Raw genomic sequence first — 55780 nt, forward strand, 5'->3', positions numbered from 1 at the left:
GGAAGCAGTAGATGACGGCGCCACGCGCAATGAATTCCCACCACGGCAAGTCCATGTCGAACATAGCTCCTCCATCACTGATGATGAATCTGCTTATACGACTTTTCGTGCATTTATGCCAACACCGGAGGGCTGGCGGTGTCGGCATGATCGAGGACTTGCGGTGAAACCGACAGCACCGGGCGCATGAGCAGATAGCGCATTGCGTCGTCATGGCAGGCAAGTTTTGCTGTGCTCCAACTCCGTACGGAAGTACCATGCCTTGGAACGTCGTGTTGCGATATCGGGAGCACTGGATTGGACATCGAGGAATTACGGACATTCGTGGAAGTCGCCGATGCCGGGGGCATCTCGCCTGCCGCGCTCCGGCTCGGCGTCGCCAAGTCGATCGTCAGCCGCCGGCTGGCCCGTCTGGAAACCGACCTTGGCATCCAGCTGCTGTCGCGTACCACACGGGGCGCGGCGCTGACGGAAGCAGGCGCCACGTTTCGCGACTATGCGGCCAGGATCTGCGCCGAGATCGACCTGGCGAAGGAAACGATCGCCCCCGCCGGCGAACTGCGCGGCCGTCTTCGCATTGCCGCCCCGCTGACGTTCGGCCCGACGCACTTCGCGCCCATGCTCGCGGAGATGGCGCGACGCCATCCGCAGCTGCAGATCCAGACCTGCTACAGCGACCACGTCGTCAATCTCATCGCGGAGGGGTATGACTGCGCGATACGGGTCGGCTATCTGCAGGACTCCAACCTCATTGCAAGACGTGTCGGACCGGTGTCCGGAACGACTGTCGCGAGTCCGGAATACATCAAGGCGCATGGAGCGCCCAGGACACCGGACGAGCTGCTCGCCCACCAGGCCCTGATGCAGGGCACGGAACCCTGGTATTTCATGGATGGCGACAAGACCGTCATGGTGCGCCCGCAAGGGCGCTTCAAGGCCGACAACGGTGCAGCCCTGGTGGCCGCTGCGGTCGCAGGGCTCGGCATTGGCTGGCTGCCGACGATGCTGGTCCAGGAGCATTTGCATTCCGGCGCGCTGGTCGCCGTCATGACACGTTATCCACCGCCGCCCGCGGCAGCGTATGTCATTCGTCCACCCGGCCAGAATCCGGCCAAGAAGATACGCATCCTGACCGAACTGCTGATCGAGCATTTCGACAACATGCCCGGTACTGCCACGCCTGCTCCCGGCTGACTTCGGGTGCCATGGCGCCCGAGCGGCGCCATGGAAACAGCAGCGCACCCGCAGTGGATCTCCTGTCCGCGTTCCCGGTTTTGCGACACAGCACGCCTTGAGGTAGCGCTATCGCGGAAGGCTGGCGAAAAGCACAATCTTCCTTGGGGAAATGCCGCCGCCGGCGGATGTCTCCTTCCGCTGTGCCGACCGATCGGCACAGCGCGGTGTCTTTCAAATCCAACCGAGGGGGAGTGACAGTGAAGTCGATAATACTGATGGCGTTCATGGTGGTGAACGGCCTGGCCGGCGCCCATGCGCAAGCTACCCGGGAGGCGCCGGGCGCGGACCTGATCGTGCACAACGCGAAGATCTTCACCGGCAATCCCGCGCAACCCGAAGCGGCCGCGCTGGCCGTCAAGAACGGCCGCATCTACGCCGTCGGCACGGATGCCGAGGTGATGCGGTTGAAGAACGGCGGCACGCGGGTCATCGATTCGGGTGGCCGGCGCCTGATTCCGGGCATCATCGACGCGCACACCCACGTGCTCAACGAGGGTGGCTACAACTACACGCTGCGGTGGGAGGACGTGCCGACGCTGCGCCAGGCGCTGGCGATGCTCGGTGAACAAGCCAAACGTACCCCGGAAGGCCAGTGGGTGAAGGTGATCGGCGGCTGGTCTCCCTACCAGTTCGACGAGAAGCGCTTTCCGACCATGGACGAACTGCGCCGGGCGGTCCCGGATCGCCCGATGATCGTGCAGTATGCCTACAACCGCGCCTTCTTGAACCAGCAGGCGATGGATGTCCTCGGCGTGGGCACCGACAAGTTTCCCGTGTTGCCCGGCACGGAGTTCGAGAAGGACGGGCAGGGCAGGTACACCGGCGTGGTCCACGGCTACACGTTCCAGTTCATCACCCTGGAAGCCATGGTGCCGCAGCTCTCCTCCGATGAGGAGGTGAGTTCGCTGGTCCAGGTCATCCACAGTCTCAACCGCGTCGGCATCACCTCCATCGTCGATGCGGGCACGGGTTTCCGGGGCTATCCCAAGGCCGTGCCCACCGTGGATGCCCTCGCCCGCGACAACCGCCTCAACGTCCGCATGCCTTTCGTCGACATCCAGCTGGGCGAAGGTTCGAACTTCAACATGGTCGATGCGCAGGTAACGGCAATCACCAAGACGGCGCCGATCAGTCCCGGGCACAACCTGCATCCGCGCCTGGCGCACGGCCATGTCTACCGGGGCGCCGGCGAGCTGCTGTCGGCCGAAGTCCACGATCACGAGAATTTCGACCGTCCGGCGGTCATCATCGAGCCGGCCAGGATGCGCGAGCTGGTGGAGCGGGATGTCGCCAAGCTGGTGCAGCGGCGCATTCCTTTCCGCGAGCACATCACCTATGACGAGAACATCACGCCTTTCCTCGATGCGCTCGGCAAGCTGAACGAGAAGACGCCGCTCGCTGGCCTGCGCTGGAGCCTCGAACACGCCGAGACGATCAGTGCCGCGAACATCGCCAAGGTGAAGGCGCTGGGCGGCGGCATCGCCCTGGACACCAAGATGGCGCTGCACGGCGACGCCTTCATCAAGACCCACGGCCGCGACAAGGCGTTGCAGACGCCGCGCCTGCGCCAGCTCGTCGACAGCGGCATCCCCCTGGCAATGACCACCGATGCGTTCCGGGCTGCCTCGTTCAATCCCTGGGTCGGCATCAGCTGGATGGTGACGGGCAAGTCGGTCTCGGGAACCGAAGTGCTGGCCAGGGATAACCGCCTGACCCGTACCGAAGCGCTGGAACTGTTTACGCGCACGCCGGCCTGGTTCATGCACGCCGAGTCGGAGCTGGGGCTGATCGCTCCCGGCTACCTCGCCGACTTCGTGTTGCTGGACAGGGATTACTTCACCATTCCGGAGTCGCAGATCAAATCCGTTGCCTCCGTCCTGACCGTCATGGATGGCCGGGTGGTGCATGGTGCGCAGGATTACCGGTCGCTTGCACCGGTATTGCCCGAGATCCTGCCCGCCTGGTCGCCGATCAAGCACTTCGGCGGCTATCGCCAGGTCCGGTGAGCGAGGATGCGCGCCTGGCTCGGCATCACCTTGCTGCTGGCTGCCGGTGCCGCGCTGGCGCAGTTTCGGCCATTGCGGTTCGACGACGACTTCAGCGCCCAGCGCCGGGAATGCGCCGGGAACAACGACGGCAGCGCATGCTGGAAGGACCGCCCGATCGGAGATCACGTGCGCCTGAGCGTCGGCGGCGACCTGCGCTGGCGCTACGAGCACACCGGCAATCCCCGCTATGGGCTGGAACGGCAGGACCGCCGGGGCGTGCTGATGCAGCGCGGTTCGGTCTTCGCGGACCTGCACCTGGGCGCGCACTGGCGCGGCTTTGCCCAGCTGGCCAGCTCGGTCACCAGGGGCCGCGCCGCCGGTCCATCCCCGGTGGATGAGAACCGGCTCGACCCCGCCAACCTGTTCGTCGAATGGCAATCGGCTGGCGATGGCGAGGACGGCATCGGCATGCGTGCCGGCCTACAGGAATTGCAGTTCGGCTCGGGGCGCGTCATCGACGCCCGCGAGGGGCCGAACGTGCGGCGCAGCTTCGACGCCGTGCGCGGCTATGCGACCCGTGGCCCGTGGCGTATCGACGCCTTCGCGGCCGCGCCGCGGCAGAACCGTCCCGGCAGCTTCGATGACGCCCGCTCGCGAACGCAGGCATTGCGTGGTATTTATGCAACGCGCACCGGGGGCATCGCTTCCTGGGATGTCTATGCGCTGCATTTCGAGGACACCGTCGCCCGCTACGTCCAGGGCGTGTCGCACGAACGCCGCTGGTCGGCCGGGACCCGCGTGTTCGGTAGCCGCCAGGCGTGGGACTGGAACTGGGAATTGGCCCTGCAGGGCGGACACTTCGGCGACGCCGCGATCCGCGCCTGGTCGCTCGCCACGGATACCGGCTACACCTTCGCTGGCGCGGCCGGCCAGCCGAGGGTGGCGTTGCTGATTGCCGTCGCCAGTGGCGACAAGGACCCTGGCGACGACCGCCTGGGCACCGTCAATTCACTTTACCCGCGCGGCAATTATTTCGGCGACGAAGCCACGCTGGGGCCACGCAACTTCTTCAACATCCATCCGGCGCTGACGCTGCGGCTCGCACCCGGCGTCCAGCTGAACGCCAGTCTCGACTTCTTCTGGCGCCACAGCATCCGCGACGGCGTGTATGCGCCCAACGGCATGCTGATCCGGGCCGCCGGAGATAGCCGTGCCCGCTATGTGGCGACCATCGCGTCGCTCGGCGCCATCTGGACGCTGGCGCCAGGCTGGTCCTCGACCGCGGCCGTCGCGTACGCGCAGCCGGGTGCGTTCCTTCGCGAGACGGGCGCCGGCGATGTGCTGAGCTTCGTCAGCATCGCCGTGCAGTACCGGTTCTGAACAAGCCCGCACGCGGCAGGCGCCGCGTTATGCGCCGCCGTCGTAGCCGTTCTGCCGCCACGCCTCGTACACCACGACGGCGACGGTATTCGACAGGTTCAGGCTCCGGTTGCCGGGCCGCATCGGCAGCCGGATCCGCTGCGACACGGGGAAGGTTTCGCGGAACTCGGGTGCCAGCCCGCGCGTTTCGGAGCCGAACACGAACACGTCGCCGGGCTGGAACGCCAGTTGCCCGAACGGCGTCGAGCCGTGGGTGGTCATCGCGAACATGCGGGCCGGATCGGGCGACGCGGAGGCCAGGAACGCATCCCAGTCCTTGTGCACTTTCATCTGGGCGTATTCGTGATAGTCGAGGCCGGCGCGGCGCATCTTCGCGTCGTCGAGGGGAAAGCCCAGTGGCTCGATCAGGTGCAATTGCGCGCCGGTGTTGGCGCACAGGCGGATGACGTTGCCGGTGTTCGGCGGAATTTCTGGATTGACCAGCACTACATGGAACAACTCACTCTCCCTGAATCAATTACTGCGAATGGTGGGGCGGCGTGCGGGCGAACACGAAATTGGTCACCCGCGCGGCGCCGTGACGCTTGAAGACGGCCGCCAGTTCGGCCAGCGTCTGGCCACTGCTCATCACGTCGTCGACGATGCCGATGTGGCGGCCTTCCACCAGCGCCCGGTCCGGCACGGCGAATACGTGGGCCACGTTGGCGCGGCGCCGGCTGCCGTGCAGCTTGCTCTGCGCCGATGTTTCCTGCACCCGCTCGGCCAGCCGCGGCGCCACGGCAATGCCGAGCAGCCGGCCCAGCGGCCGGGCGATTTCCAGCGCCTGGTTGAAGCCCCGCTCGGCCAGGCGCCCGGGTCCCAGCGGCACCGGGCACAGCAATACAGGCACGGCGAACGCCGGCTGTGCGGGCGACGATGCCGCCTGCAGCGCGCGCACCGCCTTCGCCAGCAGTTCGGCGAACAGCTGCGCATGCGCCAGCTGGCCGCCGAACTTCAGCTCGAGTACGAGCCGGTCCCAGGGCAGCGCGTAGGCCGCCGCCGCCACCGTCGCGTCATAGGGCGGGCGCCGTGCCACGCAGGCGCCGCACATGAGTACGCCGCAGCCGGCCGGTAGCGGGTCCGCGCAAACGGGGCAACGCGCCACGGGCTCGCCAAGGAACTGCGCGCGGCAGGGCGGGCACAGCGCTTCCCTGCCGTGCATGCCGCACAGCACGCAGGGGCAGGGCAGCAGCGCAGCCAGGGCCTTTGCCATCGCCATCGCCATCGCAATTCGCTCCAAGCATGTAGACTGCGCACATTATCGCACTCTACCCCTGGTTCCCATGCAAGACCGTCCCCCCAAACTGTCCGCTCCCATCGACGTGGAGCGCGTCCGCACCCTGTTTTCCCGGCCGGAGCGCCTGCGCGACGCCGAGTTCCTGCGCCGTGAAATCTCCCGGCGCATGTTCGAGCGCTTGCAACTGGTACGCCTGGCGCCCCTCCGGGTCCTGGACGCGGGCTGCGGCAATGGTGCCGATCTCGCAACATTGCAGAATGCCTACGCCGCCGCGCAGATCGTCGGCCTCGATGCATCGGTACCGATGCTGAAGACCGTCGACACGGGCAGCGCGAAAGGCCTGAATCGCCTGATCAGCAGGTTGCTGCCGGCCAAGAGCGGCATCGACCTCGTCTGCGGCGATTTCGCCGATCTGCCCCTGGGCTTGTCCAGCGTGGACCTGGTCTGGTCGAACCTGGCGCTGCACTGGCATCCCCAGCCGGACCGGGTTTTCGCCGAATGGCGCCGCGTGCTGCGTGTAAACGGCCTGTTGATGTTCTCCTGCTTCGGTCCGGACTCGTTACAGGAAGTACGTTCTGCTTTTACCGATATCGATCTTGCTCCCCATACACTGCCGTTCGTGGACATGCATGATTTCGGCGATCAGCTCGTCGAAGCGGGCTTCTCGACGCCGGTGATGGACATGGAAAAAATCACTGTCACTTATGACGATCCGGCGAAACTGCTGGCCGATGTGCGCGCATTGGGCGGGAACCCCTTGAACACCGTACGTAAAGGCTTGCTCAGCCGTTCAGCCCGTGAGAAGCTATTTACAGGCTTGCAAAAACAGCGCCGCGCAGACGGCAAGATCGGCCTCACTTTCGAGGTCATTTATGGGCATGCTTTCAAGCCCGAACCAAGGGTAACGAAGGACGGCGAAGCCATCATCCGGTTCGCTCCGCGGTCACCAAAATGATAGCGATACATGCCGCGACGCACCATTTTTCGTGGCGCAATTTACCTTGAAGTCGATAAGATTTACTGCTTATAATCCTTGACTGTTTTGGCCGGTTTTTTCCATACGGACAGCAAGATCCGGACGTTGCAAAGGCCAGAATTCGTCAAACTTCAGTAGCCCGCGTCATCGGCGAATGTGGCTCTGCCGTGGCATGGTCGTGGTCTCGACAAGGGACCACAAGGTGTGAAAAGCACGAGACGATCCACCCTACAGGCAGGTCGTCGCCATAATAAATTTTTCTACTATCTTGGGTTGGTTTTGGGGAACATATGACACTTGCGAAGCGACTCACATCGTTGCTGGCCGCATCATGGGCGGCGCTGGCCTGCTCGTCGGCCTGGGCAGCGCCGGCAGCGACGGCAACCGGAACATACACCACGGCCACGGGCGGCACGGGCGGGCCGCTGCCGAACCAGCTCGACCTGCAACCCGCCGCGACCCAGATCGCTTCCGAAATCCATACGCTGCACAACTGGATGATGATCGTCTGCCTGGTGATCTTCATCGCCGTGTTCGGCGTGATGTTCTATTCGATCCTCAAGCACCGCAAATCGGTCGGCCACAAGGCCGCCTCGTTCCACGAATCGACCGCCGTTGAAATCGCCTGGACGGTGGTGCCGTTCCTGATCGTCATCGGCATGGCACTGCCCGCCACCCGCACGGTGGTCGGCATGAAGGACACGTCGAACGCCGACATCACGATCAAGGCCACCGGCATGCAGTGGAAATGGGGCTACGACTACCTGAAGGGCGAGGGCGAGGGCATCTCGTTCGTGTCGAACCTGTCCACGCCGCGCGAGCAGATCGGCGCACCCGGTGCGCCCGCGTCCCAGCCGCGCGGCGAGAACTACCTGATGGAAGTCGATAACGAAGTGGTCGTCCCCGTCAACAAGAAGGTCCGCATCGTCACCACCGCCACCGACGTGATCCACGCGTGGATGATTCCCGCCTTCGGCGTGAAACAGGACGCGATTCCCGGCTTCGTGCGCGATACATGGTTCAAGTCCGAGCATACCGGCACGTTCCGCGGCAATTGCGCAGAACTGTGCGGCAAGGAGCACGCGTTCATGCCGATCGTCGTGCGGGTCGTCACGGCCGACGAGTACACGGCCTGGGTCAATACCAAGAAGGCGGAAATGGCCGCGCTGGCGGACGATCCGAACAAGACCTGGACCATCGACGAACTGAAGACCAAGGGCGAGAAAGTGTATGCCGCCAACTGCGCGGTGTGCCACCAGGCCAACGGCAAGGGCGTGCCGAATGCCTTCGCGCCGCTCGACGGCTCGGCCGTCGTCAACGGCGGCAAGGGCGACCAGATCCACGTACTGCTGAACGGCCAGAAGACCGGCAAGTATCCGGCCGAGATGCCGGCATGGAAGCAGCTGTCGGACACCGACATTGCCGCCGTCATCACCTATACGCGGAACAACTGGTCGAACAAGCCAGCGGAAAACATCGTTCAACCGGCTGAAATTGTGGCTGCACGCAAGTAATCAGGAGCATTACGATGAGCACTACTACGATCGATCACGGCCAGAACCGGGCCGACGGGCACGGCCACGACCATGGTCATGACCACGGGCATGACCACGGGCATGACCACGCGCACGACCACGACCACGCACACGATCATCCGACCGGCCTGCGCCGCTGGCTGTTCGCCACCAACCACAAGGACATCGGTACGCTGTACCTGTGGTTCTCGTTCATCATGCTGCTGTCCGGCGGCGTGCTGGCGCTGATGATCCGCATGGAGCTGTTCCAGCCGGGCCTGCAGTTCTTCCACCCCGAGTTCTTCAACCAGCTGACCACGATGCACGGCCTGGTAATGGTGTTCGGCGCCATCATGCCGGCCTTCGTGGGCTTCGCGAACTGGATGATCCCGCTGCAGATCGGCGCATCGGACATGGCCTTCGCGCGCATGAACAACTTCAGCTTCTGGCTGCTGCCGCCGGCCGCGCTGCTGCTGGCCGGCTCGTTCCTGGCACCGGGCGGCGCCACCGCCGCCGGCTGGACGCTGTATGCGCCGCTGTCCACCCAGATGGGCCCGGGCATGGACATGGCGATCTTCGCCATGCACATCATGGGTGCGTCGTCGATCATGGGTTCCATCAACATCATCGTCACCATCCTGAACATGCGCGCACCGGGCATGACGCTGATGAAGATGCCGATGTTCTGCTGGACATGGCTGATCACGGCCTACCTGCTGATCGCCGTGATGCCCGTGCTGGCCGGCGCCATCACCATGACGCTGACCGACCGCCACTTCGGCACCTCGTTCTTCAACGCCGCCGGCGGCGGCGACCCGGTCATGTACCAGCACATCTTCTGGTTCTTCGGCCACCCCGAGGTGTACATCATGATCCTGCCGGCCTTCGGCATCGTCTCGCAGATCATTCCGGCGTTCGCCCGCAAGCCGCTGTTCGGCTACGCGTCGATGGTGTACGCCACCGCGTCGATCGCGATCCTGTCGTTCATCGTCTGGGCGCACCACATGTTCACCACCGGCATGCCGGTCACGTCGCAGCTGTTCTTCATGTACGCCACGATGCTGATCGCGGTGCCGACCGGCGTGAAGGTGTTCAACTGGATCGCCACGATGTGGAAGGGCTCGATGACGTTCGAGACGCCGATGCTGTTCGCCGTGGGCTTCATCTTCGTGTTCACGATGGGCGGCTTCACGGGCCTGATCCTGGCGGTGACGCCGATCGACATCCAGGTGCACGACACCTACTACGTGGTGGCGCACTTCCACTACGTGCTAGTGGCCGGCTCGCTGTTCGCGCTGTTCGCCGGCTTCTATTACTGGGCGCCGAAGTGGACCGGCCACATGTACAGCGAAACGATGGGCAAGATCCACTTCTGGGTCTCGCTGGTCACGTTCAACGTCACGTTCTTCCCGATGCACTTCCTGGGCCTGGCAGGCATGCCGCGCCGCTACGCCGATTACCCGGCGCAATTCACGGACTTCAACGCGCTGGTGTCGGTCGGGGCGTTCGGCTTCGGCCTGACGCAGGTGTTCTTCCTGCTGTTCGTGGTGCTGCCGACGATCCGCGGCGGCAAGGCCGCGCCGGCCAAGCCGTGGGAAGGCGCCGAAGGCCTGGAGTGGACCGTGCCGTCGCCGGCGCCGTTCCACACCTTTGAAACGCCGCCGACCGTCAAGTAAGCAGGGGAGTGCCATGTCGAAGCAGAAAAAAAGCAACCTGCGGCTGGCGCTGATCCTCGGTTCGATCGCGCTGGTGTTCTTTGTTTCCGTGATCGCCAAGCGGCTGCTGGGCTGAACCGATGGTCAGCGAAAACCGCAAGCTGCTGCGCAAGCTGGTCGTGATCGCGGTGGCGATGTTCGGCTTCGGCTATGCACTGATCCCGGTCTACAAGCACATCTGCGAAGTGCTCGGCATTAACGTGCTGACGCAGAAGGATGGCACGGTGGCACCGCCGGAAAATACGCAGATCGACCGCACGCGCAGCATCACCGTGGAGCTGGACAGCAACGTGCAGGGCACGCTGCGGTTCCGCCCCACGCAAAGCAGTGTCACCGTGCACCCCGGCGAGATGGTGACGGTGGTGTATGAAGTGGTCAATTCGCAGGGCCGCGTGGTAAACGCGCAGGCGGTGCCGAGCTACGCTCCGCAGAGCGCCACGCCGCATTTCAAGAAAGTGGAATGCTTCTGCTTCAAGCAGCAGACCCTGCAGGCAAACGAGGCGAAGCAGATGCCGGTGATGTTCTACCTGGATCCGAAACTGCCGAAGGAAGTGAAGACGATCACGCTGTCGTACACGTTCATCGAGATCGGCGGACTGGCGCAGTCGCCGCAGCGTGCCTCTGACGCTGCCGCTGCAGGGACGGCGCGGCTGTGAACGGGCGTAAGCCGTCCTTCCTGTATTCGTTGAAGGCGGTGCTGTGGTCGTTCGTGGGGCTGCGCCGCAAGAGCGATTTCGACCAGGATACGGGCAAGCTGAACCCGATCCACGTGATCGTGGCGGGACTGATCGCCGTGGCGCTGTTCATCGGCATCCTGATCGCCATCGTCAAGATCGTGGTATCGCAGCAGTAAGCCGGAAAAACAATTCGTACAGTAATACTCAATAAGAAATTCGATCGTAAGTTCGCGAGGAGATGAAGATGAATTCGAAGCAAGCACCGTATTACTTCGTGCCCGGCCCGTCCCGCTGGCCGATGCTGGCCGGGATCTCGATGCTGGTGACGATGATCGGCGCGTCGGCCTGGGTCAACGACAGCAGCTGGGGCAAGCTGGTCTGCCTGGTCGGCATCGCCGCGATGCTGGCCGTGCTGTATGGCTGGTTCGGCGACGCGATCCATGAATCCGAAGGAGGGTTGTACAGCAAGCGCATCGACCATTCGTACCGCTGGTCGATGGCATGGTTCATCTTCTCGGAGGTGATGTTCTTCGGCGCGTTCTTCGGCGCGCTGTTCTATGCCCGCGTGATCTCGATGCCGTGGCTGGCGGACCTGGACCACAAGGTGCTCTGGCCCGACTTCGCCGCGCAATGGGGCAATACCGGCCCGGCCGGCGTGGTCGATGCCTTCAACACGATGGGCCCGTTCCCGATCCCGACCATCAACACGGCGCTGCTGCTGGCCTCCGGCGTCACGCTGACGATCTCGCACCACGCGATCCAGGTGGGCAAGCGCAGCAAGTGCGCGATCTGGCTGGCCGCCACGATCCTGCTGGGCGCGGTGTTCATGGGCTTCCAGGTGTATGAATACATGCACGCCTACCAGGACCTGAACCTGAAGCTCACGTCCGGCATCTACGGCTCCACGTTCTTCATGCTGACCGGTTTCCACGGCTTCCACGTGACGATGGGCGCCATCATGCTGAGCATCGTGCTGTTCCGCGTGCTGAAGGGGCATTTCACGCCGGAGAACCACTTCGCGTTCGAAGGGGCGGCCTGGTACTGGCACTTCGTCGACGTGGTCTGGCTGGGACTTTATGTCGTAGTGTACTGGCTGTGAGCCCGCTACGAGCCGTGGCTGCGTTGCGGCTCCTTGCCGTGCTGAAGCACTGTCTGCGTCGCCACGCCTTGCCACGACCACTCGTAGCAAGCTCGGGGCAAGGGCTATAATCGCCTGCGCTGACTGGGAAGCCGCAGTGGCGTTGTCACTGCGGCTTTTTGTTTGTCGCTACCGGATTCCCGTCGGCTGGATATAACCCATCCGGTTCAGCACGAGGATGATGACGAACAGCGCGACCGAGAAGCCCACGCGCAGCGCGAGCGCGCGCACGGTGCGGGGATTGCCGCCCTTGCCGCGCATCAGGTAGAACAGTGCGGAGCCGAGGCTGCCGATGATCAGGATGAACGCAATGGCAACGAAAATTTTCATGGTGTTGGCTGCGGGCCGGAAGGGTGGAGCTTCATTGTAATGCGTATCGCTTTCCGATTTAAGACCGTGCCGTTCATCGCGACACTGCTGCTCGTCGTGCTGGGCATTGCGCTGGGGCGCTGGCAGGACCGCCGCGCCGACGAGAAGCTGGCGGTGGCAGCCGAACTGGCCGGCGGCAGTGCCGGCGCGCCGCTGGTGCTGGGCACGGTGCCGCTGGCTCCCGAGCAGGCGCAGTTTCGCCGCGTGTCGGCCACCGGCAGCTTCGTCGCCGGCTGGCCGGTATACCTGGACAACCGCCCCCATGAAGGCCGTGCCGGCTTCTACGTGCTGATGCCGTTCCGCATCCAGGGCACGGCGATGCACGTGCTGGTGGCGCGCGGCTGGCTGCCGCGCGATGCGGCCGAGCGCCAGCGCATCGCCCCGTACCCCACGCCATCGGGCCCGATCACGATCGAAGGCGTGGCCAAGCCGAACACCGGGCACGTGATGGAGCTGGGCGACGCGCCGCCCCTTGCGCCGGGCGCCATCGTGCAGAATGCCGGCGTGGCGCAGGTGGCCGCCGCCAGCGGCCTGCAACTGCAGCCTTTCGTGCTCGAACAAACCTCCGCCGACGGCAGTGAGGGCGTGCTGCTGCGCGACTGGCCGCGGCCCGACCTGGGCGTCGACAAGCACCGTGGCTATGCGTTCCAGTGGTACGCACTGGCGCTGACGGCCTTCCTGTTCTTTATCATCAGCGGATTGAAAAACGGAAAAAGCAGTGGAACAAAAACCAATCAATAAGAAGCTCGGGCGCTGGAAGCTGCTGGCCGTGCTGGCAGTGTGCGCGTCGCCTCTCATCGCTTCCTATTTCATGTATTACGTGGTCAAGCCATCGGGCCGCACCAACTACGGCGCCCTGATCGACCCGCGTACCGTGCCGATGCCGGCCATGGCCACCCGCACGGTGGGCGGCGATCCGCTCACGCTGCAATCCCTGGCCGGCAAGTGGATCATGCTGAAGGTCGGCGGCTCCGATTGCGGGCAGCCATGCCAGGACCAGCTGTTCGCCATGCGCCAGTTGCGCACGATGCAGGGCAGGGAGCGGGAGCGCATCGAGCGCGTATGGCTGATCACGGACGAGCAGCCGCTGGAAACCATGCTGCTGCGCGTGAACGACGGCACCCGCATGCTGCGTGCCCCCGCGGACATCGTCTACAAGTGGCTGCCGGTCGAGGCGGGCGGCAACGCGGCGGAGCATATCTACATCATCGACCCGCGCGGCAACCTGATGATGCGCTTCCCGAAGAATCCCGACCCGGCGAAGATGAAGAAGGATATCGGCAAGCTGCTGAAGGCCTCGGCCATCGGCTGAATGACGCCCAGGCAATCACGCCCGGGCACTGACGCTGAAGTCAATGACGCTGAAGTAGTACAGGCAGACAGGAACACAGGAACACCATGCATCACACCACGCTGGCCCAGATGGCCATCACCGCCCTGATCGTCGCGCTGCTGCCGCTGTCGATCGTGTTCATTTCGAAGGATGTCAACAAGTACCGCAAGCTGGTGTGGATCAGCGTGTTCATCACGTTCGACCTGATCGTGTTCGGCGCGTTCACGCGGCTGACCGATTCGGGCCTGGGCTGCCCGGACTGGCCGGGCTGCTACGGCCTGGCCAACCCGTTCCTGGCGCACGAGGAGATCCGCGCCGCCGAGGCGCTGATGCCGACCGGCCCGGTGACCATGTTCAAGGCCTGGGTCGAGATGATCCACCGCTACTTCGCGATGGCCATCGGTGTGCTGATCATGGCCATGATGGCGGTGGCCTGGTACCGCTGGCGGCGCGAGCGCAAGGCCGGCTATCACCCGGGTTATCCCACGCTGCTGTTCTTCTTCGTGTGCCTGCAAGGGGCCTTCGGCGCCTGGACCGTCACGCTGAAGCTGCAGCCGGTGATCGTCACGATCCACCTGCTGCTGGGCATGGGCCTGCTGGCCTTGCTGACGTGGTTCGGCGGCAAGCAGGATCATGCGATGATGCCGTCCGGCCAGGCCGGCGTGCCGGCGCCCGTGCTGCGGCGCATCCGCTGGCTGGCCGTGCTGTCCGGTGTCGTGGTGTTCGTGCAGTTGTTCCTGGGCGGCTGGGTCAGCACCAACTACGCCACGCTGGCGTGCATGGAATTCCCGCTGTGCGGCGGCGGCAAGGTGATCCCCGAGATGGATTTCGAGCACGGCTTCCACCTGTGGCGCGAGCTGGGCAAGACCAAGGCCGGCCACTACCTGCCGTTTTCCGCGCTCACGGCGATCCACTGGGTGCACCGCAATTTCGCGCTGGTGGTCTTCCTGGTGCTGGGCTACACGTGCTGGCGGGCATGGCGGGTGCCGGCACTGCGCAAGCCGGCGCTCGGTATCGCCGTCGTGCTGGTGCTGCAGTTCCTGACCGGCGTGGCGACGATCTACCTGAACTTCCCGCTGACGATCGCCGTGCTGCATAACGCCGGCGCCGCTCTCCTCGTGCTTTTCCTGACCATGGTAAACTATCGGGCCAGTTTTTCGACCCCCACTCCATGACCGCCCAAGCCGCAGCCCACAGCCAGACCAGCCGCATCGCCCAGTATTGGGCGCTGACGAAGCCGCGCGTCACCCAGCTGGCCGTGTTCTGCGCGGTGATCGGCATGTTCCTCGCCACCGAAGGCTTGCCTGACTGGCGCGTGGTGGTTGCGGGCACGATCGGCATCTGGCTGCTGGCCGGCGCCGCCTTCGCCGTCAACTGCCTGGCCGAGCGCGAGATCGATGCGCGCATGGCGCGCACCGCGCGCCGCCCGATGGCGCGTGGCGAAATCACGCCGACGCAGACGATGATCTTCTCGAGCATCATCGGCGGCGCCGGCATGTGGATCCTGTATGCGCTGGTGAACCCGCTGACGATGTGGCTGACCTTCGTCACCTTCGTCGGCTATGCCGTCATCTACACGATGATACTGAAGCCGGCCACGCCGCAGAACATCGTCATCGGCGGCCTGTCCGGCGCGATGCCGCCGGCACTGGGCTGGGCCGCCGTCGCCAACGACGTGCCGATGCAGGCGTGGCTGCTGGTGCTGATCATCTTCCTGTGGACGCCGCCGCACTTCTGGGCGCTGGCGCTGTACCGCCGCGACGACTACGCCAAGTCCGGCCTGCCGATGCTGCCGGTCACGCACGGCATGGCGTTCACGCAATTCCACGTGTTCCTGTATTCGATCGCGCTGTCGGCAACCACGTTGCTGCCGTTCGCCGTCGGCATGAGCGGCCTGATCTATCTGGCCAGCGCCGTCGTGCTCGATGCCGTCTTCCTGTGGTACGCCTGGCGCATCTGGCGCAACTACAGCGACCTGCTGGCCCGCAAGGCCTTCGCGTTCTCGATCCTGTACCTGGCGCTGCTGTTCGGCGCGCTGCTGCTCGATCACTACATCCGGATCTGACATGAAAAAACTGTTCGCTGTGCTGTTCCTGCTGGCCACCCTGGTCGCGTGCTCCGAGAAGCGTGCCAGCTTCGTGAATACCGACATCACCGGCCTCGATTACGCCAAGGGCTTTTCGCTGAAGGACCACAACGGCAAGCCGGTCACGCTGGAAACCTACAAGGGCAAGGTGGTGGTGATGTTCTTCGGCTTCACGCAGTGCCCGGATGTGTGCCCGACCACGATGGCGGAGATGGCCGCCGTGATGAAGGAGCTGGGCCCGCAGGCGAAGGACGTGCAGGTGCTGTTCGTGACGCTGGACCCGGAGCGCGACACGCCGGAACTGCTGAAGCAGTACGTGCCGGCGTTCGATCCGGCCTTCACGGGCCTGTATGGCACGCCGGCCGAAATCGCCCAGACGGCCAAGGAATTCAAGGTGTTCTACAAGAAGGTGCCGGGCAAGGATCCGGCCAGCTATTCGATCGACCACACCGCCGGCAGCTACGTGTTCGACAAGCAGGGCAAGGTGCGCCTGTTCCTGCGCCATGCGCAGGGCACCAAGCCGGTGGTGCACGACCTGAAGCAGCTGCTGTCCTGATCATCCCCGATCGACTCCGCCGCGGCCGCGGCGGAGTGCTCTTCCCGCTTGCCATTCGTCCAAGCTTGCATCTTTTGCAGGTCGCCCCCATTTGCCGGGGACACCTGGAGGATGCCGCCGCATGGAAAAGCGCTTTCAACCCTATACCCGCCTTGCGGCGATCGTGTTTCTCGTGGTCGGCTGCCTGTGGGTGCTGCGGCCGTTCCTGCCGGCCGTGCTGTTCGCCTGCGCGATCACGATCTCGAGCTGGCAGCTGTACGTGCGCCTGCTGGACCGGCTGAAGGGCCACCGTACGCTGGCCGCCACCGTGATGACGGTGTCGCTGATCCTGGTGATCATCCTGCCGCTGGCACTCGTGACGTGGAACGTGGCGGACAATGCGGGCAACGTCTACCGCGCGCTGCGCGATGCACTGGCTTCCGGCACGATGGCCGCGCCGGACTGGCTGCGCGGCATCCCCATCGTCGGCGAGACGGTCTTCAACTATGTGCAGAACCTGATCAGCAGCCGCGAGCAGCTGATCGACACCGCCAAGCGCTTCATGGAGCCGGCGCGCCACTTCCTGCTGGGCGGCGGTATCGTGCTGGGCAGCGGCGTGGCGCAGGTGAGCCTGGCGGCCTTCGTCAGCTTCTTCCTGTACCGCGACGGCCACACGCTGCTGAAGGCCCTGTCGATCGGCATGGACAAGATCATGGGCGAGCACGCGCTCGAGGTGGCCGATACCGTCAGCCGCACCGTGCGCGGCGTGATGTACGGCCTGCTGGGTACCGCGCTGGCGCAGGCCGCCGTGGCCGCCATCGGCTTCATGATCGCCGGCGTGCCGGCCGTCGCGCTGCTGTCCGTGGCCACGTTCCTGTTTTCGCTGATTCCCGTCGGCCCGCCGCTGGTCTGGGGCGGCGCCGCCATCTGGCTGTTCTACCAGGGCAGTACCGGCTGGGCCATCTTCATGGCGGTGTGGGGCGTGTTCCTGATCAGCGGCGTCGACAACGTCGTCAAGCCCGTGCTGATCAGCCGCGGCTCCAGCCTGCCGTTCCTGCTGGTGCTGCTGGGCGTGCTGGGCGGCGTGATCGCGTTCGGCTTCGTCGGCCTGTTCATCGGCCCGACCCTGCTCGCCGTCGCCCTCGGGCTGCTGCGCAACTGGACCAACGTCAACCCCGTCACGCCGCACCGGCCCGGGCGCGAGCAGGGCGAAGCGGCCCCGTAAATGTTGCAAAAAAAACCGGTGACAGACACCGGTTTTTTTGAAACATTTCCTGAAAAATGGGGTACGTCCCCATTTTTCGGGCAATGTTTCAGTCCAGCAGGGTTTTTACCAGCGTGCGGCCGTCGGGCAGGGTGCTTTCCTGTTTCACCATCAGCTGCGTGCCCTTGGCGTACCAGAACTTCGATACGCTGCCAGGCTGGTTGTAGTCGGTGGTGACGATCCAGCAGTCGACAGGGCCGGCGGGGCCGCCGATCGCTTCGCTGCCGGCGACGCGGAACGTGTAGCGCGCGGGGGCAGCGCCGCCGGCGTGGTAGAACACGAGCTGCGCTTCGTAGCCGTCGGCCAGCGGCAGCGTTTGCAGCAGTTCCATGTCGGTTTCAAAGTTGAACGAGGGTTCCTTCGACTCCACCGCCAGGTTTTTTTGCGTGTTGTCCTTCAGTCCCGCCATGCCGCTGATCCGGTCGGCCGCGAACGCAAAGCCTTCCACGGTCTTCCTGCCATCCTTCTCGGTGATACGCACATGCGTCAGCGGGCGGAACGTGGCGGTCTCGAACGTCGATTCGAGGCGCTTCACGGAAGGCGTCTTGCCCACGGCGTCCCAGCGCTGGCGGATCTGCATCCGCGTGCCGTCGAAATGGATGTCCCGCTGCCAGATGTCGAGCGCCGTGTTGCCGTCGGCCGAACGCAGGTAGCGCAGGTAGCGGTGGCTGCCTTCCTTGAGCAGGTGGAAGCGCGGCAGCGGCGTGCCCACTTCCACGTATTGCGGCGCGGCGTGGGCCAGCGCCGTGGCACCCAGCAGCAGGGCGGACAACAGGGCGGGCAGGGGCGATCGGAAGCGCGGCATTCGGGTCTCCACGGTGGTGAAAGACCCGATTATAAGGAAGATTGCAAAGCAGACTACAAAGCGGATTGCAAAGGAGATAACGCCGTGCGGCACGGCGCGGCGAAACCCGGGTCAGTCCTGCTCGTCCTCGGCGGTGCGAGGGATGCGCGGGATGACCTTCACGAGCAGGATGCGCGGGCCGTTCATCTTGCGCACCACGATGTCGAAGGCGTTGAAGCTCACGCGCTGGCCCTGTTTCGGGATATCGCCAAGCTTCAGCATGATCAGGCCGCCCACGGATTCCACCTCGTCCAGGCCCAGTTCCTCGTTCTCGATGTCGATGCCCAGCACCCGTTCCAGCGAGAAGATCGGCAGGCTGGCCTTGCCGATCAGCGAACCGTCGTCGCCCTTCAGCCAGTCGTTCTCGTTCAGGCGGAATTCGTCGTGGATTTCGCCGACCATGGCGCCCAGCAGGTTGTCCAGCGTCAGGAAGCCCACCGGCCGCTTGCCCTTTTCGCCGATCAGCGCGAAGTGCGGCGCGCCTTCGCGGAAGCGGCGGAACAGTTCGATCGCCGGCGTGCGCGCGGAAATCGTCTCGACCGGCCGCAGGAACGGCGTGAACGACTTGATCGGCTTGCCGTTCTGCTGCGCGAAGAACAGGTCCTTCAGGTGCACGATGCCGAGCACGGATTCGTCGTCGTCGAAGTAGGGGTAGCGCGAAAAACGGTTGCGCACCACGGTCTCCAGGTTCGCTTCCAGCGAGCGCGAGGCGTGCAGAGCGATCACCTCGTTGATGGGCCGCATCAGGTCCGACACGCGCAGCTGCGAGAAATCCAGCGTGTTGGCGAGGATGTTGCGCTCGTCCTTGTCGAACTGCTCGCCCGGCTTGCTGGTGCGCAGGATCAGCTTCAGCTCTTCGGTCGAGTAATGCGAATCGTGGCCGCCAGGGCCGCGCAGGCCGGCCAGGTGCAGCACCATGTTGGCGCTCTTGTTGAGCACCCAGATCGCCGGGTACATCATCCAGTAGAAGCCATACAGCGGCATTGCGCACCATACGGCCACCGCTTCCGGCACGCGGATCGCCAGCGACTTCGGCGCCAGTTCGCCGACCACGATGTGCAGGAACGAGATCGTGACGAAGGCGAACACGAACGAGATGCCGTGCAGTATTTCGGGAGAGGTGACGCCGACGGCGGTCAGCAGTGGTTCGAGCAGGCCGGCGAACGCCGGTTCGCCGATCCAGCCGAGGCCCAGCGAGGCCAGCGTGATGCCCAGCTGGCAGGCCGACAGGTAAGCATCGAGCTCGCCGTGGACTTTTTCCAGGATGCGGCCCCTGAGGCCCTGCGTTTTCGCGATGGCGCGCACGCGGGTGCGGCGCAATGTCACGATGCCGAATTCGGCGGCAACGAAAAAACCGTTCAATGCAACGAGGAGCAGCGCAAACAGGACCAGCAATAGATTATGCATAAGGCACACTTCGAGGTGCTTTCGTCACCGCGCGCATGGCGGCGGTGGTGCGGAATTCTTCGAAGCGGGTAGTTAAAACGTACATCTTAGCCGACCCGCCGCCAACGTCCGGCAAAAACCGGTGACAGGCTCCGGTTTTTTTGCAATGTTTCCGGGAACCGGACGGTCCGCCGCCGTGGCCTGTCACCGGTTTTCATGTCCGGGCAACGGCGGCACACGCGGTGCGGCTACACCGTAAACAGCCCCGTATTGGCAGCCATGATCGCCTCCACCGCCGCGTGCTTGATGCGCCGTTCGCTGGAGATCGCGTAGAACTGTTCGCGCAGTTCGGTGGCGGCGCCGGCGGGGACCGCGCCGAACTGCGCGAGGATGTCCGGTTCCAGGCCGGCGGGGGCAAAGAACAGGCCCAACCCGTCGCGGGCGAACGTGGTCAGCATCGCGTTGTCCTCGAACTCGCCCACCACGTCGGGCCGCACGTCGTGCTTCAGCAGCCATTCGTCGATGCGGCCGCGCAGCGCGTTGTTCCGCGTCGGCAGCAGCATCGGCGCGTGGTTCAGGTTGCGCGGGAAATTGGCGCCCAGCCCCTCGACCAGCTCCGGGGTGCCGAACACCAGCATTTCGCTTTCGCCCAGCAGGTGGTTGTATACGCGCAGGCTGGCCGATGCGCGTACCGAACGGTCCGTCAGCACCACGTCCAGCTTGTGCAGCGCCAGGTCGGCCAGCAGCGATTCGAACTCGCGTTCCACGCACACCAGTTTGCACGGCATCTTCATCTCGAACGCCGCGCGCAGCAGGCGGTAGGCGATCAGCTTGGGCAGCGAATCCGAGATGCCCACCGTGAGCCGGGTGCGCCCCGCATCGGCCTCGTTCAGCGCTTCCTGCATGCGGTCGCCCAGCTCGAAAATCTGCTCCGCATACGTCAGCGCCACACGGCCCGCCTCGGTGGGCACCAGCCGCCGGCCCTGTTGTGTCAGCAACTGCTTGCCCACCGATTGTTCGAGCGCCGCGAGCTGCGCACTGATAGTCTGTATGGCCAGGCCCAGCCGCTCGGCCGCGCGCGTGACGCTGCCTTCCGCGGCCACCACACGGAAGAAATACAGGTGGCGGAAATTGATGCCGCTGGTTTTCATGGTTTCGGTTTTTACGCAGTAATGTTCATATTATCTTCTATTTTTCAATTCATTTGTTTCCTCTACACTGCTTGACATTGATCAAGCAACAAGTGATCGGCAGAAAGCAAACGGGCGGCATCGCCCACGATGAATCTCGGCGCGCTACAAGACACCAGCCGCGCCGGATACGCAACAAGGGTGTCCTACTAACTGAAGGAGTATTCGATCATGGCAATCAGTCTGCAAAAAGGCGGCAACGTCAATCTGTCCAAGGAAGCCCCCGGTCTGTCGCAACTGACGATCGGCCTGGGCTGGGACGTACGCACCACCGATGGCGCCGCATTCGACATCGACAGCTCGGCATTCATCCTGAAAGCGGATGGCAAGGTGCGCAGCGACTCCGACTTCATCTTCTATAACAACCTGAAATCGAGCGACGGCGCCGTGCAGCACTCCGGCGACAACCGCACCGGCGAAGGTACGGGCGACGACGAGACCGTGCAGGTCGACCTGTCGAAAGTGCCGGCCGACGTGGACAAGGTCGCCGTCTGCGTGACGATCCACGATGCCGACACCCGCCGCCAGAACTTCGGGCAGGTGCAGAAGGCGTTCGTGCGCTGCGTGAACACCGCCACCAACCAGGAAGTGGCGCGCTACGACCTGTCCGAGGACAGCTCGACGGAAACGGCGATGGTGTTCGGTGAACTGTACCGCGCCGGCAGCGACTGGAAGTTCCGCGCAGTGGGCCAGGGCTTCGCCGGCGGTCTCGCCTCGCTGGCCACCAGCTACGGCGTGTCGGTCTAAGCATGCTCGCCGGCGGCAACCGCCGCCGGCAAGGATCAGCAGCAAACAAAGGAGTCAGACATGTCAGTGAATTTGAGTAAGGGCCAGAAGATCTCTCTGGACAAGGAAGCCGGCGGCGCGCTGTCGCACGTGACGATGGGCCTGGGCTGGGATTCCGTGAAAAGCAAGGGCTTCCTCGGTTTCGGCAGCAAGAGCGCCGACGTCGACCTGGATGCCTCGTGCCTGCTGTTCGACGAAGCCAACAAGCCGGTCGACACGGTCTGGTTCCGCCAGCTGAAGAGCCGTGACGGCAGCGTCGTTCACTCGGGCGACAACCGCACCGGCGCCGGCGACGGCGACGACGAGCAGATCAGCGTCAGCCTGCAGCAGGTGCCGGCCAACGTGAAGAGCATCGTGTTTACGGTGAACAGCTTCACCGGCCAGAGCTTCGCGCAGGTGCAGAACGCCTACTGCCGCCTGCTGAACGCGAACAACGGCAAGGAAGTGGCGCGCTTCGACCTGTCCGTGCAGGGCCCGCACAGCGCCCAGATCATGGCCAAGCTGTACCGCCACAACGGCGAATGGAAGATGCACGCGATCGGCGAAAACGGCACCGGCCGCACGTTCGACGAACTGCTGCCGCAAGTCGCGCAGCACCTGTAGTACGCAACCGGTAACAGGCAGCACCAATACGCAGCCGGCAAGCCGGCTGCAAGCAAAGACGCGGTGGCAAGGTGCCGCCGCGCGAAGACATGCAGTCCGATGGACAGCAAACCGCCGTAGTGAAGACGCTGCGGCACGTACCGTGTTTCACCTGCGCCTGCCCCATGGCGCGCTTCCCTTTGCGGTGGTCCGGTCAACCGGCCACCGCTTTTTTTTTCGGCTTGTCACCGAGCGCATTCCGGCTTGCTGTCAGCGCAGTTTCCAGCGCATTTTCAGCTCATTTTCAACTCATTTTCAACTTAATTGCAGCCCGTTTTCAGTTTATCCTCGGTGTTGCACGCACCGCGGCCCGGCGGCCGACCATTCCACGAAGAGGACATATGCGAGTCTGGTACAACCGAACGTTTTCATCGATCTACAACGCAATGACCTTGATCCGGCAGCACGACCGCGCCGGCCGCTATCACCTGCTGTACACGGCCGGCAGCAGGACCGTTGCCGCAGGCGCGGCCCACGCGTTCGAAGCGGAACCGCCGCTGAAGGGCGGCGAGTACCTGGAATGGTGCCTGGACTTCTGCCAGCGCCGCGACATCGGCATTTTCGTGCCGCACCGCGAAGCGGCCCTGGTCAGCGGCGCGCGCGAGCGCTTCGCCGCCATCGGCACGCGCGTGATGGCGGTCGCCGGCCCTGAAGCGCTGGCGCTGCTGCACGACAAGGAACGTTTCTATGCGACCGTGGACCTGCCCGAGGCGCCGCCGCCGGACACCGTGCCGTTCACGAACGCGGCGCAGTTCGATGCCGGTTACGCCGCCTTGCGCGCGAAGTATCCGCAACTGTGCGTGAAGCCGTCGCAATCCGTGTACGGGCTGGGCTTCGCCGCGCTCGACGAACAGCGCAACAGCGCACAGATCCTGATGGCGGGCGACCAGTACCAGATCGGCCTGGGGGACTTTCGCGCCGGATTGCGCGAGCTGGGCGAATTTCGCACCATGCTGCTGATGGAATTCCTCGAAGGCCTGGAATACAGTGTCGACTGCCTGGCCGACAACGGCCGCCTGGTCTGCGCGGTACCGCGCCGCAAGCTGCTCAAGCCGGGCGCCGGGCAGGTCATCGATCCGCAGCCGGTCATTCTCGAGGCCGTCACGCGGCTGGCCGCCGCATACGGCCTGAATGCCGTGTTCAACGTGCAGTTCCGCGTCAGCGGCGGCCGCATGCGGCTGCTGGAGATCAATCCGCGCATGTCCGGCGGCGTCGGCATGGCCTGCATGGCGGGTCCGGCGCTGCCATGGCTGGCGCTGGCCGGGTTCGACCGGGGCTACGAGCACCTGGAGATTCCCGAGGTACGGGCCGGCATGCGTGTCGGCGAATGGCAGCATGCGGTGGAACTGGAGGGAGCGCAATGAACGACCGTGCACCGGGAAGCCTGGCTGCTGCCGGCGGCCGCGAGATCGCCATGCCGACCGGCGTGCTGACGGTGCATACCGAAACGGGTGAGTACCCGCTCGATGCGCTCGTCGGCTTCGGCGCGCGCGCCAACGCGAAGCGCGGCTTCCTGTTCGTCAGCAAGGTACTGGGCAAGCACTGGCCTTCGCGGCCCGGTCTCATGCGCGAGCTGCACGATGCGCTGGCCGGCCAGTTGCCGCCCGCGCTGCCGGGCCCCGTGGTGTTCATCGCGCTGGCCGAAACGGCGATCGGCCTGGGGCAGGGCGTGTTCGAGGCGCACCTGCGCCGCGATGCCGGCCAGGAAGCGCTGTTCCTGCATACCACGCGCTACCGCATCGACGGCGTGCCGGCCATCGAGTTCGCCGAACCGCACAGCCACGCGCCGCGCCAGTTCCTGCACCTGCCCACCGATGCGGCGCTGCACGCGCTGTTCATGCGCGCCCGTTCGCTCGTCCTGGTCGACGACGAAGCCAGCACCGGCACGACCTTCCGCAACCTGGCCGCGGCCTGCCGTGCACTCAATCCGGCGCTGGCCCACGTGCACCTGGCCACGCTGACCAATTTCATGGGCGCGCAGGCGGGCGACGCGCTGGCCGCCGGCATCGGCCTGCCGGTCACGCACGGCGCCGCGCTGAACGGCAGTTTCACATTCGCCGCCGGCGCCAGCTTCCCGGAAGCCGCGCCGGCGCAGGTCGTCGGCGCGGCCGGCGGTGTCGCGGTGGGCGGCGCGTTCGGCCGCGCCGGCCTGGCGCGGCCGCTGACCCTGCCCGACGCCACGCTCGACGCGCTGGTGTCAGGCATCGGGTCCGGCGAGACGGTGCTGGTGCTCGGTACGGGGGAATTCATGCATCCGCCGTTCCTGCTGGCGAGCGCGCTGGCCGAACGCGGCATCGACGCGCTCGTGCAGTCGAGCACCCGTTCGCCGATCCTCGAATGGGGCGCGATCGGCAGCCGGCTGGCATTTGCCGACAACTATGGCGAAGGCATCGCCAACTACCTGTACAACGTGCAGCCCGGCCAGTACGCGCACGTGCTGGTCTGCCATGAGACGCCGCCCAACGACGCGCTGCGCGAGCTGGCCGGCCAGGTCGGCGGGCGGCTGGTGCACTTCCGCTCGGAGAGCGAAATCGTGGAGGAAATGCATTGAACAAGTTCCTTTTCGTCGACCTCGACGACACGCTGTTCCATTCTCTGGCCAAGTGCGACCCGAACGAGGTGCTGCAGCCGATCGCCTTCCTGAAGGACGGTTCGGCGAACTCGTACACGAACCGGCGCCAGCGCGCCTTCCTCGACATGGTCGGCGAAGGCATGACGCTGATCCCGACCACCGCGCGCGACCGCGACGCCCTGGCGCGGGTCGACTATCCTTTCGCGCACTACCGGATCATCGACTTCGGCGGCATCATCCTGGCCCCGGACGGCACGCCCGACCCGGTCTGGCTGGCGCGCATGGGCGACGACATGGCCACCGCGCTGCCCGGCCTGCGGCAGGTGCGGGCCGCGATCGAGGACTACGCGCAGCGGGCCGGCCTTCCGGCCCGGGTACGGCTGGTGGAGGATCTCGGCCTGCCGTTCTACGTGAACGTCAAGGATGCCGACAAGGACCTGGCGCGGCTCGACGAGATCGAGCGCGAGGCCGTGGAACCGTGGCTGGCCACGGCGGGCAGCGACTTCTGCCTGCACCGCAACGGCAATAACCTGGCGGTATTGCCGAAGCGGCTGAACAAGGCCCGCGCCGTCGAGTACCTGCAGGCCAGGCTGCGCGACGAGCATGGCCCGATCATGACCTTCGGCATGGGCGACAGCCGCTCCGATGCGCGCTTCATGGCGGCCTGCGACTACGCGATCATCCCGCGCGGCACGCAATTATCCGCGCTGGCCCTGGAGGCGCTGTGAGCGGGCCGCACCAGGGGGCGGGTACCGGCGCGTTTTCCTCGTTCTCCGGCAGCTACCGGCAGGGCGACGTGCAGTTCCTGCTGCGGCGCCTGTCCGGCCATGCCTTCGTGCCGGTCGATGAAAAGGAGGCGCTGATCCAGTCGGGCCGGAAGCACTACAGCGAAATGCTGTCGGCCGAGCGGCTGCCGTCGGAGCGCCACCTGGCCCTGTTCGACGAGGCCTGCCGCGCCAACCGCGGCCGCATGGCGGCCGACTGCCTGCGGCTCGCGCACCTGATCGCGGCGCGGCGCGCCGGCCAGGTCACGCTGGTGTCGCTGGCCCGGGCCGGCACGCCGGTCGGCGTGATCGTCCGGCATTTGCTGGAACGCGTGCTGCACCGCGACGTGGTGCACTATTCGGTGTCGATCGTGCGCGACCGGGGCATCGACGAGGCGGCGCTGCGCACGATCCTCGCGCGCCACGTGCCGGCATCGGTCGTGTTCGTCGACGGCTGGACCGGCAAGGGCGTCATCGCGCGCGAGCTGGAACGCTCGGTCGCGCAGTTCAATGCGCGCCATCGCGTGCGCATCGATGGCGGGCTGTTTGTGCTGTCGGACCTGGCCGGCGCGGCGGCATGCGCCAGTTCGGATGCCGATTACCTGATCCCGTCGAGCATCCTGAATGCCACCGTTTCCGGGCTGGTCAGCCGCACCGTCATCGGCGGCGACAGCGGCCCGGACGACTATCACGGCTGCCTGTATTACCAGGAATTCGCCGCGCACGACCGCTCGCGCGGCTTTGCCGACGATATCGTCGCCGCGGCGCTGGAGATCGCCGTGGGCGGCGAACTGGTCCCGGTGCCGGTGGACAGGGTGCGCGCCGCAGCCACGTCGCAAGCCTGCCTGCGCGAACTGGCGCAGCGCTACGACGTGGCCGACGTGAACCTGATCAAGCCGGGCATCGGCGAAGCGACGCGCGTACTGCTGCGGCGCGTGCCGCGCCTGCTGATCCTGCGCGATCCCGATGCGGCCGACGTGGCGCACCTGAAGCTGCTGGCAGAGGAAAAGGAAGTGCCGGTCGTGATCGACCGGGCGTTGCCCTACCAGGGCGTTTCATTGATCAGGAGGGAAGGCGATGCATGACAAACCGATAGGTGCTTCGCTGTATGTACCGGCGACGCACAGGCACCTGCTCGACATCGCCAACGGGGAACGGGTGCCGGCGCTGCGCTCGGTCATCTTCTGCACCGAGGATGCGGTGGCGGAACGCGACCTGGAGGCGGCGCTGGCCGGGCTGGCCGGAACGCTGGCGGCGATGCGCACCGAAGTGCGGATCGACCGCTTCGTGCGCGTGCGCAACACCGGCGTGCTGGCGCGCGTGCTGGCGATGAGCGGGGCGGAGAAGCTGGCCGGGTTCGTGATTCCCAAGGCCACGCGGGACAACCTGGACGACTACCTGCACCTGCTGAGCGGCACGAAGCACCTGCTGATGCCCACGCTGGAAACGGCCGACGTGTTCGATCCGGTGGAAATGCGCGCGCTGCGCGTGCGCCTGTCGATGCCGGACGCCGCGCCGCGCATCCTGGCGCTGCGCATCGGCGGCAACGACCTGCTGGCGCTGCTGGGACTGCGCCGCTCGCGCGACATGACGATCTACCAGTCGCCGCTGGGCCCCGTGATCGCCAGCCTGGTTACGACCTTCCGGCCGCATGGCTTCCGCCTCACGTCGCCCGTGTTCGAGCACCTGGACTGCCCCGCCCTGATGGCCCAGGAAGTGCAGCAGGACATTGCCTACGGCATGGTCGGCAAGACCGCCATCCACCCGTCGCAGATCGAGCTGATCGAGCAGCATTTCCGCGTGCAGCCGAAGGAAGTGGCGATGGCGCTGCGCATCCTGGACCGCGATGCGCCGGCCGTGTTCAAGCTCGACGATTCGATGTGCGAAGTGGCCACGCACCGCAACTGGGCCAATGCCGTCGTCGCGCGCGCCAGCCGCTTCGGCACGCACGCGGTGGCCGCCGATGACGGGGCGGCAAGGAGCGCGGCCGGGTGGGCGGACGGGGACAACCGCGTCAATGGTTCGGCTTTTGCGAAGTGATCTTCATAATATCTATCATTTTCCAATTGACGGCTTTTCTCTACACTGCAACCGGTAGATCTAAAACCGAATAAATATAGGGGAAACATAGATGAAGCACTTCAGGATTTCATTCCTGGTCACGGCCGTCTGCCTGGCAATTGCCGGGTGGTGGGGTTACCGGACCGCAGGCATTACCGGCGCGCTGTCGGCGCTCGGCATTGCCATGATTCTCGGCGTGATGGAAGTCTCGCTGTCGTTCGACAACGCGGTGGTCAACGCCTCCGTGCTGAAGACGTGGGACGACTTCTGGCGCAAGCTGTTCCTCGGCGTGGGCATCATCATCGCCGTGTTCGGCATGCGGCTGCTGTTCCCGCTGGTGATCGTGGCCGTTGCCGCGGACATCGGACTGACGGATGTATGGACGCTGGCACTGAACAACCCGGACGAGTATTCGCGCCACCTGACCGAGCACCATGCCGAAGTGGCGGCGTTCGGCGGCATCTTCCTGCTGATGGTGTTCCTGAACTTCATCCTGGATCCGGAAAAGGAAACGCACTGGCTGGGCAATTTCGAGCAGAAGCTCGGCTCGCTGGGCAAGGTGTCGTCGATCTCGATCATGGTCGCCCTGGCCACGCTGCTGGGCTGCATGTCGCTGGTCGGCGAAGGCCAGAAGCTGGCGGTGCTGCTGTCCGGCCTGTGGGGCCTGCTGATCTACGTGGGTGTCGATGCGCTGTCGAACTACCTGGAGGCCGGCGAGGAAAGCGAGAGCGGCGTGGGCGAGATGGTCAAGCGCGGCGGTATCGGCGGCTTCCTGTACCTGGAAGTGCTCGATGCGTCGTTCTCGTTCGACGGCGTGATCGGCGCGTTCGCCATCACGAAGGACGTGGTCATCATCATGGTGGGCCTGGCCATCGGCGCGATGTTCGTCCGCTCGATGACGGTGTACCTGGTGGAAAAAGGCACGCTGGATGCTTACGTGTACCTGGAACATGGCGCACACTATGCGATCGGTATCCTGGCAGCGATCATGCTCGCAAGCATGAAGTTCCATGTGCCCGAGATCTTCACCGGCCTGATCGGCGTGGCCTTCATCGCGGCCTCGGTGTGGTCGTCGGTACGGTACCGCAAGCAGCAGGAAACGCTTGCCCCGGCGTAAGGGCGTGGCAAGCCTCATAAGGGCAGCATAAGGACCATCGGTTAAGGTCCATACAAGAACGGACGGGCGGCCAGCCCGTCCATAACGACGCGGCGCGGCATCCGACACCAGTCGCGCCGCCGGAAGCAAGGTGTCTCAAAACAATCGAAGGAGTAATCGATCATGGCAATCAGTCTGCAAAAAGGCGGCAACGTCAACCTGTCCAAGGAAGCTCCCGGTCTGTCGCAACTGACGATCGGCCTGGGCTGGGACGTGCGCAATACCGATGGCGCCGCATTCGACATCGACAGCTCGGCCTTCCTGCTGAAGGCGGACGGCAAGGTGCGCAGCGACTCCGACTTCATCTTCTACAACAACCTGAAATCCGCCGACGGCTCCATCGTCCACTCGGGCGACAACCGCACCGGCGAAGGCGCGGGCGACGACGAGACCGTGAATGTCGACCTGTCGAAGGTGCCGGCCGACGTCGACAAGATCGCCGTCTGCGTGACGATCCACGATGCCGATGCGCGCCGCCAGAACTTCGGCCAGGTGCAGAAGGCGTTCGTGCGCTGCGTGAACGCCGCCAACGGCTCCGAAGTGGCGCGCTACGACCTGTCCGAGGACAGCTCGACGGAAACCGCGATGGTGTTCGGCGAACTGTATCGCAACGGCAGCGACTGGAAATTCCGCGCTGTGGGCCAGGGCTATGCCGGCGGCCTGGCGGCACTGGCCAAGAGCTACGGCGTGGCGGTGTAATCCATGCCAGTCTTCAGCATTACCGGGGAAGAGGATCCGTTCCTGCACGTGACCCTGCGCCATGGCGAGAAGATCTATTGCGAAGCCAACGCGATGGTCATGATGGAGTCGAACCTCGAGCTCAAGGGCAAGATGAACGGCGGGCTGGGCGCGGCGCTGATGCGCACCTTCGCCAACGGCGAGTCGTTCTTCCAGCAGCACATCGAGGCGGTCAAGGGCGATGGCGACTGCCTGCTGGCGCCGACCTTGCCGGGCGCGATGCAGGTGCTCGACGTGGGCCAGCGCCAGTACATGATCAGCGACGGCGCCTTCGTGGCGGCGTCGTCGAGCGTGAACCTGAACGTGCGTACCCAGAACGTGGGCACCGCGCTGTTCGGCCAGACCGGCGGCTTCTTCATCACGGAAACCTCGGGCAGCGGCCAGCTGGTGGTGTCGGGCTTCGGCTCGGTGGCCACGCTGGACGTGGAAGCCGGCAAGGACATCGTGATCGACAACTCGCACGTGGTCTGCTGGGACAGCTCGCTGCGCTACGAGATGTCGGTGTCGACGAGCCGCAGCAGCGGTTTCCTCGGCAACCTGGTCAACAGCGTGACGAGCGGCGAAGGGATGGTGCTGCGCTTCTCCGGCACCGGCAAGGTCGTGGTGTGCTCGCGCAGCCGTGCGGCGTTCCTGTCGTGGCTGTCGAGCACGAAGCCGCAATGATCCTGCAAGGAGCAGCGTAAACAAGTAGTCCAATCAGCAGCGCAGCAGGCGGCCCGCAGCGGCACCGTCATGCGCGCAGTGACGAGGAGGATGACATGTCAGTCAATTTGACGAAGGGCCAGAAGATTTCCCTGGACAAGGAAGCCGGCGGCGCGCTGTCGCAGGTGACGATGGGCCTGGGGTGGGATGCCGTGAAGAGCAAGGGCTTCCTCGGTTTCGGCAGCAAGAGCGCCGACGTCGACCTGGATGCCTCGTGCCTGCTGTTCGACGAGGCCAACAAGCCGGTCGACACGGTCTGGTTCCGCCAGCTGAAGAGCCGCGACGGCAGCGTCGTGCACTCGGGCGACAACCGTACCGGTGCCGGCGACGGCGACGACGAGCAGATCAGCGTCAGCCTGCAGCAGGTGCCGGCCAACGTGAAGAGCATCGTGTTCACCGTGAACAGCTTCACCGGCCAGAGCTTCGCGCAGGTACAGAACGCCTACTGCCGCCTGCTGAACGCGAAGGACGGCAAGGAAGTGGCGCGCTTCGACCTGTCCGTGCAGGGCCCGCACAGCGCCCAGATCATGGCCAAGCTGTACCGCCACGGCGGCGAATGGAAGATGCACGCGATCGGCGAAAACGGCACCGGCCGCACGTTCGAGGAACTGCTGCCGCAGGTCGCGCAGCACCTGTAGCAAACTTCACGGCGGCCGCGGCTTCGCCGCACCGCCACGTACCGTGTTTCACCTGCGCCAGCCCCATGGCGCGCTTCCCTTCGCGGTGGCCCGGCAACCCGGCCACCGCTTTTTTTCACCGCAATATTCCCCAAAACCGGGGTCAGACCCCAGTTTTAGGAAATGTTTTCGCCGTAATATTCCCCAACGCCGGGGGAGGCGCAGAGCTTCGCGAAGCTGCTTCGCGCCTGCGTAACGGTATAGGAATGCAGGCCTATATTCCTTCCAGACCCCGATTTTCGGAAACATTTCTTGAAACTGGGGTCAGACCCCGGTTTTAGGAAATGTTTTTTTGGGGTATTGCGGTATGCTGGCGGCCTTTGCCGAGGAACCGAATGCGCATCCTGCAACTGATCCTGTTCATCGCTGTTTTTCTTGCCGTGCTGTGCGGGCCGGTGGTGGCCGTGTCGCGCGGCCTGGTGCGGCGGGGGTTTCCCGGCGCGCGGCGCTGGCTGCGCGTGATCGTGCCGGCGCAGCTGATCGTGGCGCTGGGGACGATCGTGCTGGCCGATGAATTCGGCCAGCACTCCCTGCCGACGCTGATCGTGGTGACGACGATCGCCACCAGCGCGCTGGGCGCGGCGGTGCTGTGGCTGGCACGCGCGGTACTCCCGGAGCGCCTGCTGTAGCCCGACACCCTAGCCGATAAAGAATTCCAGCCCGCGCGCCATCGCCGGGAACGCCGCGGAGCCGTGATCTTCGCGCGGGAAAAGCATGAACTGCGCGCGCGATATTGTGCCGCTCATCGTGCCCAGCTTCACCGACAGGTCGCGCGCTTCATCGATCATCCGCCGCTGGGCGGCGATGGCGTCGCGCGAGCCGGGTGCCGCGCCGGCACCACCGCCAGCCGGCTGCTCCAGCTCGCCGGCGCACAGCAGCACCGACGGCTTCACCGCCAGCGCGGCCACGCGCTTGTCGAATCCGTCCAGGCCGGCCAGCACGGCGCGTTCGCGGTACCAGATCGACGGGCTGGCGGCCAGCCAGGCCTGGAACATCGCCGGCCGCGTAAACAGCGCATGCAGCGTGCACAGGCCGCCGTACGAATGCCCGTAGAGCGCCTGCCGTTGCGGATCGACGGGCGCCAGCGACCGCACCAGCGGCTTCAGTTCCTGCTCGATGAAATCGAGGAAGCGGTCGGCGCCGCCTTCGGTGGCCGGAGCACCGGCCGTCGGCGGCGTGTAGTCGCGCCCACGGTCCGGGTGGTAATCTTCGTCGGTCGGATAGCCGATGCCGACGACCACCGGCGCCGCCCGGCCCGTCGCCTTGCTGCGCCACGCCGCCGTGCGCGCCATCTGCGCCAGCATCGGGAACGAGACATTGCCGTCCAGCGCATACAGCACCGGATGGCCGGCCGCCGGCGCCGGCGTGTCCGGCACGCTGATGAAGATGCGGTACTGCCCGCCCGTGATGGAAGAGGCCAGGTCGCGCTGGCGCGCCTTCGGCAGCACCACGGCTTGCCAGGTATCGGCGGCACTGGCCACGCCGGGCAGCAGGGAGGAGCCCAGCAGGGAAGAACCCAGCATGGCGCCGCCAGTGGCCAGCAGCCGGCGGCGGGAAAGGGAAGCAGCAACAGTCGTCATGGAACGCTAGTAGATGAGAATAAGTCTCATTCTAGCGCAGCCCAACGATTCAGGCCTGCAGCGCGATCATCGCCCCGTTGTACACCGCGTGCGTGGCCACCGCCGCCAGCAGGCTGCCGCTGCGACCGTACGCCAGCGCGGTGCACACGCCCAGCACGAAGACCGGCAGCATCGACACCGGGGGATGCACGACGGCGAACAGCGCCGCGCTGACGGCGATTGCCGGCGCGAACGGCAGCGAGCGGCGCAGCCCGCCGAACAGCATGCCGCGGAAGATGAACTCCTCGGACAGCGGTGCCGCCACGCAGGCGATGGCCAGCAGCAGCGGCAGCGCGATGGTGCCGTCCGGCCGCGGCAGCTCGATGCCGAAGTGCCGCATCGCCAGCAGGTACAGCGCGCCTGTCGCGGCCGCCGGAACCGCCCACGCGGTACCGGCCAGCACGGCCGGCAGCACAGGGCCGTGCCGGAAGCGGGGCACGCCGCTCGTCCCCATGCGCCAGTAGACCAGGCGTACCACCGCCCACACGGCGGCGCCGCCGATCGCCAGCGACAGCGCCAGGTCAGGCAGTGCGGGCGGCGCGCTGCCGCGGTGGAGGATCGCCAGCGCGATGGCCTGCACGGCAAAGAACAGCAGCGCAGCGACCATGCCGTCGGCCGCGGACACCCGGGGTGGCGGCGCCGCGGTCGGGTCGAGCAGGTAGGGCAGGTGGTCGCGCGCCTTCTGCCACAGCGCCAGGGCCAGCGCCACCAGCAGCACGACCACGGCCACCCGGTGCGGCAGCGTGGTGGTGTACAGCGCGAAGCCGTACAGCCCCGCCAGCAGCGAGTACAGGTACACATAGGTCGGGCGGATGCGCGCCCCGGCTTCCTGCGCCAGCGGGTCGGAAGCCCACACGCCGAGCGCCACCGCGATCAGCGCGAACACGGGAATGCCGAGGGCCACGAGCACGATGCGCGCGACCAGGTCGGCATCGATACGCGGCGCGTAGCCGATGCCGATCGCGAACACGGCTGCCGGATAGACCAGCGCCAGCACGGCCCACAGCCGCGCCTTCTGCAGCAGCATCCGTTCCAGCGTGCCGGGGAAGGTGTACAGCAGCCACAGGGCCTGGCCTTCCGTATTGATCGTCTGGAAGGCGGACAGCAGCAGCATATAGCTGCCCAGCCCGAACGCGACCGATGCCAGCAGCGCCTGGTCGGTGCCCAGCTGGGCCATCGCATCCATGCGGCCGGTGAAGAACAGCTGGCTGCCGATGATCACCAGCGGCACGACGAGGCTTTGCACGAGGAACGTACGGTCGCGCCCCAGCAGCCGCAGTTCGCGCCGCTGCAGCGCGGTGCCAGGGAGGCGGCCGGACGATGCCGGCGGTGGCCGCTGCGCGCGCGCTGTTTCACGCGAGCTGGCTGCCACCACGCCGGCCGACAACTGGCGCGCCAGCAGTCCGATGCCGGCCCACAGCAGCACGCCGGCCTGCAGCGCAAGCAGTGCGGCGTGGCCGATGGCGGCCGGCAGCGACCGGGCATCGAGCAGCTGGACGGCGAGGCCGGGCGGTGTCCACAGTGTCCATCCAGGCCAGGTGCGTGCCCACTCCATCGTGATGCCGCCGCGCCCCGTCGACAACGCGATGACGAGGTAGATCAGCGGCAGCGACACCACCGAGATTGCCGCCTGCAGGTTGCGCAGCTGGGATGGTGGCAGCGCCAGCCGCAGTCCGGTATCCACCAGCGTGCGCACCGTGGCGGCCAGTGCCAGCAGCGCAATCGCCACGGCTGTCGCGCCCAGCGGCGCGCTCCAGCGCAGGCCGGCATGCCAGCCGGCCATCAGCAGCGCGGGCCACAGCACCAGCCAGCCGGTGGGGGTGGCGATGGTGCGTTCGAGCACGCGCGCCCACAGCAATCCCTTGCGCCGCACCGGCAGCGTGACCAGCCATTCCAGGTCCCAGTCCGGCTGCGCCAGCTCGCGGCTGCCGAGCGGCACCAGCAGCGCCACGAGCCACAGCAGCCACAATTCCATCGCCAGCGCGCGCTGCAGCGGCCCGCTGAACGGCGCAGCGCGCAGTTCTTCCGCCGCGACACGCTGCCGGCCCTCGGCGCCGGGCTGGCTGCCGCACGCGGTTTGCGGCGTCAGCTCGCAGTGCAGGTTCATCAGGATTTGCTGCGACTGGAACGAGAAGGCAAGAAGCATCAGCAGCGCCATCACGCCCGGCAGGATCCAGCGTCCACGGCGCTTGCCGGCGGTCGCGGCGCGGCCGGCACGGGGCTTGCGCCGCATCGACATGGTGGCCATGTTCAGCAGGCGCCGCAGCCGCAGCCGTGCCAGCAGCCAGGCCGCGCGCGCGGTGCCGACGGGGAGGTCGCCGTTCATTGCGGCGTCACGGCGCGCGGTTCGTCCGGTTTGTCCGGCTCGGCCGACTCGTCCGTCAGGCGCAGGAACACTTCCTCGAGCGAGGTGGCACGGTCGTCGCGCAGCTCGTCCAGTGCGCCGGTCGCCACCAGGGCGCCGCGGTGGATGATGCCCACGCGGTCGCACATGCGCTGCGCCATGTCGAGCAGGTGGGTGGAAACGAAGATCGTCTTGCCGGCGGCGGCGCGGCCCACCAGCAGATCCTGCACGTCGCGCGCGGCGCGCGGATCGAGGCCGTTGATCGGTTCGTCGAGGATCAGCACGGCCGGGTCGTGCACCAGCGCACACGCCAGCCCCAGCTTCTTCTTCATGCCCATCGAATAATTGACGGCGAATTCCTCGGACACTTCGCCGAGGCCGAATTCGGCCAGCAAGGTATCGGCCCGGGCGGCGGCATCGCGGCGCGGCAGGCCATGCATCTCGCCGACGAACTGCAGGATCTCGCGGCCGCGCAGGTAGTCGTAGAAAATCGGATTGTCGGGCAGGTAGCCGACGTGGCGCTTCACTTCGGCGCCGTCGGCATGGCAATCGAGGCCATCGACCAGCACCCGGCCCGCGCTCGGCACCAGGATGCCCATCATCATGCGGATCGTGGTGGTCTTGCCGGCGCCGTTCGGGCCGAGGAAGCCGAACACTTCGCCGCGCCGCACGGCGAGGTCCAGCGGCTTTACCGCCTCGTAGTCGCCGTAGCGCTTGGCCAGGCCATCGAATTCGATCATGTCGCTCCCGCTTGGATGGAGAGCGCCGATCTTATCATCGCCCCGTGCGGGTTACCGGTTCACCCGCGCGGCGCATCCCCGGAGATGCCCAATGCGGCCAGCATGCGCCGCCGGCCCTGCGGCGCGACGCCCAGCGCGCGGCTGTCGAGATCCTGTTCGACCCAGCCTTTCTGCAACGCGAGCCGCAGCAACGCCGCGCCCAGCGCGCCGCCCAGGTGCGGCCGGCGCTCGCTCCAGTCCAGGCACGGGCAGGCGAAACGGCGGCGCTGGCCGCGCAGCGCGGCAATATCGAGCCCCAGCGCGGCAAAGCGTGCTTCGCCTTCCGCCGACAGCGCATAGCCGCCGTCCTCCTCGGCCAGCCAGCCGGCCGCCACGAAGTGATCGTTGAGCATGACGGCGAGCGCGCCGGCCATGTGGTCGTAGCAGGTGCGCGCCTCGCGCAGCCGGTCCGGCGTGGTCGGCACGAACGCGGCGCGCTGCACGTTGGCGACGACGAGCAGCGCCTCCAGCGCGGCCGCCACCTCGCCGCCGGCCAGGCTGTAGTAGCGATGCCGGCCCTGTGCGAGCAGGCGCAGCAGGCCGTCTTCCTGCAGCCGTGCCAGGTGCGCGCTGGCGGTCGATGCCCCGACCCCGGCCACCACGGACAGTTCGGTGCTGGTGCGCGCATGGCCGTCCAGCAGGCTGCACAGCATGCGCGCGCGGGCCGGCTCGGCGATGGCGGCGGCGATGCGCGCAAGGCGATCGTCGGCGGTGCTGGCAGCGTCGGTAGCAGCCGGTATGATCGTCTTTCCGCGTGCTGCATCCATGATTCGGTCTCCGGCGAAGTATCGGTGTGGGCTTTTCAGCATACTGCATCGATCCGATCACGCAAAGGAGCAGCATGGACACCGATCACTGGCCCGCCGACGCGGTGGCCGCCGTAACCCACCCGGATCCTTACCCGTATTACACAGCGCTGGCGGTGGATCCGGCGCCCCGCTACGATGAGCGCCTGCGGCTGTGGGTCGCCGCGCATCCGGGCACGGTACGGGAGCTGCTGGCGAACCCGGATTGCCGCGTACGGCCGGTGCACGAACCGGTGCCGGCGGCGCTGGCCGGGCCGGCCGGCGACCTGTTCGGCGCGCTGGTGCGGATGAACGATGGCGCCCGCCATGCCGCACCGAAGGCCGTGCTGCAACGGGCACTGGCGGCATTGCCGGAGGAGGCCGCGGCGGACGTCGCGGCCGCCGTCGCGGCGAACATGGTGGCGGACCAGGCGGCGGACAAAGCGGCCGATACCGCGGCGGCGCTGAATGCATTCGTTCATGGCGTGCCGGTGCAGACGGTGGCTGCCCTGCTGGGCTTCACGGACGGCGAGCTGCCGCGCGTGGCGGCGCTGGTGGCGCGGTACGTGGCATGCCTGTCGCCGCTGGCGTCGGCCAGCGACATCGTGGCCGCGCACGAGGCGGAAGCGGCATTGGTGGATGCCTTGCGCCGTCTGGTGCGGGACGGGCGGCAGACAGCCTTGCTGGCCAGCGTGGCCGCGGCCCCGTGGCCGGACGAGCACGCGATGCTGGCCAACCTGGCCGGCCTGATGACGCAGACGTTTGAAGCCACGGCGGGCCTGCTCGGCAATTGCATCGTCGCCCGGTTGCGCGGCGATGCAAGCGATCCCGCCGTGCTGGCGCCGGCCGTGATGGCGCGCGATCCGGCGATCCATAACACGCGCCGGTTCGCCGCCGGCGATCTCCGCATCGACGGGGCGCACGTGCCGGCGGGCCAGGCCTTGCTGCTGGTGCTGGCGGGTGCGGCACCCTTTGGCGACGGCCGGCACGCCTGCCCCGGCCAGGCGCTGGCGCGGATCATCGCCACGCAGGCCTTGCATGCCTTGCCGGCTTCCGGTCCGCAAGCGGCCGGGCCGGTGCCGGGCGTGACATGGCGCTACCGGCCGTCGGTCAATGCCCGCATGCCCGTCTTTATCGGGGAGAGTAAACGATGATTGCCGTGATCTTCGAAGTCATGCCGCATGCCGAAGGCAGGCAGGCCTATCTCGACCATGCCGCGGCGCTGCGGCCGCTGCTGCAAGAGATCGACGGCTTTGTTTCCGTCGAGCGTTTCCAGAGCCTGGCCGATCCCGGCAAGCTGCTGTCGCTGTCCTTCTTCCGCGACGAGGCGGCGCTGCGGGAGTGGCGCAACCTCGAAGGCCATCGCGCCGCGCAGCAGGCCGGGCGCGGCGGCTTGTTTGCCGATTACCGCCTGCGCATTGCCGGCGTGATCCGCGACTATGGCCTGCACGAGCGGGAGGAGGCACCGGCCGATTCGCGCACCCTGAATGGTTGAACCGGCGGGATCCTGTATGGGTAAAACGGGGTCAAGGCGATGTGTCCGGACGAAAGTCAGTGCGCTTTCTTCTGCACCAGCGCGCTGCCGATACCGTGGCGATGCCCTTCGCTGACGGCGGTCACGGTGCCGTCGGGATTGAACACGAGGGCGTTGGCTGCGCCGATTTCTTCCGGCTTGGCTGCCCAGCGGTGGCCATGGCGCGCCAGGGCGCCGGCCTGGGCGCCGGTGTCGAAGCCGGGTTCGATGTCGGTGGCGGCGCCGTTACGCTCGGAGAGGCGGGGCGCATCGATGGCCTGGTCCATCCGCATGCCGAAGTCGACGTGGTTGACGATCGTCTGCAGCACCGTGGTGATGATCGTGGCGCCGCCCGGGCTGCCGATCGTGAACGCCGGCTTGCCATCCTTCAGCGCGATCGTCGGCGCCATGCTGCTGCGCGGGCGCTTGCCCGCTTCCGGCACGTTCGGACCGGGCCCGGAAAATTCGAAGTCGGTCATCTCGTTATTGAGCAGGAAGCCGTAGCCGGGCACCACGATGCCGCTGCCGCCCCACGACTCGATCGTGAACGTGTAGGCGACGATGTTGCCGTCCTTGTCCGACACGGTCAGATGGGTGGTGTGCGCGCTTTCCGGCTGCAGTTTCGCGGCGGGCGCGGGGCGCAGGGGCACGCTGGCATCCTGCTGGAACGGATACGGATCGCCGGCCGCCACCGGGCCGGTGGCGGCGCGGCTGGCGTCGATCGCCTTCCTGCGCTGTGCCGCGTACGCCTTGCTGAGCAGGCCGGCCACAGGCGCGTCGACGTATTCGGGGTCGGCCAGGTACGCATTGCGGTCGGCAAACGCGAGTCGGCTCGCTTCCAGGTACAGGTGCTCGGCCTGCGCGCGCGGCAGCGACTTCAGGTCCCAGCCTTCGAGGATGTTGAGCGCCGCGAACACGGTCACGCCGCCACTGCCGGGCAGCGGCATGCCATACAGCTCGTAGCCGCGGTAGGTGCCGCGCACCGGCGGGCGGATGCGCGCTTCGTAGTTCGCCAGGTCGGCCAGCGTCATCGCGCCGCCGCGGACGGTAACGCCGGGCGTGGTGGCGGGGCGGTTGACGGCATCGACGATCGCCCGCGCCATGGGCCCTTCGTAGAATGCCTTCACGCCGCCTTGTGCCAGCGTGCGGTAGGCGCGCGCCAGGCCGGGATTCTTCACCAGCGCGCCGGGTTGCAGCGCCTTGCCATCCTTCAGGTACAGCGCGGCGGTGGCGGGAAAGCGGCTGAACTTGCCGGTGTTTTCATCGACCAGCCGGGAGAAATTGGCGTCGACGGTGAAGCCCTTGCCGGCCACCTCGATGGCCGGCGCCAGTACCTGCGCGAACGACATCGTGCCATAGCGGCGCAGCGCTTCGTCCCAGCCGCGCACGGTGCCGGGTACGCCGACCGACTGGCCGCTGGCGACCACGGTGTCGAAATCCATCTCCTTGCCGTTGTCGAGGAAGACCGCGGGCGTGAAGGCGGCCGGCGCGGTTTCGCGGTGGTCGATCGTGACCACGCGCTTTTCCTTGGCCAGGTACACCACCATGAAGCCGCCGCCGCCGATGCCGCAGCTGAACGGATCCGTCACGCCCAGCGTGGCCGCCGCGGCGACGGCCGCATCGACCGCGTTGCCGCCCCGGTCGAGGATCGCCAGCGCCGATTGCGACGCCTTCTCGCTGATCGTGGCGACCGCGCCGCCGGTACCGGTGGCAACCGGGGTTTTCGCGATGGCGACCGTGCCGATGGCGGTCAGCAAGATGGTGGCGACGAGGCGTCTGGTCATGTATTGGTGGCGTGTTGTCGGGCTATCGATACGCGCAAGCTTACCCGATAATCCGGCGGCGGCGCATCCATGGCCGGCGGTTCGGGCGGCTCGAGTTTTTCCAGTGCGAACGTCAGCCCATCCTGCGTGACGGTGGGCTTTGCGTTCGGCATGTTCTCGGCAAGCACGAAGTTGCGCGTGGCGCCGCGGCCCGTCAGCGTGAACGAGTAGCTGATGTAGCCGGCCCAGACGCAGACCGCGCCCTGCTTGCAGCGGCTGTCGTTGATTCTTTCCAGTTTCAGGTGGGTACCCGGGGCCAGCATCACGCTGTCACCCTGGCGCAGCGCGTAACTGGCGCTGGTCTTGCGCGGCTTGCGGTCCACCGCGTCCGCCTGCGTGCTGTCGATGCTGCAGGCGGCCATCACGCCGGCCGTCAGCGCGCAGCCGATGATACCGATGAGCCTGGCTTGCATAAGTCCTCCATGCGGCAAAGGCTGAACGGCGAGGTTATCAAACTGCCATCCTGGACGTCGCACTGCTGAGCTATAGCTGCCCGGAAATCATCGATTCGAAAAACAAAGTTGCAGCAAAACCGGTGGTGCAGCAGGGGTTTCAAGGAGCACTGCTCCTTGCCTGCGTAACGGAGAGGGCCTGCTTGCCCTCTCTCCTCCCAGGCACCTATTTTTCTGCAATGGTTATTTCAGGAAAACCAGTGACAGACACCGGTTTTTTTGCAACGGTTATTTCAAAAAAACTGGTGGTGCAGCAGGGGTTTCAAGGAGCACTGCTACTTGCCTGCGTAACGGAGAGGGCCTGCTTGCCCTCTCTCCTTCCTGTCACCGGTTTTCGGGCAATAAAAAACCCGGCGCGGGGCCGGGTTCCTGGCGGAGCAGGGTGCCTTATACGTAGGCGGCCAGTGCGCCTTTCATCTTTTTCAGCGCGGCGGATTCGATCTGCCGGATCCGCTCGGCGGAGACGCCGAATTCGTCGGCCAGCGTATGCAGCGTGGCGCCGGAGCCGTCGTCGTTGGCCAGCCAGCGTGCTTCGACGATGCGGCGCGAGCGCGCGTCCAGCTTGCCCAGTGCCGTTTCCAGGCCTTCGGACTGCAGGCGCGTCACCTGTTCCGCCTCCAGCACCTTGGTCGGTTCCGACAGGTCGGACGACAGGTAGGCGATCGGCGAGAACTTGTCGTCTTCATCGTCGGTCGGCGCTTCCAGGGCGATGTCGCGGCCGGACAGGCGCGTTTCCATTTCGATCACTTCCTCGCGCTTCACATCCAGCGTTTTCGCCAGTGCGTCGATCTGGTCCGGCGTCATCGCATCCAGGCCGGTCTTGTGGCTGCGCAGGTTGAAGAACAGCTTGCGCTGGGCCTTGGTGGTGGCAACTTTCACCAGGCGCCAGTTCTTCAGGATGTACTCGTGCATCTCGGCCTTGATCCAGTGCATCGCGTACGACACGAGGCGCACGTTCTGGTCCGGGTCGAAGCGCTTCACCGCTTTCATCAGGCCGATATTGCCCTCCTGGATCAGGTCGGCATGCGGCAGGCCGTAACCCAGGTAGCCGCGGGCGATCGATACCACCAGGCGCAAGTGCGACAGCACCAGTTTTTCCGCTGCCTTCAGGTCGTTGTTTTCCTTCAGGCGGCGGCCCAGTGAGACTTCTTCTTCATGCGTCAGCATCGGCAGACGGTTAACAGCGGAAATGTAGGCATCCAGGTTACCCAGGTTGCCACTGAAGCCGAGTCCCAGTGCACTGCTGCCGGCTGGAACCAGGGCGGAAGGTGCGGACATCATATTCATTTTCATTCCTCGCTTGAAGGGTCTTGCATGGTTCCGCTGCGGGATTGCAGCAGAACATTTGCGTACAGCATGCATCGTTGAGCTTAATTCGGTCTTAACCATCAGTTGGCGCCTGTGTCAAGCGCGGGAAGACCTTTATGGTGCTCAACGTTGCGTTTGAACATATATTAGCACTCTCCACGACCGAGTGCCAATCTAGACAATTCTATGGCTTCGATAGCCTAAACACTATGGTTCGATACTACTCGTTAGGCTGGGAACGCAGCTCAGGACGCCAAAGTTACTGGTCGGAATTTGAGCTGGATCAAAGGTTAAGGCTAGATTATCGACGCGTGATGACTGACTCTGTGCGAGAACGCACGGTCATCCGGGAGGCCGTGTAGGAGCGCAGCCAACGTGTTTGTACGCCGGCAGGCAAGTGTGAACAAACAGATAAGGGCGGTCGGTCCGATTGCAAGAGCGGACCGACCGGTAAAACGCTTCAGGAAAGGCGTGCCAGCTGGCGGCGCACCGACAGGGCCGCGCCGACCAGCCCGAGGCCGGCCGATAGCGCCAGCAGCAGCGCCATCGCCAGCGGCTCGAGTGGCGCCAGCTGGAATTCCGATGCATACAGCCGGGCGAACTCGGCGATGGCGGCATTCAGCGGCTGCAGCGACAACGCCACCGCGCCCAGCGCGACGGCGCCGGCGAACAGCCCCAGCAGTGCACCTGTGTAATAGAAGGGGCGCTGGATATAGGTATCGGTGGCGCCGATCAGCCGCGAGACGAGGATTTCCTCGCGTTGCGTGAGCACCTGCAGCCGGATCGTATTGAACACGACCGCCACGACGACCGTGCCCAGCGTGGCGGCCAGCAGCAGCAGGCCCACGCGCAGCACGCCCAGCAGGGCGGCAAGCCGCTTGACCCACGCCGAGTCGACCTGTACCGATTCGACGCCCGGGAGGGCGCGGATGGTTTCCGCGATGTCATCCACATGCGCGCTTTCGGCCGCGCTCTGGAAAGCATTCAGCCGCACGATATAACTGTCGGGCAGCGGGTTATCCCCCAGCGTATCGATCACGCCGGCCACGCCGTTCTTCTCCTGCAGTTCTTCCAGCGCCTTTTCGCGCGGCACGAAGACGATCCGCGCGTCCTTCGCCACTGCCCGCAACGAGCCCGCCATGCCCTGCGTGTGCTCGCGCGGCAGGTCCTGCTTCAGGAAGACCGACAGTTCGGGATCGACGGCCAGCTGTTCGGACATCGGCCGGATATTGTCCAGCACTGTCACGCCGGCGAACGGCAGCGCCAGCGCAATCGCCACCACGAGGATATTGAAGAAGAACGAGCCCGGCGCGCGGCGCAGGTGAACCAGCGCCGCGCCCAGCGCGAACCCATGCTGACGCAGCCACACGCTCATGCGGCCTCCGCCAGCAGTGCACCCTGCTTCAGGTGGATCACGCGGCTGGCACTGTCCAGCACCAGCTCGTCGTGGGTGGATATCAGGCACGTCACGCCTGCCTTGTTGAAGGCGCGCAGCGCGTCGAATACCTTGTTGGCGCTGGCGCGGTCCAGGTTCGCAGTCGGTTCGTCGGCCAGGATGATCTGCGGCCGGTTGACGATCGCGCGGGCGATCGACACGCGCTGCTGCTCGCCGCCGGACAGTGCCAGCGGGCTGGCGACGGCGCGGCTCAGCAGGCCCACCTTGTCCAGCGCCGCGCGGGCACGGTCTTCCGCCTGGCTGCGCGGCAGACCCGTGACCAGCATCGGCATCATGACGTTGGCCAGCACGGAGCGGTCGGTCAGCAGGCGCTGCTGCTGGAAGATCAGCCCCAGGTTGCGGCGCAGGAAGGGCACGCCGGCACTCTTCAGGCGGCCGATGTCGGTGCCATTGACGGTGACCTGGCCCGACGTGGGGCGCTCCATTGCCGCGATCAGCTTCAGCAGCGTGGATTTGCCGGCGCCCGACGGGCCCGCCAGATAGACGAGCTCGCCCTTGGCGACCGTCAGTGTGACGTCGCGCAGCGCGGTGGTGTCGCCGGAATATTGCTTGGTGACGTTGACGAATTCGATCATGGCCGTGTCCCCGCCATCAACCGAGCAGGGCTTCGACGAATTCCTCGGCGTCGAACGGTTGCAGGTCCTCGATCTTTTCGCCGATGCCGATGAAGTACACGGGCACCGGGCGCACGCGCGCGATCGCGGCCAGCACGCCGCCCTTGGCGGTGCCGTCCAGCTTGGTGATGATGAGGCCGGTCAGCTGCAGCGCATCGTCGAACGCCTTGACCTGGGCCAGCGCATTCTGGCCCGTGTTGCCGTCGATGACGAGCAGCGTCTCGTGCGGCGCCTCGGCCATGCCCTTGGCGATCACGCGCTTGATCTTCTGCAGCTCGTTCATCAGGTGCAACTGGGTGGGCAGGCGGCCGGCCGTGTCGATCATGACGACATTGGTGCCTTTCGCCTTGCCGGACTGCACCGCGTCATACGACACGGCGGCCGGGTCGCCGGATTCCTGCGAGATCACGGTCACGTTGTTGCGCTGGCCCCAAATCATCAGCTGTTCGCGGGCCGCGGCGCGGAACGTGTCGCCGGCGGCCAGCAGCACGGACTGGCCGTGCGCCTGCATGTGCTTGGCGAGCTTGCCGATCGTGGTGGTCTTGCCGGCGCCGTTGACGCCGGAAATCATCATCACCGTCGGCTGGTGCCGGCCCAGCACGAACGGCTTTTCCAGGGGGCGCAACAGGTCGATCATCAAGGCCTTCAGCGCCACCTTCACGGCGGCCGCATCGGTCAGTTTTTCATCCTTGACCTTGCGCTTGAGCGCCTCGAGCAGGTAGTCGGTCGCATCGATGCCGGCATCGGCCATCAGCAGCGCCGCTTCCAGCTCGTCGTACAGGTCGTCGTCGATACGGGCGCCAACGAACAGCAGCGACAGGTTGGCGGAGGTTTTCGACAGGCCGGCCTTGAGCCTGCCCATCCAGGATTGCTTCGATTCCGGGCGTGGCGCCGTCTCGGCGTCGAAAACAAGCGGAACCGCTTCGGCTTCGGCGGCCGGAACGGGGCTCGGGGAAAGGCCAGCGGGAGCCGGGGCAGGTGCCTGGTCCGCAGGTGCGGCCGGCGGCACGTCGGGCGTGACGGTTTTTTTCTTGAAGAAGCTGAACATGTGTCGTGAAGGGCTGCGGCCGCTCGGGGCCGATAACACGCTGGGAATGGTTTCTTGCGCCGGCTATTCTACCAGAGCGCCCCGGAAAACCTTGCTTAAAGGGTATTTCTGAGGTATTTCCGGGGTATTTCCGATATTGCCGGAGCGTGGCTGGCCCGCCGGCGGCCTCCCTGCGGCGTCATGGCGCCATTGCGGCACCATGGGCTTGTCATGCCGCCGTGTGCCTGCGCTGGTCCCCGCGCCAGTCGGCCAGCGCGCTGGCCACGTCCGTCAGCGTCAGCACCTGCACGTAGGCGGGGGCGCGCCGGCGCAGCGCGGAATTGCCGCCGCCGGCCCACAGTGCCACCGATTCCGGCAGGCGGACCCGCAATTCCTTCAGCGCGTCCAGCACGTGGCGGGTATTCATCGACGTCGAGAACGACAGCGTCACCACGTCCACCTGCAGGGCGCGGGCCGCCTCGACGATGTCGGGCAGCGGCGTCTGCGGCCCCAGCGAATAGCAGCCGGCGCCTTCCGCCACCATCAGCGCTTCGCACATCAACAGGCCGAGGCCATGCTTTTCCTGCGGTGTGGTGGTCAGCAGGATGCGCGGGCGTGGCGTGCCGCCCTGGGAGTTAGTCGGCGGCATCGAGAATATCGCGCTGCGCAATACCATCTGCAGCGTTTCGGTGAGCAGGTGTTCCTGCCACACGCCGAGGTCACCGCAAGCCCATGAATCGCCGATCGCGCCCGTCAGCGGGGCCATCAGGTCGACGACGAAATTGCGCAGTCCCATCACCAGCAACGCCTGCGACAGCTTGCGCCGCAGCGCATCGCTGTCATGGTTGCGGCAAAGTTCCAGGTAGGGCGCCAGGTCGCCGGCGTCGGCCGGGCGCGGCCGGTTGCCGGCAGTGGTTTTCTCGGCCAGCGACTGCAATTCCTGCGACGTGTAGCCGATCACCTTGCCGGGCCGGAAGCCAAGGTCGATCAAGCGCTTGACGAGGCGCAGCTTATGCACCTGTTCGAGCGGATACAGGCGCTCGCCGAACGGGTCGCGTTGCGGCTGTGGAAACGCATACCGCCTTTCCCATACGCGCAGCGTTTCCTTGGCCACGCCGGTATCGCGCTCGACGTCGCTGATCGTGCACGGCATGGGCGAGAAAGGCGTCGGGTTGTTCATCTGCGCGGGGTGATCCTGCTCTGGGGCGTCCAGCATTTTAATGCCTTTTACTGGGGAAAGATTGCAGCGCTTCCCCGACGGAGAAGGTGCAAAAACGCATCCGGCACTACTTGTCCATGACATGAACAGGCAGGATGCTTAGATGCATTTTATTTACGCTCTTCCACGATTCATGTCGTGGACAAATAACATGCAAAAAATTTGTGCCACGCGGGGCTCATGCGCCGAGCCAAGGCATGAACTCGCGGCTCAGCGGCACGGTAATCACCGCCAGCAGGGTTTGCAGCGTGATCAGCGACGCCATCAGTCGCGCATCGCCCCCCAGCTGTTTCGCCATGATATAGGCGTTTGGCGCCGTGGGCAGCGCGCAATAGAAGCAGGCCGCCAGCGCTGCCTGCGGCGACACGTCCAGCAGCAGGCAGACCTGGGCCGCCAGCAGCGGCATCACCAGCAGTTTCAGCACCGAAGCGATGGTGAGTGCTGCCGGCCGCGCGCCTTCCAGGGAAAACACTAGGCCGCCGCCGACGCACAGCAGGCCCAGCGCGGTGGCGGCCTTGCCGAGGATGTCGAGGGTATTCATCAGCTCTTTCGGCAGCGTGATGCCCAGCACGCTGACGAGCACCCCGGCCAGCGTGGCCTGGATGATCGGGTTGCGCGCCAGGGTCTTGGCGACGCTGGCCAGGTTCGGCTTGCTGCCGCTCCACCACGCCAGCGCGACGACCGACAGCGCATTCACGACCGGCAGGCACAGCGCCAGCGCGAGCATGACCAGCGACGCCGTCTCGGCCGGGAAGAACAGGGCGGCCACGGCCAGGCCGAAATAGGTGTTCGGACGCATCGCTCCCTGCATCACCGACGAGCGGCTGGCGCCCGGCAGCGCGGGCAGCAGCAGCAGCGCGGCCAGCGTCAGCACGACCACGGCAAGCGTGGGCAGCAGCGTGGCCAGCGCCAGTTCGCCCACTTCGCCGCCTGCGAACGACAGCCGGGCGGTACCGGCAAACAGCATCGCCGGGAAGGCGATGTTGTACGAGAACTTCTCGATCGACGGGAAGAAATCGGCCGGCATCCAGCCGAAGCGGCGGATTGCCACGCCCAGCAGGATGATCAGGAAGACGGGGATGATGGAAGCGAGCATGATGCGATTCTAAAGGGTGCCGTGGGGGTGACTTGTTCCGCTCAGTCCGCCGAAATGCCGGACGGGCCGACGCGGTGCGCGTTCGGCGTGGTCGAGATACGGATGCGGATCAGGTGGCGGCCCGGATCTGTATACATGGCGCGGCCATGCAGCGTGCGGTGGTTGTCGGCCCACAGCAGTGTGTCGTCCGGCAACTGGCGCACGAAGCGGGGCGCACGTTCTTCGACGATCTCGTTGAGCAGCCGTAGTGCGGCAACCAGTTCGGGAGTGGCCAAGTCGGGCCTGGCTGCAAGTCCTTTTTCAATCGAATCGTAGCGCCACCGCATCGCCAGGCCATCGGCATGGAAAACAGGTGCGTAGAATAATTCGATCTGGTCGTCGCCGGCGGCGTACACGGACGGTACGCGGAACGGTACCTGCGCTTCGCACAGCAGCGCATGGGCGGCGCGGCCGGCCGGGGTCTTCCGCAACTCGGCCACGATGTCTTCCACGTCGATCAGCAGCGATTCGCCGCCATTGCAGCGCGCCGAAGCAACCACGTAGAGCAGGAACTGTTCTTCCGGCATCGGATAGAACGACGAATCGGTATGCATGTCGGCATTGCCGGTGCGTTCGGAAAACGTGACGAACTTCGACTGGCTGCCGGGACGGGCGCGCACGTCCCACGCGACACGCTTGGTGCGCTGGTCGGTCGACGTGGGGAAGCCCTGCGTCAGCGCGATCGCGTACAGCACGGCGTTACGGTGCGCCTCGGACAGGCCGGCAAGGCCCAGCCCAGTGATCGCCAGGCCGCGTGCCTTGCGGGCGGCCATGAACGCGGCGAAGTCGCGCAGCGTCGGCACGGCCAGCAGCTCGCGCTGCAGCGCCTCCTCGTCGGGATGCGGATAGAAACCGTTGCCGTTGAAATCGTCGAAGTGGCGCTCGACGATGGCGATGATGCGGGGCAGGTCGTCGCCCCAGGAAAAATTAGTCTGGACGACAGCGATGTTGCCGGATTGCTCAATGGACGAAAACATGAAGGCTCCTGAACTGTAATTGCCGTACGGCAATAAAGATCGCATTCTGAGGCAGCCGGAAGCTTTCTTCAAGAAATTATTGATGCAACGCAACAATGGAAGTAATTTAGAGGTGAAATATTCGGTACTGAAGCCCTTCAGCCATAGGGAACTTTGCTCACTCTGCAAGGCGTTGCAAATTTGCATCAGTGTTTCTTTGAGAAGACGCAAAAGCGACACATAAAGATTTGTTCTGGACATTAAGCCAAGGGTTTGACACGCCGATTGCGGCAATGCGCTAAAATTTTGCCGCGGGGCAATTTGCCTTCTTTCACAGACAATCCAAGGGAATCACATGAAGTGGCTATCCGAGCGTAAGCTCTCCACCAAGCTGGGCCTGGCCTTCGCGGCCGTTTTATTGCTGACGGCGATCGTCGGCATTTTTTCCATCAATCAGCTGGCCAAGGTCAAGAACACGGCAAACGAACTGTCGTCGCGCTGGATGCCCGCGATGCGTGTCATCCAGGACATCAAGTCGCAGATCGCCCGTGTTCGCACCCGTGAGCTGCAGTACATCATTTCCGACCAGGTGTCCGAGCTGGACAAGTACGACAAGGTGATCGCCAACGACCTCGTCGACCTGAAGAAGATGCAGGACGACTATGTGGCCCTGATCAAGACGCCGGAAGAGCAGGCGCTGTACAGCGAGTTCCTGGCATTGTGGGATCGGTACATGGCCGAGGACGCCAAACTGCGTGCCGCCGTGCGCGCCGGCGACACCGTGCTGGCGAAGCAGCTGATTCGCGGCGAATCGAATAAATTGATCGTTGCCTTGCGCGGTCAGGTTGACAAGTTGGTTAAATACTACGGTGAAGGCGGCAATGCGGCGGCAGAATTTGGTGATCAGGTATACAATGCGTCGCGCGCCTGGATTGCCGGCCTGCTGGTCATCTCGGTGCTGCTGGGCGCCCTGGCGGCGCTGCTGATTACCCGCTGGCTCGTAAGGACGCTGGGTGGCGAACCGCAGTATGCGGTGGAACTGGCTGGCCGGATCGCGGCAGGCGAATTGAACGTGGATGTACGCACCCGTGCGGGCGATGACAGCAGCCTGCTGTTCGCGATGAAGTCGATGCGCGACAGCCTGGCCAATATCGTCGGCCAGGTACGCCATTCGACCGAGACGATCGCCAGCGCGGCGCAGCAGGTGGTGGCCGGCAACGTGGACCTGTCGTCCCGTACCGAAGCGCAGGCCAGCTCGCTGGAAGAAACCGCGGCGTCGATGGAGGAACTGACGTCGACCGTGCGCCACAACTCCGACAGCGCGCGCCAGGCCAACGAACTGGCCGTGAGCGCGTCGGCGATCGCCGAGCAGGGCGGCCAGGTGGTGTCGCAGGTGGTCGAGCGGATGGGGTCGATCAACGAGTCGGCGAAGAAGATTTCGGACATCACCGGTGTGATCGACGGCATTGCTTTCCAGACCAATATCCTGGCCTTGAACGCGGCGGTGGAAGCTGCCCGTGCCGGTGAACAGGGCCGCGGCTTTGCCGTGGTGGCGTCGGAAGTGCGCAACCTGGCGCAACGCTCCGCCGCGGCGGCACGCGAAATCAAGGAACTGATCGGCGATTCGGTCGACCAGGTCGAAGCCGGTACCAAGCTGGTCAACCAGGCCGGCAGCACGATGGAAGAAGTGGTCGTGAGCGTGCGCCGCGTGACCGACATCATGGGTGAGATCACCGTGGCGGGCCAGCAGCAGAGTGCCGGCATCGTGCAGGTGAACGAAGCGATCGCGCAGATGGATGCGGTCACGCAGCAGAACGCTGCACTGGTCGAAGAAGCCACTGCCGCGTCGCACAGCATGCAGGAGCAGGCCTCCAGCCTTGCCCAGCTGGTAAGTATTTTTACCCTTGATGGATTAGCAAACCATCAGTATAGTGCCGCCTCCAGTGCCCGGCGCACTGATAACAAGACGGCGCGATTGAATCGGCCGCGACAATAAGTGAACGCCGCACCTTTACCAAAGGTTCGCGGCACAGTGGCAAATCGGGGTTTGCCCTCACAAATAAGCGGTCCGGACTGTCCGTGTCCCGGCACCGCAAGACCGAATTAAGCCGTTGCTTTACTTTTTTAGATGCAACACAACTGAAGGAAATGTAATGAAAAAAACTCTAATCTCCGTTGCAGTTCTGGGCGCCATGAGCAGCGCCGCCTTTGCACAATCGAATGTAACGATCTACGGTATCGTTGACGCTGGTATCGTCGCCGAGCGCGGCGGTAAAGACGGCAACGTCACGAAGGTGTCGTCCGGCGTCGCCAATGCATCGCGCATCGGCTTCCGCGGCACCGAAGACCTGGGTGGCGGCCTGTCCGCGATCTTTACCCTGGAAACGGGCTACAAGACCGACGACGGCCAGCTGGACAACACCAGCAACACCCTGTTCAACCGCCAGGCTTTCGTCGGCCTGCGTTCCACCACCGCCGGTACGCTGACGGTCGGTCGCCAGTACACCCCGTGGTACAACGCGCTGGTGCAAGTGGGTGACCCGTTCGCCGCTGGCCTGTCCGGCTCGGCCAAGAACCTGTTCCCGGCCAACGGCATCAACGTGCGCAACAGCAATGCTGTCGTGTACCAGACCCCGGTCTTCAACGGTTTCTCCGGTGAAGTGTTCTACGGCTTCGGCGAACAGTCCGAAGCGTCGGCCGGCCGCCAGCTGAGCGCCGCCGTGTCGTACACCAACGGCCCGCTGAACGCCCGTGTTGCCTACAACAACCGCAACAACGACACCGCTTCGACCGCCACGGCCGCAGCAATCGAACGCGGCATCGGCCACAACAGCCTGCTGGCCGTGAACTATGACTTCCAGGTTGCCAAGGCCTACTTCATGTTCAACCGCAGCAAGGGCCTGAACAGCATCGCCTACGCAAACCAGGGCACGGTCAACGGCGTAACCGGCGGCATCGCCTACACGACCGTCGCCGTGCCGGCATCGCGCGACAGCCGCGACGGCCTGCTGGGCGTGCAAGTGCCGGTGGCTGGCGCTGGCAAGGTGATCGCTTCGTTCATCTACAAGGATGACCGCGAAGCCGTGAACCGCGATGCCAAGCAGTGGGCACTGGGCTACATGCACGACATCTCGAAGCGCACCACCGGCTACGTGTCGTACGCAAAGATCGACAACAAGAACGGCGCTGCATTCACCGTCGGCGGCAACACCGAAGTCGGTTCGGGCGACAGCGCGTTCAACGTGGGCGTGCGTCACTCCTTCTAAGCTGTTCGCTTAGCGGCGCAGCAGTTCCGCGCCAACAAGACCGGCCCTCGCGGGCCGGTTTTTTTTCGTGCGTTAGAATGACGCCAAATTTACTTCGCCGGCCTTCCAATGAAAACAATATCGAGCGTCGCCATCGCATTGCTGCTGACCTGTACCGCTGCCGTGGCTGCGCCGCAGGGCGTCAGGAAAGCCGTGCCGGAAAAGGGCGGCGGCATGCCGCGCTTCGGCATGGCCGTGTATTCCGACCTGTGCGTGCAGCCGGGCGGAGAATTCGGCGGCCAGCGCATCACGGTGCAGCGCTTTGCCGAGGTGGACACGGTGATCTACGAATACACGGCGGGCGGGCTGTCGTGGCCGGTGGTGGCGAACGACGTCAACATCGACCCGAGTGGCCGGCTGATGTATTTCACGGTGCAGCCGCCCGACGAGCCGGAGCGCACGCTCAGCGGCAAGTTCTCGAAGGACGGCGACACGCTGACGCTGGACGGCGGCTATTGCGCCGACGAGTCGGTGCCGATGACCCTGCAAAAAGTGCGCGACTTCGCGCAAAAGCCGAAAGCTTGCCGTGCCTGCCCGGCCGGGAAGAAGGCGCCGGGCGCCGAGCCCGCGGCGCCGAAGTGGGAGCCTGTGCCGCCGTCCCAGGGCTGAAGTACGCCTGGGCTGGTGGTACCGAGGGCAACGCTGCCCCCGGTTGGCACCGCAAGCTAACGCTTAGCTTGTCTTTGCGCTGGTTTCCGCATGTTCTGCGTGTTCTGCGTGTCCTGCGCGGGCCGCTTTCTCTTTCTCCGCATTGCCGCGGATCGTCTCCAGCGTGGCGCCCGGTGTGATCAGGTTGCCGTCATAGCGCAGCTCGATGACCGCCGGCAGCTTGCGCTCGCGTGTGAAAGCGAGGGCGCGCTGCAGCGCCGGCGCGAACTGCGCGGTGCGCTCGACGATTTCGCCGTGGCCGCCATAGGCTTGCGCCAGCGCGGCGAAGTCCGGGTTTTCCAAATCCGTGCCGGACACCCGGCCCGGGTATTCGCGTTCCTGGTGCATGCGGATCGTGCCGAACATGCGGTTGTTGAACACGATGACGATCAGGCCCGCGCCATACTGCACGGCCGTGGCCAGCTCCTGGCCGTTCATCATGAATTCGCCGTCGCCGGCGAACGTGATCACGGTACGCTCCGGATCGACGATCTTGGCCGCCACGCCGGCCGGCACGCTGTAGCCCATCGCGCCGCTCGTCGGCGCCAGCTGCGTGCGCATGCCGCCGTAGCGGTGGAAGCGGTGCGCCCACGTGGCGTAGTTGCCGGCACCGTTGGTGACGATCACGTCGTGCGGCGCCAGCGCATCGATATCCCGCACCACCTGCCACAGGTCCAGCGGCGCCTGGCCATCCTGGAAGATAGCCGGACGTTCCTGCCACGCGCGCAGTTCTTCCTTTGCGTCGGCAACGCTGCCGTCCCATGCCGGCGCCTCGATCGGCGCCATTGCCGCCAGCATCGCCGCGGCCTGCGGCATGCCGCTGGCGATCATCAGTTCGGCCTGGTAGACGCTGCCCAGTTCCTCCATGCTGGCATGGATGTGCACCAGCCGCTGGCGCGGCAGCGGCGCCTCGATGACGGTGTAGCCGCCGGTCGTCATCTCGCCCAGGCGCGGGCCGACGGCGATCAGCACGTCGGCCGCCTTGACGCGCGCGGCCAGCTTCGGGTTGATGCCGATGCCGACGTCGCCGATGTAGTGGGGGTGGTCGTTGTCCAGCAGGTCCTGGTAGCGGAAGGCGCAGGCCACCGGCAGGCGGTTCGCTTCAGCGAAACGGGCGATGTCGGCGCAGGCCCGTTCCGTCCAGCCGCTGCCGCCCAGCAGCAAGAGCGGGTGCCGGGCCGTGGCCAGCATGCCGCGCAGGGTGTCGATCTGCGCCTGCGACGGGCTGGCCTGCACCGGCTGGTAGCGCCGCAGGTCCGGCACGGCGGCCTGCGCGACCAGCATGTCTTCCGGCAGGGCCAGCACGACGGGCCCCTGGCGCCCGCTGGTGGCCACCTGGAACGCGCGCGCCAGGTATTCCGGAATGCGCTCGGCGCGGTCGATCTGCGCCACCCACTTCGCCATCTGGCCGTACATGCGGCGGTAGTCCACTTCCTGGAACGCTTCGCGGTCGATGAAGTCGCCGCCGACCTGGCCGATGAACAGGATCATCGGCGTGGAATCCTGGTAAGCGGTGTGCACGCCGATCGATGCGTTGGTGGCCCCCGGCCCGCGCGTAACGAAGCAGATGCCCGGCTTGCCCGTCATCTTGCCGTAGGCATCGGCCATGAACGCCGCGCCGCCTTCCTGGCGGTTGATCACGAAGCGGATGCCCGACTCGTGCAGCGCGTCGAGCACATCGAGGTAGCTTTCGCCAGGCACGCCGAACGCGGTATCGACGCCGTGGATCTTCAGTGCATCGACCAGGATCTGGCCGCCGGAACGGGAGGGATGGGTCATGTGGGCCTCTTGTGGGTGATGCGGCATTCTAGAGCCGGGCCCGGCGCCGGGCTTTTGAAATGGCGACACCGATTTCCGTTTTGCGGATGATGTATTGACATGCGTACACCTGTCAGATATTGTTTACACATGAAAGCGAAGAACAAGCGCAGTGACGGCGACCAGCTGCTGGCCATGCTGGCGGCGCTCGACAATCCGCACCGGCTGCGCATCGTGGCGGCGCTGGCCGAGGGCGGGCGCAACTACGTGAGCCAGCTGGCGCGCGAGCTGGGCATCAGCCGCCCGCTGCTGCACCTGCACCTGCAGAAGCTGGAGGATGCGGGCCTGGTGCGCAGCCAGATGGAGCTGTCCGCGGACGGCAAGGCATTGAATTTTTTCGACGTGGCGCCGTTCGATTTCACGCTCACGCCGGCTGCGGTGGCGCTGGCGGTAAGGTCTATGAGCGATCCCGAGCGAACCTGAGCAACCTTAAAAGTAGAGGTATCCGATGTCCGAACAAGTGTTCCTGCTGACGATTTCGCTGGTGCTGCTGGCGATCCTGCTGCTCTTCGGCATCCGTGCCTACAGCGCCGTGCAGCAGGCGAAGTACCGCGCGGCGGGCAATGCCGACACGGCGCATGCGCTGGCGTCCATCGATGCTTCGCTGGCCGACCTGCGGCAGCGCATCGCGGCGATCGAACAGATCCTCAAGCAAGTCGACTGATTTTCCATCCACCCCGGGAGAGTGCCATGACCGACGTATCGTTGTTCCGGCTGTACCTGTTACGTGCCGTGTACCTGCTGATCGGCGCCGGCTTGCTGGTGCAGGTGTGGCCAAGCATCCTGTCGGCCGAACCCGGGCAGGACCTGATGCAGGGCGTGGTCAACTGCATGCTGGGCGCGCTTTGCGTGCTGGCGCTGCTGGGCATCCGTTATCCGTTGCGCATGCTGCCGCTGCTGTTGTGGGAACTGGCGTGGAAGACGCTGTGGCTGGTGATGGTGGCGCTGCCGCAGTGGCGCGCCGGCACGATGGACGAGGGCACGGCGGCCACCGCGTTTGCCTGCCTGGTCGGCGTGGTCGTGCCGCTGGCGCTGCCGTGGCGCTACCTGTTCGAGCGCTACCTGCGCGCGCCGGGCGACCGCTGGCGCGGGCCCGCGGCGGCGGATCGGGTACAATAGCGCCCGAAGCAAGCCAGACAGCCGCTGGCCGGCGCAGCAATGCGTTGGCGGGAGGAAGGTCCGGACTCCACAGAGCGGGGTGACGGTTAACGGCCGTCCGCTGAAAGCCCTTCACGGGGTATAAGGCGAGGAATAGGGCCACAGAGACGAGCGTATTAAGTTACGGTGAAACGCGGTAACCTCCACCTGGTGCAATTTCAAATAGGCACGCGATGATGCTGCTCGCGGAGCGTGCGGGTAGAAAGCTTGAGCGGCGGAGTAATCCGTCGCCTAGAGGAATGGCTGTCATAGCACCGGCTTGCCGGTGCCGTAACAGAATCCGGCCTATCGGCTTGCTTCACTTGATTCGGTCATGAAGAATTACATCCTCGCCCTCGACCAGGGCACCACCAGCTCGCGCGCCATCCTGTTCGACCACGAAGGCCGCATCGGCGGCTGCGCCGCCCAGGAGTTCCCCCAGCATTTCCCCAGGCCCGGATGGGTCGAGCACGACGCCGGCGACATCTGGACCAGCCAGCTCGCCGTGGCGCGCCAGGTATTGCGCGAGGCGAACGTGCGCCCGTCGCAGATACGCGCAATCGGCATCGCCAACCAGCGCGAGACCACCGTGCTGTGGGAGCGTGCCACCGGCCGCCCGGTGGGCCCGGCGATCGTCTGGCAGGACCGCCGCACGGCCGACCAGTGCGACGCGCTGCGCGCCGCCGGCAAGGCGGCATCGATCCGCGACCGCACCGGCCTGGAACTGGACGCCTATTTTTCCGCCACCAAGCTGGCCTGGCTGCTCGAGCACGTGCCGGATGCCCGCGCCCGTGCCGAACGCGGCGAACTGTGCTTCGGCACCGTGGACAGCTGGCT

At 65.5% G+C, this 55780-nt stretch carries 58 protein-coding genes and 1 other RNA gene (2 of these 59 cut by a window edge); 38 read left to right on the forward strand and 21 right to left on the reverse strand.

The window, feature by feature from the left end:
* Positions 1-64: the beginning of a DUF421 domain-containing protein gene (locus FHS02_RS27165; RefSeq protein WP_137316163.1), read on the reverse strand. 401 nt of this gene lie to the left of the window's left edge; the window shows 64 of its 465 coding nt (coding positions 1-64); its start codon is at positions 62-64; the stop codon falls past the left edge of the window.
* Positions 65-297: 233 nt separating this feature from the next.
* On the opposite strand from FHS02_RS27165, the gene FHS02_RS27170 reads away from it, so the two are divergent.
* From FHS02_RS27170 to FHS02_RS27180, 3 genes are all read left to right on the forward strand, one after another.
* Positions 298-1194, forward strand: coding sequence for a LysR family transcriptional regulator (locus FHS02_RS27170; protein ID WP_137316164.1), 897 nt, complete (start codon positions 298-300; stop codon positions 1192-1194).
* Positions 1195-1433: 239 nt separating this feature from the next.
* Positions 1434-3242: an amidohydrolase gene (locus tag FHS02_RS27175; RefSeq protein WP_217496859.1), complete on the forward strand. Its 1809-nt coding sequence runs from the start codon at positions 1434-1436 to the stop codon at positions 3240-3242.
* A gap of 6 nt (positions 3243-3248) precedes the next feature.
* Positions 3249-4604, forward strand: coding sequence for an alginate export family protein (locus tag FHS02_RS27180; RefSeq protein ID WP_137316165.1), 1356 nt, complete (start codon positions 3249-3251; stop codon positions 4602-4604).
* A 27-nt stretch (positions 4605-4631) separates the two neighbouring features.
* On the opposite strand, the gene trmL is transcribed toward FHS02_RS27180, so the two are convergent.
* Both trmL and FHS02_RS27190 read right to left on the reverse strand, forming a co-directional pair.
* Positions 4632-5102, reverse strand: coding sequence for a tRNA (uridine(34)/cytosine(34)/5-carboxymethylaminomethyluridine(34)-2'-O)-methyltransferase TrmL (gene trmL, locus FHS02_RS27185; protein WP_137316166.1), 471 nt, complete (start codon positions 5100-5102; stop codon positions 4632-4634).
* A gap of 19 nt (positions 5103-5121) precedes the next feature.
* Positions 5122-5856, reverse strand: coding sequence for a ComF family protein (locus tag FHS02_RS27190; protein ID WP_229422348.1), 735 nt, complete (start codon positions 5854-5856; stop codon positions 5122-5124).
* Between the two features lie 70 nt (positions 5857-5926).
* On the opposite strand from FHS02_RS27190, the gene FHS02_RS27195 reads away from it, so the two are divergent.
* The 7 genes from FHS02_RS27195 (at position 5927) to FHS02_RS27220 (ending at position 11861) form a co-directional block, all read left to right on the forward strand.
* Positions 5927-6835: a methyltransferase domain-containing protein gene (locus FHS02_RS27195; RefSeq protein ID WP_137316168.1), complete on the forward strand. Its 909-nt coding sequence runs from the start codon at positions 5927-5929 to the stop codon at positions 6833-6835.
* Positions 6836-7146: 311 nt separating this feature from the next.
* Complete coding sequence (gene coxB / locus FHS02_RS27200) at positions 7147-8370, forward strand: cytochrome c oxidase subunit II (protein ID WP_137316169.1); 1224 nt, start codon at positions 7147-7149, stop codon at positions 8368-8370.
* A gap of 14 nt (positions 8371-8384) precedes the next feature.
* Positions 8385-10046 carry a cytochrome c oxidase subunit I gene (gene ctaD, locus FHS02_RS27205; RefSeq protein WP_221403961.1) on the forward strand — a complete coding sequence of 554 codons (1662 nt, stop codon included), beginning with the start codon at positions 8385-8387 and terminating at the stop codon, positions 10044-10046.
* A 13-nt stretch (positions 10047-10059) separates the two neighbouring features.
* Complete coding sequence (locus FHS02_RS31275; RefSeq protein WP_217496860.1) at positions 10060-10161, forward strand: cytochrome oxidase small assembly protein; 102 nt, start codon at positions 10060-10062, stop codon at positions 10159-10161.
* A 4-nt stretch (positions 10162-10165) separates the two neighbouring features.
* Positions 10166-10741, forward strand: coding sequence for a cytochrome c oxidase assembly protein (locus FHS02_RS27210; RefSeq protein WP_137316170.1), 576 nt, complete (start codon positions 10166-10168; stop codon positions 10739-10741).
* Positions 10738-10938, forward strand: a complete 201-nt coding sequence (locus FHS02_RS27215) for a DUF2970 domain-containing protein (protein WP_137316171.1) — start codon at positions 10738-10740, stop codon at positions 10936-10938. The genes FHS02_RS27210 and FHS02_RS27215 overlap by 4 nt, the downstream gene beginning before the upstream one ends.
* A gap of 62 nt (positions 10939-11000) precedes the next feature.
* Positions 11001-11861, forward strand: a complete 861-nt coding sequence (locus FHS02_RS27220; RefSeq protein WP_137316172.1) for a cytochrome c oxidase subunit 3 — start codon at positions 11001-11003, stop codon at positions 11859-11861.
* Between the two features lie 168 nt (positions 11862-12029).
* On the opposite strand, the gene FHS02_RS27225 is transcribed toward FHS02_RS27220, so the two are convergent.
* Positions 12030-12230: a twin transmembrane helix small protein gene (locus FHS02_RS27225; RefSeq protein ID WP_137316173.1), complete on the reverse strand. Its 201-nt coding sequence runs from the start codon at positions 12228-12230 to the stop codon at positions 12030-12032.
* A gap of 39 nt (positions 12231-12269) precedes the next feature.
* Here FHS02_RS27225 and FHS02_RS27230 point away from each other — a divergent pair, with 39 nt between their 5' ends.
* From FHS02_RS27230 to FHS02_RS27255, 6 genes are all read left to right on the forward strand, one after another.
* Positions 12270-13010, forward strand: coding sequence for an SURF1 family protein (locus tag FHS02_RS27230; protein WP_137316174.1), 741 nt, complete (start codon positions 12270-12272; stop codon positions 13008-13010).
* A complete protein-coding gene (locus FHS02_RS27235; protein WP_137316175.1) occupies positions 12988-13581 on the forward strand; it encodes an SCO family protein in 594 nt (197 codons plus the stop codon). Before FHS02_RS27230 ends, FHS02_RS27235 begins: the two co-directional genes overlap by 23 nt.
* A gap of 86 nt (positions 13582-13667) precedes the next feature.
* Positions 13668-14777: a COX15/CtaA family protein gene (locus FHS02_RS27240; protein WP_229422349.1), complete on the forward strand. Its 1110-nt coding sequence runs from the start codon at positions 13668-13670 to the stop codon at positions 14775-14777.
* Positions 14774-15667, forward strand: a complete 894-nt coding sequence (cyoE, locus tag FHS02_RS27245; RefSeq protein WP_137316176.1) for a heme o synthase — start codon at positions 14774-14776, stop codon at positions 15665-15667. Before FHS02_RS27240 ends, cyoE begins: the two co-directional genes overlap by 4 nt.
* Before the next feature lies 1 nt (position 15668).
* Positions 15669-16244 carry an SCO family protein gene (locus FHS02_RS27250; RefSeq protein WP_137316177.1) on the forward strand — a complete coding sequence of 192 codons (576 nt, stop codon included), beginning with the start codon at positions 15669-15671 and terminating at the stop codon, positions 16242-16244.
* A gap of 121 nt (positions 16245-16365) precedes the next feature.
* Positions 16366-17448: an AI-2E family transporter gene (locus tag FHS02_RS27255; RefSeq protein ID WP_137316178.1), complete on the forward strand. Its 1083-nt coding sequence runs from the start codon at positions 16366-16368 to the stop codon at positions 17446-17448.
* An 88-nt stretch (positions 17449-17536) separates the two neighbouring features.
* Here the strand turns inward: FHS02_RS27255 and FHS02_RS27260 are convergent, their stop codons facing one another.
* The 3 genes from FHS02_RS27260 to FHS02_RS27270 all read right to left on the reverse strand — a co-directional run bounded on the left by FHS02_RS27260 (position 17537) and on the right by FHS02_RS27270 (position 20868).
* Complete coding sequence (locus FHS02_RS27260) at positions 17537-18292, reverse strand: DUF3108 domain-containing protein (RefSeq protein ID WP_137316179.1); 756 nt, start codon at positions 18290-18292, stop codon at positions 17537-17539.
* Between the two features lie 111 nt (positions 18293-18403).
* Positions 18404-19738: a hemolysin family protein gene (locus tag FHS02_RS27265; protein WP_137316180.1), complete on the reverse strand. Its 1335-nt coding sequence runs from the start codon at positions 19736-19738 to the stop codon at positions 18404-18406.
* A 227-nt stretch (positions 19739-19965) separates the two neighbouring features.
* On the reverse strand, positions 19966-20868 hold the full coding sequence (locus tag FHS02_RS27270) for a LysR family transcriptional regulator (protein ID WP_137316181.1): 903 nt from the start codon (positions 20866-20868) through the stop codon (positions 19966-19968).
* A gap of 210 nt (positions 20869-21078) precedes the next feature.
* On the opposite strand from FHS02_RS27270, the gene FHS02_RS27275 reads away from it, so the two are divergent.
* From FHS02_RS27275 to FHS02_RS27330, 12 genes are all read left to right on the forward strand, one after another.
* Positions 21079-21654 (forward strand): TerD family protein, encoded by a 576-nt coding sequence (locus FHS02_RS27275; protein ID WP_137316182.1) that lies wholly within the window; start codon positions 21079-21081, stop codon positions 21652-21654.
* Positions 21655-21714: 60 nt separating this feature from the next.
* Positions 21715-22296 carry a TerD family protein gene (locus tag FHS02_RS27280; RefSeq protein WP_137316183.1) on the forward strand — a complete coding sequence of 194 codons (582 nt, stop codon included), beginning with the start codon at positions 21715-21717 and terminating at the stop codon, positions 22294-22296.
* 425 nt (positions 22297-22721) lie between these two features.
* Positions 22722-23699 (forward strand): ATP-grasp domain-containing protein, encoded by a 978-nt coding sequence (locus tag FHS02_RS27285; protein ID WP_229422350.1) that lies wholly within the window; start codon positions 22722-22724, stop codon positions 23697-23699.
* Positions 23696-24886 carry a phosphoribosyltransferase domain-containing protein gene (locus FHS02_RS27290; protein ID WP_137316185.1) on the forward strand — a complete coding sequence of 397 codons (1191 nt, stop codon included), beginning with the start codon at positions 23696-23698 and terminating at the stop codon, positions 24884-24886. Before FHS02_RS27285 ends, FHS02_RS27290 begins: the two co-directional genes overlap by 4 nt.
* Entirely contained in the window at positions 24883-25635 is a 753-nt protein-coding gene (locus FHS02_RS27295) for an HAD family hydrolase (RefSeq protein ID WP_137316186.1), read from the forward strand. The genes FHS02_RS27290 and FHS02_RS27295 overlap by 4 nt, the downstream gene beginning before the upstream one ends.
* The gene (locus FHS02_RS27300; RefSeq protein ID WP_137316187.1) at positions 25632-26756 is read left to right on the forward strand and encodes a cysteine protease StiP family protein; all 1125 of its coding nucleotides are present in this window, start codon (positions 25632-25634) and stop codon (positions 26754-26756) included. Before FHS02_RS27295 ends, FHS02_RS27300 begins: the two co-directional genes overlap by 4 nt.
* Complete coding sequence (locus FHS02_RS27305; protein ID WP_137316188.1) at positions 26749-27711, forward strand: HpcH/HpaI aldolase/citrate lyase family protein; 963 nt, start codon at positions 26749-26751, stop codon at positions 27709-27711. Before FHS02_RS27300 ends, FHS02_RS27305 begins: the two co-directional genes overlap by 8 nt.
* Before the next feature lie 91 nt (positions 27712-27802).
* Positions 27803-28849 (forward strand): DUF475 domain-containing protein, encoded by a 1047-nt coding sequence (locus tag FHS02_RS27310; RefSeq protein WP_137316189.1) that lies wholly within the window; start codon positions 27803-27805, stop codon positions 28847-28849.
* A gap of 162 nt (positions 28850-29011) precedes the next feature.
* Positions 29012-29587, forward strand: coding sequence for a TerD family protein (locus FHS02_RS27315; protein WP_137316190.1), 576 nt, complete (start codon positions 29012-29014; stop codon positions 29585-29587).
* 3 nt (positions 29588-29590) lie between these two features.
* Positions 29591-30289, forward strand: coding sequence for a TIGR00266 family protein (locus FHS02_RS27320; RefSeq protein ID WP_137316191.1), 699 nt, complete (start codon positions 29591-29593; stop codon positions 30287-30289).
* A 95-nt stretch (positions 30290-30384) separates the two neighbouring features.
* The gene (locus FHS02_RS27325) at positions 30385-30966 is read left to right on the forward strand and encodes a TerD family protein (RefSeq protein ID WP_137316192.1); all 582 of its coding nucleotides are present in this window, start codon (positions 30385-30387) and stop codon (positions 30964-30966) included.
* A gap of 374 nt (positions 30967-31340) precedes the next feature.
* Positions 31341-31634 (forward strand): hypothetical protein, encoded by a 294-nt coding sequence (locus FHS02_RS27330; RefSeq protein ID WP_137316193.1) that lies wholly within the window; start codon positions 31341-31343, stop codon positions 31632-31634.
* Between the two features lie 9 nt (positions 31635-31643).
* Here the strand turns inward: FHS02_RS27330 and FHS02_RS27335 are convergent, their stop codons facing one another.
* The 4 genes from FHS02_RS27335 to FHS02_RS27350 are packed head-to-tail and all read right to left on the reverse strand — an operon-like array spanning position 31644 to position 36514.
* Positions 31644-32585 (reverse strand): alpha/beta hydrolase, encoded by a 942-nt coding sequence (locus FHS02_RS27335; protein WP_137316194.1) that lies wholly within the window; start codon positions 32583-32585, stop codon positions 31644-31646.
* A gap of 49 nt (positions 32586-32634) precedes the next feature.
* The gene (locus tag FHS02_RS27340) at positions 32635-34950 is read right to left on the reverse strand and encodes a type II CAAX endopeptidase family protein (protein ID WP_137316195.1); all 2316 of its coding nucleotides are present in this window, start codon (positions 34948-34950) and stop codon (positions 32635-32637) included.
* A complete protein-coding gene (locus FHS02_RS27345) occupies positions 34947-35708 on the reverse strand; it encodes an ABC transporter ATP-binding protein (protein ID WP_137316196.1) in 762 nt (253 codons plus the stop codon). The genes FHS02_RS27340 and FHS02_RS27345 overlap by 4 nt, the downstream gene beginning before the upstream one ends.
* A 59-nt stretch (positions 35709-35767) precedes the next feature.
* The gene (locus tag FHS02_RS27350; RefSeq protein ID WP_137316197.1) at positions 35768-36514 is read right to left on the reverse strand and encodes a helix-turn-helix domain-containing protein; all 747 of its coding nucleotides are present in this window, start codon (positions 36512-36514) and stop codon (positions 35768-35770) included.
* 74 nt (positions 36515-36588) lie between these two features.
* Here FHS02_RS27350 and FHS02_RS27355 point away from each other — a divergent pair, with 74 nt between their 5' ends.
* Complete coding sequence (locus FHS02_RS27355; RefSeq protein WP_137316198.1) at positions 36589-37686, forward strand: cytochrome P450 family protein; 1098 nt, start codon at positions 36589-36591, stop codon at positions 37684-37686.
* Complete coding sequence (locus FHS02_RS27360; protein WP_137316199.1) at positions 37683-38027, forward strand: antibiotic biosynthesis monooxygenase family protein; 345 nt, start codon at positions 37683-37685, stop codon at positions 38025-38027. The genes FHS02_RS27355 and FHS02_RS27360 overlap by 4 nt, the downstream gene beginning before the upstream one ends.
* 56 nt (positions 38028-38083) lie before the next feature.
* Here the strand turns inward: FHS02_RS27360 and ggt are convergent, their stop codons facing one another.
* The 9 genes from ggt to FHS02_RS27405 form a co-directional block, all read right to left on the reverse strand.
* Positions 38084-39829 carry a gamma-glutamyltransferase gene (gene ggt, locus FHS02_RS27365; RefSeq protein ID WP_137316200.1) on the reverse strand — a complete coding sequence of 582 codons (1746 nt, stop codon included), beginning with the start codon at positions 39827-39829 and terminating at the stop codon, positions 38084-38086.
* Positions 39826-40281 (reverse strand): hypothetical protein, encoded by a 456-nt coding sequence (locus FHS02_RS27370; RefSeq protein WP_229422351.1) that lies wholly within the window; start codon positions 40279-40281, stop codon positions 39826-39828. The genes ggt and FHS02_RS27370 overlap by 4 nt, the downstream gene beginning before the upstream one ends.
* 426 nt (positions 40282-40707) lie before the next feature.
* On the reverse strand, positions 40708-41601 hold the full coding sequence (gene rpoH, locus FHS02_RS27375) for an RNA polymerase sigma factor RpoH (protein ID WP_137317673.1): 894 nt from the start codon (positions 41599-41601) through the stop codon (positions 40708-40710).
* 487 nt (positions 41602-42088) lie between these two features.
* Positions 42089-43003: a permease-like cell division protein FtsX gene (ftsX, locus tag FHS02_RS27380; RefSeq protein ID WP_137316201.1), complete on the reverse strand. Its 915-nt coding sequence runs from the start codon at positions 43001-43003 to the stop codon at positions 42089-42091.
* A complete protein-coding gene (locus FHS02_RS27385) occupies positions 43000-43659 on the reverse strand; it encodes a cell division ATP-binding protein FtsE (protein WP_137316202.1) in 660 nt (219 codons plus the stop codon). Before FHS02_RS27385 ends, ftsX begins: the two co-directional genes overlap by 4 nt.
* 16 nt (positions 43660-43675) lie before the next feature.
* The gene (gene ftsY / locus FHS02_RS27390; protein ID WP_137316203.1) at positions 43676-44746 is read right to left on the reverse strand and encodes a signal recognition particle-docking protein FtsY; all 1071 of its coding nucleotides are present in this window, start codon (positions 44744-44746) and stop codon (positions 43676-43678) included.
* 208 nt (positions 44747-44954) lie between these two features.
* The gene (locus tag FHS02_RS27395; RefSeq protein ID WP_229422352.1) at positions 44955-45941 is read right to left on the reverse strand and encodes a MerR family transcriptional regulator; all 987 of its coding nucleotides are present in this window, start codon (positions 45939-45941) and stop codon (positions 44955-44957) included.
* Between the two features lie 181 nt (positions 45942-46122).
* Positions 46123-47040: an AEC family transporter gene (locus FHS02_RS27400; protein ID WP_137316204.1), complete on the reverse strand. Its 918-nt coding sequence runs from the start codon at positions 47038-47040 to the stop codon at positions 46123-46125.
* Positions 47041-47081: 41 nt separating this feature from the next.
* Positions 47082-48056: a TauD/TfdA family dioxygenase gene (locus FHS02_RS27405; RefSeq protein WP_175424912.1), complete on the reverse strand. Its 975-nt coding sequence runs from the start codon at positions 48054-48056 to the stop codon at positions 47082-47084.
* A 334-nt stretch (positions 48057-48390) separates the two neighbouring features.
* Here FHS02_RS27405 and FHS02_RS32000 point away from each other — a divergent pair, with 334 nt between their 5' ends.
* The 3 genes from FHS02_RS32000 (at position 48391) to FHS02_RS27420 (ending at position 51949) form a co-directional block, all read left to right on the forward strand.
* Positions 48391-50031 carry a methyl-accepting chemotaxis protein gene (locus tag FHS02_RS32000; protein WP_137316206.1) on the forward strand — a complete coding sequence of 547 codons (1641 nt, stop codon included), beginning with the start codon at positions 48391-48393 and terminating at the stop codon, positions 50029-50031.
* 157 nt (positions 50032-50188) lie between these two features.
* The gene (locus FHS02_RS27415; protein ID WP_137316207.1) at positions 50189-51301 is read left to right on the forward strand and encodes a porin; all 1113 of its coding nucleotides are present in this window, start codon (positions 50189-50191) and stop codon (positions 51299-51301) included.
* A gap of 108 nt (positions 51302-51409) precedes the next feature.
* Positions 51410-51949 (forward strand): hypothetical protein, encoded by a 540-nt coding sequence (locus tag FHS02_RS27420; protein ID WP_137316208.1) that lies wholly within the window; start codon positions 51410-51412, stop codon positions 51947-51949.
* A gap of 63 nt (positions 51950-52012) precedes the next feature.
* Here the strand turns inward: FHS02_RS27420 and FHS02_RS27425 are convergent, their stop codons facing one another.
* Positions 52013-53767, reverse strand: a complete 1755-nt coding sequence (locus FHS02_RS27425) for a thiamine pyrophosphate-binding protein (RefSeq protein ID WP_137316209.1) — start codon at positions 53765-53767, stop codon at positions 52013-52015.
* A gap of 129 nt (positions 53768-53896) precedes the next feature.
* Here FHS02_RS27425 and FHS02_RS27430 point away from each other — a divergent pair, with 129 nt between their 5' ends.
* The 5 genes from FHS02_RS27430 to glpK form a co-directional block, all read left to right on the forward strand.
* Entirely contained in the window at positions 53897-54229 is a 333-nt protein-coding gene (locus FHS02_RS27430; RefSeq protein ID WP_137316210.1) for an ArsR/SmtB family transcription factor, read from the forward strand.
* A gap of 25 nt (positions 54230-54254) precedes the next feature.
* Positions 54255-54470 carry a hypothetical protein gene (locus FHS02_RS27435; protein ID WP_137316211.1) on the forward strand — a complete coding sequence of 72 codons (216 nt, stop codon included), beginning with the start codon at positions 54255-54257 and terminating at the stop codon, positions 54468-54470.
* Positions 54471-54496: 26 nt separating this feature from the next.
* On the forward strand, positions 54497-54925 hold the full coding sequence (locus tag FHS02_RS27440) for a hypothetical protein (protein ID WP_137316212.1): 429 nt from the start codon (positions 54497-54499) through the stop codon (positions 54923-54925).
* 5 nt (positions 54926-54930) lie between these two features.
* Positions 54931-55268: RNase P RNA component class A (gene rnpB, locus FHS02_RS27445), an RNA gene on the forward strand.
* 9 nt (positions 55269-55277) lie between these two features.
* Positions 55278-55780 carry the beginning of a glycerol kinase GlpK gene (glpK, locus tag FHS02_RS27450; RefSeq protein WP_137316213.1) on the forward strand. Its footprint extends 985 nt past the window's final position, so only the first 503 of its 1488 coding nucleotides appear in the window; its start codon is at positions 55278-55280; its stop codon lies off the right edge, out of view.

It is taken from the genome of Pseudoduganella umbonata, assembly GCF_014192225.1.
Lineage (GTDB): Bacteria > Pseudomonadota > Gammaproteobacteria > Burkholderiales > Burkholderiaceae_D > Rugamonas > Rugamonas umbonata.

Coding starts and splice junctions, on each gene's coding strand:
- FHS02_RS27420 (WP_137316208.1), top strand. CDS start 51,410: ATGAAAACAATATCGAGCGTCGCCATCGCATTGCTGCTGACCTGTACC.
- FHS02_RS27195 (WP_137316168.1), top strand. CDS start 5,927: ATGCAAGACCGTCCCCCCAAACTGTCCGCTCCCATCGACGTGGAGCGC.
- FHS02_RS27290 (WP_137316185.1), top strand. CDS start 23,696: ATGAACGACCGTGCACCGGGAAGCCTGGCTGCTGCCGGCGGCCGCGAG.
- FHS02_RS27315 (WP_137316190.1), top strand. CDS start 29,012: ATGGCAATCAGTCTGCAAAAAGGCGGCAACGTCAACCTGTCCAAGGAA.
- FHS02_RS31275 (WP_217496860.1), top strand. CDS start 10,060: ATGTCGAAGCAGAAAAAAAGCAACCTGCGGCTGGCGCTGATCCTCGGT.
- FHS02_RS27220 (WP_137316172.1), top strand. CDS start 11,001: ATGAAGATGAATTCGAAGCAAGCACCGTATTACTTCGTGCCCGGCCCG.
- FHS02_RS27250 (WP_137316177.1), top strand. CDS start 15,669: ATGAAAAAACTGTTCGCTGTGCTGTTCCTGCTGGCCACCCTGGTCGCG.
- FHS02_RS27415 (WP_137316207.1), top strand. CDS start 50,189: ATGAAAAAAACTCTAATCTCCGTTGCAGTTCTGGGCGCCATGAGCAGC.
- FHS02_RS27275 (WP_137316182.1), top strand. CDS start 21,079: ATGGCAATCAGTCTGCAAAAAGGCGGCAACGTCAATCTGTCCAAGGAA.
- FHS02_RS27360 (WP_137316199.1), top strand. CDS start 37,683: ATGATTGCCGTGATCTTCGAAGTCATGCCGCATGCCGAAGGCAGGCAG.
- ftsY (WP_137316203.1), bottom strand. CDS start 44,746: ATGTTCAGCTTCTTCAAGAAAAAAACCGTCACGCCCGACGTGCCGCCG.
- FHS02_RS27405 (WP_175424912.1), bottom strand. CDS start 48,056: ATGTTTTCGTCCATTGAGCAATCCGGCAACATCGCTGTCGTCCAGACT.
- FHS02_RS27340 (WP_137316195.1), bottom strand. CDS start 34,950: ATGAACGGCGACCTCCCCGTCGGCACCGCGCGCGCGGCCTGGCTGCTG.
- coxB (WP_137316169.1), top strand. CDS start 7,147: ATGACACTTGCGAAGCGACTCACATCGTTGCTGGCCGCATCATGGGCG.
- FHS02_RS27310 (WP_137316189.1), top strand. CDS start 27,803: ATGAAGCACTTCAGGATTTCATTCCTGGTCACGGCCGTCTGCCTGGCA.
- ftsX (WP_137316201.1), bottom strand. CDS start 43,003: ATGAGCGTGTGGCTGCGTCAGCATGGGTTCGCGCTGGGCGCGGCGCTG.
- FHS02_RS27255 (WP_137316178.1), top strand. CDS start 16,366: ATGGAAAAGCGCTTTCAACCCTATACCCGCCTTGCGGCGATCGTGTTT.
- FHS02_RS27425 (WP_137316209.1), bottom strand. CDS start 53,767: ATGACCCATCCCTCCCGTTCCGGCGGCCAGATCCTGGTCGATGCACTG.
- FHS02_RS27210 (WP_137316170.1), top strand. CDS start 10,166: ATGGTCAGCGAAAACCGCAAGCTGCTGCGCAAGCTGGTCGTGATCGCG.
- FHS02_RS27180 (WP_137316165.1), top strand. CDS start 3,249: ATGCGCGCCTGGCTCGGCATCACCTTGCTGCTGGCTGCCGGTGCCGCG.
- FHS02_RS27280 (WP_137316183.1), top strand. CDS start 21,715: ATGTCAGTGAATTTGAGTAAGGGCCAGAAGATCTCTCTGGACAAGGAA.
- FHS02_RS27225 (WP_137316173.1), bottom strand. CDS start 12,230: ATGAAAATTTTCGTTGCCATTGCGTTCATCCTGATCATCGGCAGCCTC.
- FHS02_RS27370 (WP_229422351.1), bottom strand. CDS start 40,281: ATGCAAGCCAGGCTCATCGGTATCATCGGCTGCGCGCTGACGGCCGGC.
- cyoE (WP_137316176.1), top strand. CDS start 14,774: ATGACCGCCCAAGCCGCAGCCCACAGCCAGACCAGCCGCATCGCCCAG.
- FHS02_RS27400 (WP_137316204.1), bottom strand. CDS start 47,040: ATGCTCGCTTCCATCATCCCCGTCTTCCTGATCATCCTGCTGGGCGTG.
- ggt (WP_137316200.1), bottom strand. CDS start 39,829: ATGACCAGACGCCTCGTCGCCACCATCTTGCTGACCGCCATCGGCACG.
- FHS02_RS27395 (WP_229422352.1), bottom strand. CDS start 45,941: ATGCTGGACGCCCCAGAGCAGGATCACCCCGCGCAGATGAACAACCCG.
- FHS02_RS27345 (WP_137316196.1), bottom strand. CDS start 35,708: ATGATCGAATTCGATGGCCTGGCCAAGCGCTACGGCGACTACGAGGCG.
- FHS02_RS32000 (WP_137316206.1), top strand. CDS start 48,391: ATGAAGTGGCTATCCGAGCGTAAGCTCTCCACCAAGCTGGGCCTGGCC.
- FHS02_RS27355 (WP_137316198.1), top strand. CDS start 36,589: ATGGACACCGATCACTGGCCCGCCGACGCGGTGGCCGCCGTAACCCAC.
- FHS02_RS27430 (WP_137316210.1), top strand. CDS start 53,897: ATGAAAGCGAAGAACAAGCGCAGTGACGGCGACCAGCTGCTGGCCATG.
- FHS02_RS27230 (WP_137316174.1), top strand. CDS start 12,270: ATGCGTATCGCTTTCCGATTTAAGACCGTGCCGTTCATCGCGACACTG.
- FHS02_RS27260 (WP_137316179.1), bottom strand. CDS start 18,292: ATGCCGCGCTTCCGATCGCCCCTGCCCGCCCTGTTGTCCGCCCTGCTG.
- FHS02_RS27435 (WP_137316211.1), top strand. CDS start 54,255: ATGTCCGAACAAGTGTTCCTGCTGACGATTTCGCTGGTGCTGCTGGCG.
- FHS02_RS27325 (WP_137316192.1), top strand. CDS start 30,385: ATGTCAGTCAATTTGACGAAGGGCCAGAAGATTTCCCTGGACAAGGAA.
- FHS02_RS27440 (WP_137316212.1), top strand. CDS start 54,497: ATGACCGACGTATCGTTGTTCCGGCTGTACCTGTTACGTGCCGTGTAC.
- FHS02_RS27285 (WP_229422350.1), top strand. CDS start 22,722: ATGACCTTGATCCGGCAGCACGACCGCGCCGGCCGCTATCACCTGCTG.
- FHS02_RS27385 (WP_137316202.1), bottom strand. CDS start 43,659: ATGATCGAATTCGTCAACGTCACCAAGCAATATTCCGGCGACACCACC.
- FHS02_RS27320 (WP_137316191.1), top strand. CDS start 29,591: ATGCCAGTCTTCAGCATTACCGGGGAAGAGGATCCGTTCCTGCACGTG.
- FHS02_RS27350 (WP_137316197.1), bottom strand. CDS start 36,514: ATGGATGCAGCACGCGGAAAGACGATCATACCGGCTGCTACCGACGCT.
- FHS02_RS27270 (WP_137316181.1), bottom strand. CDS start 20,868: ATGAAAACCAGCGGCATCAATTTCCGCCACCTGTATTTCTTCCGTGTG.
- FHS02_RS27335 (WP_137316194.1), bottom strand. CDS start 32,585: ATGACGACTGTTGCTGCTTCCCTTTCCCGCCGCCGGCTGCTGGCCACT.
- ctaD (WP_221403961.1), top strand. CDS start 8,385: ATGAGCACTACTACGATCGATCACGGCCAGAACCGGGCCGACGGGCAC.
- FHS02_RS27265 (WP_137316180.1), bottom strand. CDS start 19,738: ATGCATAATCTATTGCTGGTCCTGTTTGCGCTGCTCCTCGTTGCATTG.
- FHS02_RS27305 (WP_137316188.1), top strand. CDS start 26,749: ATGCATGACAAACCGATAGGTGCTTCGCTGTATGTACCGGCGACGCAC.
- FHS02_RS27330 (WP_137316193.1), top strand. CDS start 31,341: ATGCGCATCCTGCAACTGATCCTGTTCATCGCTGTTTTTCTTGCCGTG.
- FHS02_RS27190 (WP_229422348.1), bottom strand. CDS start 5,856: ATGGCAAAGGCCCTGGCTGCGCTGCTGCCCTGCCCCTGCGTGCTGTGC.
- FHS02_RS27240 (WP_229422349.1), top strand. CDS start 13,668: ATGCATCACACCACGCTGGCCCAGATGGCCATCACCGCCCTGATCGTC.
- rpoH (WP_137317673.1), bottom strand. CDS start 41,601: ATGATGTCCGCACCTTCCGCCCTGGTTCCAGCCGGCAGCAGTGCACTG.